Raw genomic sequence first — 54,524 nt, 5'->3', positions numbered from 1 at the left:
ATCGTCCCGATCCCCCTGGCGGATTCGCAGGCGGAGATGGTCGAGGCGCTGGTCCGCCTCGGCGACCGACCGCCGTCGCGCCTGGTGATGGCGCTGTTCGAGACCAGCCGGGCGCCGGCTTAACTCCGCAGGCGCTTGCTCTCGGGGTCGTAGAACGGCTTCAGGCTGCAGCGCACCGGGACGGTTTCGCCGGCGATGTCGATGGCGAAGCGCGCCTGCGCCAGCCAGGCCTCGTCGATCGGGCGGCCGTTCGACTTGACCCAGCCCAACCCGACCAGGCCGCCGACCGCATGGCCATAGGCCACCGAGGTGACCTCGCCGAACGGGGCGCCGTCGGCCAGGATCAGCTCGCCCCCCCAGGCCATCGGCGTCTCCGCCTCCGTCGCCAGGAACGAGACCAGCCGCCGCGACGGCGCCGCCGCCTTGGCCTCGACCAGCGCGGCGCGGCCGATGAAGTCGACGCCCTTGTCGAGCTTGACCGCGAAGCCCATGCCGGCCTGCCAGGGCGTGTCGTCCGGCGTCAGCTCGCGGCCCCAGGCGCGGTAGCCCTTCTCGATGCGCAGGGTGTCGATGGCGTAATAGCCGGCGTCCCTGAGGCCGAGATCGGCCCCGGCCGCGCCCAGCGTGTCGTAGATCGTGGCGGCGAATTCGGTCGGGACGTACAGCTCCCACCCCAGCTCGCCCATATAGCTGCGGCGCGCGGCCAGGACGGTGGCGTGGCCGATGCCGATCTCGCGGATGGCGCCGAACCGGAATGCCGCGGCGTCCAGCGCGGCGCCGCTGACCCGTTGCAGCAGGGTGCGCGACTGCGGGCCCATCACGCCGATCACGGCATGGGCCGAGGTCACGTCGGTCAGCACGGCGCGGGCCGTCTCCGGGATCTGCCGGCGGATCCAATGCGCGTCGCGGGTCGCCTGCGCCGTGCCGGTGACGAGAAGGAAGGTGTCGCGGGCCAGCCGAGCGATGGTCAGGTCGCTCTCGAAGCCGCCGCGCCTGTTCAGCAGCGGGGTGTAGACGGTCTGGCCGACCGGCACGGCGATGTCGTTGGCGCCCAGGCGCTGCAGCACCGCCTCGGCATCCGGCCCCTGCATCAGGAACTTGGCGAAGGACGTCATGTCGAAGACGGCCACGCCCTCGCGCGCCGCCCGCTGCTCCGCCGCGACATCGGCGAACCAGTTCTGGCGGCCGAAGGAATAGTCGATGCGCCGTTCGGTGCCGGGCGAAGCGAAGAAGTTCGGCCGCTCCCAGCCCATCTTCGACCCGAACACCGCGCCCTTGGCGACCAGCCGGTCGTACAGCGGCGACCGCCGGAATGGCCGCGCGGTGTCCAGCTCGCGGTTCGGCCAGGGCATGGCGTAGTGCAGGCCCAGCGTCTCCTTGACCCGGTCCTTCAGCCACTGCGCGTTGTTGTTGAAGCGGGCGAAGCGGCGGATGTCGACCGGCCACAGATCCTGCGACGGCTCGCCGCCGACCATCCATTCGGCCAGGGCCCGGCCGGCGCCGCCGCCCGAGGCGATGCCCATCGAATTGAAGCCGGCGGCGACGAACACGTTGCGCACCTCCGGCGCCTCGCCCAGCAGGAAGTTGTTGTCCGGGGTGAAGCTCTCCGGGCCGTTTAGGAAGGTCTTGATCTCCGCGGTCTCCAGCGCCGGCACCCGCTGCAGTGCGTTGGTCATCAGGATCTCGAACTGGTCCCAGTCATCCGACAGCAGCTGGAACTCGAACTTGTCGGGGATGCCGTCCATGCCCCAGGGTTTGGCGTCGGGCTCGAAGCCGCCCATCACCAGCCCGCCGACCTCTTCCTTGAAGTAGACGTAGCCGTCGGGGTCGCGCATCACCGGCAGGTCGGGGTGCACGCCGTCGATCTTGCCGGTGACGATGTACATGTGTTCGGCCGAATGCAGCGGGATGCTGACGCCGCACATCTCGCCGACCTTGCGCGACCATTGGCCGGCGCAGATCGCGATGCTGCCGCAGACGACGGTGCCCTGGTCGGTCTCGACCGCGGTGACCTCGCCATTCCTGGTGCGGATGCCGGTGACCCGGATCTTCTCGATGATGCGGGCGCCGCCGTCGCGGGCGCCGCGGGCCAGCGCCTGGGTGATGTCGGTCGGGTTGGCCTTGCCGTCGCCCGGCAGCCACACCGCGCCGACCAGGTCGTCGGTGCGCATGATCGGGTACATCTCCCCGGCCTCGCGCGGGGTCAGCACCTCGATCGCCACGCCCTGGGCCCGGGCGGCGGAGGCGGTGCGCTTCAGCTGGGTCATGCGCTCGGCGGTGCGGGCGACGCTGAGCGAGCCGCACTGCTTCCAGCCGGTGGCCAGCCCGGTCTCGGCCTCGAGCGCGGCATAGAGCTCGGTCGAAGTGCGGATCAGCCGGGTCAGGCTCTGGTGCGACCGCAGCTGCCCGACCAGGCCGGCGGCGTGCCAGGTGGTGCCGCAGGACAGCGTGCCCTGCTCCAGCAGCACGACGTCGCGCCAGCCCAGCTTGGTCAGGTGGTAGGCGACGGAGCAGCCGACGATGCCCCCGCCGATGATGACGGCACGGGCGTGGGTGGGGAGATCATGCGCCATGAGGCACCTTCCGCTGCGAGGGGCGGCGTCAGGATAAGGCGCGTCGGTCAGAAATCAACAGGAAATGCAACAAAATGCAACATCAATGCGATGCGATGATCAGCTCCAGCCCCTTCCGCTCCAAGGCCTCAGCCGTTGGGGCGGGAGGGCGCGCGTCGACGATCAGGCCGGTGGCGGCCTCGAACCGCGGGATGCGCAGCGGGGTCAGGCGGCCGAACTTGCCGTGGTCGAGCACGAAATAGGCGCGGCCAGCGGCGGCGGCCATCCGGCTGCGCTGCTCCGCCCCGGCGCGGGTGTAGTCGGTGACCTCGCCATCGGCCGACAGGCCGCCGCCACCGAGGAAGGCGATGTCGATGCGGAAGCGGGCCATCGCCTCCAGCGCATCGATCCCGCTGGTGGCCTCCTCACGCGGGTCGATCTCCCCGCCCAGCAGATGCACCCGCATCCCCGGGATGTGGCACAGCAGCTGGGCGATGGTGAGGCCGACGGTGCAGATCGTCAGATTCCGGCGCTCGCCCAGCGCCCGGGCCACGGCCAGGGTGGTGGTGCCGGAATCGAGGAAGACCACCATGCCGTCCTCGACCAGGGCTGCCGCGGTCCGGCCGATCGCCGCCTTGCCCTCGGCATTCTCCGTGCTGCGCTGGGCCAGTGCCGGCTCTTGGCCCTCGCGGCGGGTGGCGCCGCCATGGACGAGATCGAGGCGGCCGCCATCGGCCAGCTGCTTCATGTCGCGCCGGATGGTCTCGCGGGAGACGTCGAAGAATTCCGCCAGCGCGCTGATCGACACCGAGCCATCGGCGGCGAGCCGCCGGAGGATCTCGTCGTGCCGGCGCGGCGCGAGCGCCCGGCTGGAGGGGGGGAGGGGGCTGGACATCAATGGAGTGTGAGGGGTGTCCGGGAATGTTGCAATATGTGGCGATCGTCCCGCGATCGCCTACTCCGCGACAGCTCGGACCAGCGCCGCGGCCTTGAGCCGAAAGCTGCGGACCGCGGCCAGCCTGCGGGCAGGCCCGGCGCCGTCGGTCACGCCGAGGGCCCGCAGCGCGCTGCGGTTCTCGCGCAGGCAGACCAGCCCTTCCGCCGCCTTGCGCTTCCAGAATTGCGGCGTGGTCGGGCCGGCCAGCAATTCGAACCCGCCGCGTAGCCCGCCATGCACCCGAGGACGGTTGGCCGAGATGATCTGCAGCAGGCGCTGGCTCGGCGACATGACCCCTCCCCGGAAGCGGGCATCCCGGCGAGCCGCCGAAGCGCTTCCCGGAAGCCAGATCGCAGACACAAGGGAGAATCCCCGTTTTGTGTATCTAAAACAACCCCAAAATGGGAAATATGAACAAACACTGAAAAGTAGAGAGGGTCGGCTGAACGGCGTCGGGCGTCGCGAAGTCGATCGGCGCGGGGACGTTGAACGACGGATTGCTCAAAAAGGCGTCGCAGCGGGCCGGCCGCTAGTCGCGCTTGACCCATTTCACCGGGACCACCCACTCGACCACGACATCCTCCATCGGCGCCGCGTTGTAGCTGTCGAGGGTGAAGTAGCCGGGGCTGGAGCCGCGGCGCAGCACCTTCACGAAGGTGCGGCCGTCGGCCAGGCGGACCACCACCTCGCGCCCGATCAGGCTGGTGGGGTCGGCTGAGGCGTCGGCGCGGCGGTAGTAGATGGTCTCGCGCTCGAGATAGCGCGGGAACATCGAATCGCCGGCGACGATCACCGCCACGGTGGTCTCGTCGGCGCCGGGCGGGGCGTCGACCTCGTCGATCTGCTCCGACGACGCGTCGCCATCGAACAGATGCACCTCGGCGCCGGCGCCGACCTTGCCGACCAGCGGCACGGTGCCGGCCACGCCCATCACCTCGAGCTCGCCCGCGCCGAAGGCCTCGGCTGCCTGCCGGATATAGTCCGCGGTCAGCCGGCGTTCGCCACGCTCGAGCTTGATGAACTGGCTGCGCGAGATGGCCATGGCCTCCGCCGCCTGTTCGTGCGTCCAGGCCCTGGCCAGGCGCAGTCGTTTCAATCCGTTCCCCATTTTGGGGACTATCAGGCATTTTGAGATAAATGTCATTCCCCAAAATGGGAAATATCGGCTTGTCGATATTTCCCAATATGTGTAACATCTCGATCTGGATATGGCCGATCGCCGATGTCCCGCCACCAAACCCGGAGGCCGACCATGGATTCTCGGCTGCTCGACGCCCTGGCCGTCGCCGCGCTGCTCGGCCTGACCGTGGCCCTGGTGCTGCTCAGTGGGGCGGCCGGTTAGCCCCACCCGCGCTTCCTCGTCCCGATCCGTTGCGGCCCGGCAGACCGCCCTTGCAGGAGTTCCGTCCGATGAATTTCGCATCCGTCCTGTCCAGCCGCGCCGCCGGCCCCATCCTCGGCCTCGCCCTGCTCGCCGTCCCGGCGGCCGCGCAGGCCCCGCAGCAGAGCCCCTGCGCACCCTATGAGATCATCGCCGCCTCGCTGAACGAGCGCTACCACGAGGCCCCGGTGGCCCGGATGCTGGCCGACCAGGGCTTCGTCATTGAGGTCCTGGCCTCGGCCGACGGCGCCACCTTCACCGTGCTCGGCGTCCAGCCCAACGGCACCGCCTGCTTGTTGGCGACCGGATCGGGCTTCGCCTTCGTCAACGCCGCCGCCACGCCGGCGCCGGGGACCGGGGCATGAGCGGCCGTGCCGGCAGGCCGCCGGTCCTGAGCGACCGGAGCCAGGCGCTGTTCGCCCTCGTGGCCGCGGCGGCGGCGGCCGGCACGGTCACGCCCTCGTGCGCCGAGCTGACCCGGGCGCTGCGGGCTGGCGGGCACCGCATCGGCAACAATCCCGGCCTGATCAGCTATGAGTTGCGGCGGCTGCAGACCGCCGGGCGGATCGCCGTGATCGGCGCGCAGCGCCACCGTGTCCTGGAGGTCGTCGCCACCGGCCAGCGCACGGGGCGGCGGCCGATCCGGCCGAGTCCGGATCGCCTCCTGGCCCTGGGGCAGGCGATGGAGCGGCGGCGGGCCGGGCAGGAGGGTTGGCCCCGACCGACCCCGGAGAGCGCGGCCAGCTACGACGCCGCGGTCGCCCGCCGCGACTTCGCCCGGCACGAGCTGCGCGAACCATCAGGGCCGGCCACCCGGATCGGCGCGCCCTATGTCCGGCGCTCGCTGACCGGCTGCGCCGCCCAAATGATGACGACCTGAACCGGCCGCGGAGGGGTGATGGCGAAGGACAGAACCAGACAGAAGCCCTCGGCCGCGGTGATGCGCGAGACGCCGGAGCGGGCCCGGCACGCCGCCGGCATCGTCGATCGGCCGATCAGCACGGCGCTGGGGGCCCCGGTCGGCCGTCTCGTGCAGGCGCCCATAGACCGGCTGATCGCCCGTGGCTCGATCAGCCGGCGTATGCACTCTGCCGGCCAGACGCTGCGCGGCCAGTTCGAGATCGGCGTGCTGGGGGCGCAGAACCGCGACGGCGAGCTGCCGCCGGGCATTCGCGGCACGGCGATGACGCGGACGCCGGGGGAGGTCCAGCTCGACACCCTGGCGGCCTACAGGACGGCGCTGCGTTGCCTCGGGGCGCATGTCGGGGCGGTGGTGGTCGCGGTCTGCTGCTACGAGTACGACGTGTCGGTGGTGGCGGAGCAGCAGGGCCGCAACCGCGACAAGGTGATGGGCGTGCTGGAGGACGGGCTGAAGACCCTGGCCGACCACTACCGCCTGACCGGGACCGATGAGCCGGCCCGGGCCGGTTTCTGATTTTTTAAGATGTTCGCTTTTTGTTCTTGACCGAAGCCGCGTCGCGTGGCATGGTTATGTCACAGTCCGACAGATGCGCCCGCCCGGCTCGCCGCGGCGGGCGCTTCCGCATCATCGACGAGCTGGCGCCTGTACAGCTGCCGCACCGACCAGCGGACCGGCGAGATCCTGCCGCTGCTGCGGGACGCGAGAACCATGTGATCAACGCCCTGCGCTGCGCCGTCGAAGGCCAGCGCCGGGGCATCTACGACACCTCGCCGAGCTGGGTCTGATCGCAGTCTCGGCGTGACCTCTCCGCTCGCGGGAGAGGCAACGCGACCATCGGGCCGGATGGGCCCGGGATTTCGGAGGCCCGCCTTGTTGCTGGACACGCTGACCAACGTCGTCGCCGGGCTGTTCTCGGCCAAGGACAAGCTCGCCCATGATCGGTTCGGGCTCTTTTCCCAGGATCGCGGGCAACTCGATGCCGCCTATCGCGGCGACTGGATCGCCCGCAAGGTGATCGACGTGCCGCCCTTCGACATGACCCGGGAATGGCGCCGCTGGCACGCCGCCCCGCCGCAGATCGCGGCGATCGAGGCGGAGGAGGCGCGGCTCGGCCTGCAGGCCAAGGTCGCCCGCGCGCTGCGGCTGGCGCGGCTGTACGGCGGCGCCGCGCTGGTGCTGGGCGCGGGCGATGCCGACCCGTCGCAGCCGCTGCCGCCGATCGGCCTCGGGGCCCTGCGCTACCTGCATGTGATGCATCGTTGGGAGATTTCGCCCGGCGAGATCGAACGCGACGTGCTGTCGCCGCTGTTCGGCGAGCCCGCCTGGTACCAGGTGGCGTCGGCTGGTCAGAGTGGGGGCGGCCAAAGCGGGGCTGGTCAGAGGAGGGCGGGTCAAAGCGTGCGGCTGCATCCCAGCCGGGTGATCCGCCTGCTGGGTGCCGAACTGCCGGACTGGGCGGCGCAAGGCGCCGACGGCTGGGGCGACAGCGTGCTGCAGGCGGTGATGGACGCCATCCGTCAGGCCGGCCTCGCCACCCAGGGCGTGGCGGCGCTGATCCATGAGGCCAAGCTCGACGTCATCCGCATTCCCAGCCTGGCGCAGAGCCTGTCGAGCCAGGACTACGCCGCCAAGCTGGTGGACCGCTTCACCCTGGCGAACACCATGAAGGGGCTGGTCAACGCCCTGGTGATCGACAAGGAGGAGGAGTGGGACCGCAAACAGCTGAGCTTCGCCCAGCTGCCCGAGATCATGCAGCAATATCTGCAGGTCGCCGCCGGCGCCGCCGACATCCCGGCCACCCGCCTGCTGGGCCAGGCCCCGGCCGGGCTGAACGCCACCGGCGAGGGCGACATCCGCAACTACTACGACCGCATCGCGGCCGAGCAGCGGGTGGTGCTGGGCCCGGCCCTGCGCCGGCTGGACGAGGCGCTGATCCTCAGTGCGCTCGGCGAGCGGCCGGCGGAGATCCATTTCGACTGGGCGCCGCTGTGGCAGCTGGGCGCGGTCGAGCGTGCGGCCGTGGCCAAGACCAAGGCCGAGACCACCGCCGTCTATGCCTCGGCCGGGCTGATCCCGCCCGAGGTGCTGGGCCGGGCGGTGCGCAACCAGGTGGTCGAGGACGGTCTCTACCCCGGTATCGAGGCCGCCTATGCCGAGTTCGACGCCCAGTCGGTGGAGGAGGCGGAGATGGAGGTCAGGGCGTCGACGACCTGATCTGACCGGTGTTTTCGACGGTCCATCTTGCCCTTTTCCGTCATTGCCGGGCTTGACCCGGCAATCCAGGGGCAGCCGGCGCCGTCCTCCATAGTCCCTGGACCACCGGGTCAAGCCCGGTGATGACAACTGAAGAGGCTGGGGTCGCCGTTCGATCCCACGACCTGCCATCACGGGAGATCCCATGCTCATCACCGACGACGTGACGCTGGTCGGCGACAGCCGGACCACGGCCGACGGCTATCTGGTCGCCGCCGCCCGCATCGCCCGCACCGGCGTCCAGACCTACAGCGGCGCCGAGATGGGGCGGCCGGACCTCGCCGCCGTTCGCGTCTGGCGGCCCGAGGACGAGGTCTTCGCGGCCGACGCCATGGCCTCGATGGCGCATCGGCCGGTCACTCTCGACCATCCGGCCGAGGCGGTCACCGCCGCCAACTGGAAGACGCATGGCGTCGGCCAGGTCGGCGGCGAGGTGGCGCGCGACGGCGACTACATCCGCGTGCCGCTGATCCTGATGGACCGGGCGGCGATCGACGCCGTCACCGCCGGCCGGCGGCAGCTCAGCGTCGGCTATTCCGCCGAGATCGACTGGACCGCCGGCACCACCGCGGGCGGCCAGGCCTATGACGCCGTGCAGCGCCGCATCCGCGCCAACCACCTGGCCGTGGTCGACGCCGCTCGCGCCGGCCCCGCCTGCCGCATCGGCGACGCCTGGACCGGCGGGGCGGCCCCGCCGGCGGCGCCGACGGTGGCCACCCTCCAGGCCGACATCGCGGCGCTGCACCAGGCGGCCGAGGCGAAGGACGGCGAGATCGCCGCCCTGGCCGCCCGGCTGCGCGACGCCGAGCTGACCCCGGCCCGGCTGGATGCCGCCGCGGCCGCCCGCGCCGCGCTGGTGGCCGATGCCCGCCGGATCGCCGGCGACCGGCTGGCAATCGAAGGGCGAAGCGGGGCGGAGATCCGCCGCGCCGCCGTCGCCGCCCGCATCGGCGAGGCCGCGGCGCAGGAGATGACCGACGCGGCGATCGAAGGCGCCTTCCGGGTGCTGGTCCCCGCGACAACGCCCGATCCGCGGCACCCCGATCCGCTGCGTCAAGTCCTGGCCGACCGGCCACTGCCGGGCGACCGCAGGGCCGAGGCGCTGCGCCGGCGCGACGGCCGGCTGGCCCAGGCCTGGAAGCCCCGCAACCCGGCCGATCCGGCCCCCTGAGTTCCGATGCGGCCCGATCCGCCGCCCAGCTTCAGCAGTCAGCTTCAGCAAAAGGAGAGACGGACATGGCCGTCGCGCAGAGCAGCTACAGCGAAACCCTCCGGCCCGGCGTCGCCGGGCTGGTCGCCAACATGACCAACGCCGATGGCGACACCCGCATCGTCGAGACCGCCGGCGGCATTCCGTTCGGCGTCGCCGTCGGCCAGGGCGCCGCCGCAAGGGGCGCGGTGCTGGGCGCCGCCGCGGCCGCCGGCTTCGTCGGCATCTCGATCCGCGACGTCACCCTCGATTCCAGCCCGGCCGACCGCTACCTGCTGAACGACAGCATCGCGGTGCTGACCGAAGGCGACATCTGGGTCGTGGTCGGCGGCGCCGTCGCGGCCGGCCAGGACGTCACCTTCGCCGCTGCGACCGGCGTGCTGTCCAGCGTCGCCGCCGATGGCGCCAATTTCGCCGTCGCCGGGGCCCGCTGGATGACCGCTGCCGGCGCCGGCGGCCTTGCCGTGCTGCGGCTCGGCGGCGCCCTGCCGGCCGCGTGACCCCCTCCCGCACCATCCGATCGCCCAGCCCCTCAAGGAGCGACCCCCTCATGTTCGCATTCGATGCTCAGCAGGCGCTGGGCTTCCTCGTCGCCCAGACCAGCCAGATCGAGGCCCAGGCCTACGAGATCCAGTACCCCGACATTCAGTATCCCAGCCTGGTGCCGGTCGACACCTCGGCCAACCCCTGGGCCAAGAGCGTCACCTTCTTCTCCACCGACAAGCTGGGCCAGGCGGCGTGGCACAACGCCCTGGCCAAGGACGTCCCGTTGGCGGATGTCGAGCGCAACCGCAGCGAACAGCCGGTGGAGCTGGCGGCCATCGGCTATCGCTACACGACCGAGGAACTGGGCCAGGCGATGATGATCCCCGGCCTGAACTTGTCGGCCGACCGTGCCGCCGCCGCGGTGCGCGCCTATGAGGAGTTCATGGACGGCGTGGCGCTGCGCGGCGTGCCGCCCAGCGGCGTGTCCAAGGGCTGGACCGGGCTGATCAACGACGCCAACGTCTTCGCCGGCAACGTCGCCAATGACGGCGCCGGGGCCTCGACCCTGTGGTCGGCCAAGACCCCGGACCAGATCCTGCGCGACATCAACGGGCTGCTGGGCGGAGTCTACACCGGGTCGCTGACCGTCGAGATGGCCGACACCCTGCTGCTGCCGGTGACGCAGTTCGACTACATCGCCACCACGGCGCGCACCGCCACCAGCGACGTCACCATCCTCGAGCATCTGCGCCGCAACAACACCTACACCGCCATCACCGGCGCACCGCTGACCATCCGCGCGGTGCGCGGGCTGGAAACCGCCGGCGCCGGGTCCAGCGCCCGCATGGTGGGCTATCGCCGCGACCCTCAGGTGGTGAAGCTGCACCTGCCGATGCCGCACCGCTTCCAGGCGCCGTGGCAGTCCGGCGCGCTGGCGTTCGACGTGCCCGGCATCTTCCGCACCGGCGGCGTCGAGATCCGGCGGCCGAAGGCGTTCCGCTACGGCGACGGCATCTGATCCGCCCGCTCGATGATGCGCCCGGGGCGGCCGTCTGGCGGCGGTTTCTGCGCTTCCGGTGCTCACGGACGACCATGTCCGCTGCGCGCCGGTTCTCGAAACCACCGCCACCCGACTCGCCCCAAATGCATCCTCGAACAGGCTTTGCTTCTCTCTCGTCGGAGGACGCGCGTCATGCGCATCGCCAACATCTCGCCGGGGCCGCGCTTCCTCTACGCCCAGGGGCAGGCAAGGCTGATCGAGCCCGGCGCCGTCGCCGATCTCGACCTGACCGAGGCCGAGATCGCCAATGCCAGGCAGCAGGTCGAGGCCGGGCTGCTGGCCTGGGCCGACCGGCCGCGCAATCCCGATGCCCCGACCGTGGTTCACAAGCGCTTCGGCCAGTATCACATCGTCGGTGTTGACGGCGAGGTGCTGCAGGCCGGCCCCTTCTCCAAAGTCGAGGCCGAGGCCGAGCTGGCCCGGATGCTCGGGCGGGGGGCCTGACCATGGCGGCTCCGACCCCCGCCGAGCTCAAGGTCCGCTTTCCGGACTTCGCCGCCGTCGCCGATGCCGTGGTCCAGGCGGCGCTGGACGAGGCCGCCCTGCAGGTCGACGGCAGCTGGGCCGGCGAGGCGGACATCCGCCTCGGCCGGCTGCTGCTGGCGGCGCACATCCTGACGCTGGACGGCCAGGGCAGCGGCGCCGAGGCCGCGGCGGTGGCAGGCGGCGGGTTCCGGCGGATGAAATCGGGCCAGCTGGAACTCGAACGCCGCGACGACGCCGGAACCGAGCCGGGCACACTCGACTCGACCGGCTATGGCCGCCGCTTCCTCGAGCTGATGCAGCGCAACGTTCCGGCCGTGTCGGTGGTGTGATGGGCCTGCTCAACGGAACGCTCCGGGCGGTGTTCGGCACCGCCTTCACGCCGCTGCTGCCTGACGGCACGCTGCATGTCGCGGCAAAGGATGTCGACGGACAGGTGATCCTGCCGCCGGTGTTCACGGATGTCCCGGTCAAGGGCCATCGCGATAACGTCACCGACCGGCAGCGCGCCGATTGGGGCATCCCGGACCGGGCGGCGCGGCTGATCGTGCTGCAGGCCGGGGTGGCTGCGGCGCCGACCCCGGATGACGAGATCACCCTGGCCGGCGGCCGCTGGCGGATCGGCGCCGTCGAGCGCGATCCGGCGGGGGCTGCCTGGGTCCTGACCGGGATGCCGGCCTGATGGCCCACGTCACCGGCGCGGACCGGCATATCCGACGCCTGAAGCGGATCGGCCAGACCGTTCGCACCCGGGTCGGCCAAGCCTTGGTACCGGCCGCGGAACTGGTCGCGGCCGAAGCGGTGACCAGCATCACCATCGACGCGGTGCGGGGACCGGGCCATGTGCCGTCGCAGCCGGGCGAGCCGCCGAACGCCGACACCGGCCGGCTCGAACACAGCATCGCCGTGGAACGGCGGGGCGAGCTCGCGGTCGATGTGGTGGCGGCCGCGCCCTATGCCGCGGATCTCGAATTCGGCACCTCGCGCGTGGCGGCGCGGCCCTATCTGCGGCCCGCCACCGCGAAGAAGCGGATGGAGGTGGTCGAGCGGATCGTCCAGGCCGCCCGCCGCGGTGTGGAGGATGCGTGAAGTCCCGGTCCTCGCGGCCCCCCGAACAGGAGACCGAACCGTGCCCTGGATCTGCTTCACTGCCGATTTCGATTTCCGGCCGTCGCGCCGTCTCGCCCTGGCTTACCGGGCGGGAACGACGCTGCTGGTCCCGACCGCCACGGCCGATGCCGCGGAAGCCGCCGGTGCCGGCCGGCGCATCCCCAAGCCGAAGGACGACCCGCATGAGCGGCCGTGACCTCTCCGGCCCGCTGCGCCGCGCCGTGGTCGCCGCGCTGCAGGCCGATTCCGGCGTGGCGGCGCTGGTCGGGACCCGCGTCTACGACTACGTCTCGGCCGCTCCGGCCTATCCCTTCCTGCGCTGCACCACCACGATCGCATCCCCATGGGAGGCGACGGGTGGGGTGCAGGGCAGCCTGGTCCAGCTGCAGGTCGACGCCTTCGTCAAGGGCCATGGCCGCGGATCGGTCGAACCCTTGACCGCAGCCGTGGTCGCGGCGCTGGACGAGGCCGATCTCGCCATCGCCGGCGGCACCGTCCTGTCGCTGCAATGGCGGCAGACCCTCACGCTCGACGACCCGGCGGAGCAGGGCGTCACTCACGGCGTCGTCGAGTTCGAGAGCATCGCGGCGCAGTAGCGTCCCCACTCATGCCTGCTGGCATGCCCGGCCCCGCCTTTGTGCGGGGTCTTTTCGTTCGAGGAGATCCCGATGGCCCAGGCCAAGACCTTCAAGTTCAGCGATGTGATGATCCTGCTCGGTAGCGGGGCGACCCCGACCGAGGTCTTCGCCGCGCCCTGCGGCCTGACCGAGCTGGGCATGACCATTGCCACCGACACCAACGAGACCGTGATCCCGGATTGCGACAATCCGGATGACCCGGCCTGGAAGATCACCGACATCACCGCCCTGCAGATGACCTTGAGCGGCCAGGGCGTGCTCGACCGCACCGCCCGCAAGACCTGGGAGGAGTGGGCGTTCTCCGGCGCCGAGAAGAACGTTCGCTGGATGTACGACGTCACCGCGGCGGATTTCGGCGGCTACTACCAGGCGCCCGGCATCCTGACGAGTTACCAGGTCACCGCCCAGCGTGGCCAGCGGGCGACGGTGCAGATCGCCATCACCCTGAACGGCAAGCCGGCCTGGACGGCGGCGACCTGATGGCGGGCCAGCCGAACGTCGCCGCCGAAATCGAGCTGAGATGGGGCGACGGCACCCATCTCTTCGCCCTCAAGCTCAAGCAGATCGAAGAGCTGCAGCGCCTGTGCGGCGTCGGGCTGGGCGAGATCGCGCAGCGGCTGTTGATCCAGCGCCGCTGGTACGCCGGCGACATCGTCGAGACCCTCCGGCTCGGCCTGATCGGTGGTGGCCTGCCCGCGGTGCGGGCGCGGGAGCTGATCGAGACCTATGTCGACGGCCATCCGCTGGCCGATCCACGCGATCCGGCGAACCATCTGGCGACGGCGCAGGCCGTCATCTCGGCCGCCTATTTCGGCGTCGCCGAAGCGTCGGAGGAGCCGGAGGGAAAAGCCGAAGCCGCGGCGGGCGAAGGGACGGATGGATCGACGTCGCGGCCTTCACCGGGCAGGCCCTCGCGGTCGGGCTCTCGCCGCTCGAAGTCCGCCGCATGAGCCTGGCCGAATTCCTGCTCGCCGGTCGGGAATACGCCAGGATCATGGATCCCGGCGGCGCTCCGACCACTGCGGCACCATCCGATGACGCCTTCGACGAAATGCTGGCCCGGGCACGGGAGACGGGCTTCCTGGCGGGATGACGGACGCCGGACGGTCGCTGCGAGCCCGGCCGGCTCGGTCAATGGCAGAGATCGTTGAACAAGGCGAGGCCGTCGTAGAGGACCTTCATCGTGGCATCGAAATCCTTCAGCAGGAGGTTGCTGGAGGTGCTCACCCGGTTGGCCACGTCTCTCATCGCCACGAGGTCGGCCGGGTCGATGCTCGGGTATTTGAGCTTCAGGAGTGCGATCGTGGCTTCAAGCCTCACCGGTTGGGTCATGATCGCTCCAGACTGGTCCGCGGCCGTCCGCTGACTGTTTTCCAAGGTCTTGAGCAGCGTCCTGAGCGTGTCGCATTGCTGTGGCGTGGCGGCGATGGCGGGGGCCGCAAACGCGACTGCAGCCGACAAAGTGGCCACCCGCAGGACAGTGCAGGCGCCGCGATATCTCAGAAAGTTGAGCATATAATATTCCATCCCCCATAAATGGAAATTCCAGTTTCCCGTGAATCTGTTCCCGTGTCGAGCCCGCTTCTCGCCGAGGTGCCGCAATGTCCCAAATCGCCGATCAGATCGTGGTCGAGATCGTCGCGATCTCCGCACAGCACGACCGTACGATGAACCAGGTCGCCGACAGCACCGATCGCAACATGGCGAAGGTCGAGGCCGCTGCGGAGAAGGCCGGTGCCACGGTCGAGAAGGTGGCCGGGACCGTAGCCTCTCGGCTTCCGGACCTGATTAGGAATCTGGGCGACGGGCAGAACGCGCTCCATCTGTTTCTGCAGGAGGGCGCCGTGCTGGCTCCCGCCTTCGGGCCTTGGGGGGTCGTAATCGGGGCCGCCAGTGCCACCCTGGATGCGCTCATCGCGTCCCTTGGCGGCTACGCCGAGGAGATGGATGCGGCAGAAGCCGCCGCGACGGCTTTCTCGGCAGCGATGGATGCCCTGAAAGGCGCATTGTCGACGACGGATGAGGAGGTCCTCAAGTCCAGGAATGAGCTCTCGTTGTTGCAGCAGGGCTATGGAGCGCTGGCTGGGCTATCGCTTTCCAATGCGATCGAGACGAACAACAAGGCCATCGCAAAAAGCTTCGCTGAGATCAAGGAGAATGGTCGGCTAGAGGAGCTTCTTCAGGCCATCGACAACACGACGGCCGCGCTTCGACAGTCCGGTGAGGCGGCGCCGGCAGCTTTTGCCCCGTTCAGGCAAGCCCTGACTGACCTCCTCGACGCGTCCGAGCCAACGCTCACTCAGCTCAACCAGTTTGTCATTGCCGCCGACAACTTCAAAGCCGCATACGAACCGGCGGCGGGTGTTGTTGACGACATCAAGGCAGCAGTGGTCGTGCTTCTACCGGAACTCGCGAAGCAGGCGCTGACGCAACAGACGCTCGACACCTATAACAAGGCCTTCACGTCATCGGCCGGCCAGGCGGCGGAGGCGACCAAGATCCTAGGCCAGGGGTTCATCAACGCGGTCATCCCGGCACTGGAATTCGGCCGGACGATCCAGGGACTGACCGGCCAGCTCGCCGCGCTGTCGAACGCCAAGCCGACGTTCGGCCTGGGCAGTTCCGGGGCACTCAGTTTCGGCGGCAAGGGCACCCCGACGCTGATTCCGAATGCGTTCCCGAGCGTTGACCTGGCCGAACTTGAAGGCCCAAACCCAATCTATGACCTCAACAACCTGGGGACGAAGAAAAGCAGCGGCGCCGGGGCTGCGGCCAAGCAGGGCGAAGCGATCGACAAATCGAACCTGAAGATCCAGCAGCAGATCGACCTCAACACCCGGCTGATCGCTGTCTACACGCAGGGCGACGCGGCCCGCGAACGCGCCAGGGCGCAGTACGACGCCGAGAGCGAGGCCCTGGCGCGCGGCCTCAAGTACGGCACGGATCGGTACAACCTGTTCGTCAAGCAGCGCACCGCCAATGCCGAATGGCTCCGGCTCTCGAACCTCACGCTCGCCGACTTTGCCAAGGGCGAAGCGCTGACCAAGGCCTCGATGAATGCCCTGGAGGCCTACAATGTCTCGCTGAATGATCTCAACCGGCTGCATGACGAGGGCGCTATTAACGCCGAGACCTACAGCCGGCAGCTCTTCAAACTAAAATCCGAGTACGGCGGATATGCAGAAGGCCTTCAGGCTGTCGCCCAGGCCATCCAGGGCGGCATTCAGGGTGCCACCAGCTTCTCGGATGCCCTGATCAAAATTGGGATCGCCTTAGGGCAATTGATCGTCCAGGCGGCGGCGCTCGGTGGCGATGGCGGCGGCCCGCTTGGGAAGTTGTTCGATGCCATCTTCGGAACGTTCGGCGGTCTCCTTGGCAGTATCGGCGGAGGTTCCACGCCAGCACCCGGGATCGGTGCCCTCGGCACCGGCGGGTCGATGGCGGCCGCTTATCCCAGCAAACGTGCCGCTGGCGGCCAGGCGCTGCCCGGCCAGATCTATCAAGTAGGCGAGACCGGCCGGGAATGGTTCGCCCCGTCCGTCCCCGGCCAAGTGATCCCGAACAGCGCGATCAAGAACGCGGCCGGCGGCGGTGGCGGCTCCGGCCAGCCAATCACCTTCAACATCTCCATGGCCGGCGCCAACGGCGACCGCGCCATTGCCGAGATCGCCTCTGCCGCCGTGAAGAAGGGCCTGCAGAGCGTGCCGGAAATCAATCGCCAGCACGCCATCCGCTTCGCCTGAAGCTTCCCAAACCAGGAGATCATCATGCCGCTCAGCGCCAGCGCCAGCGTCTGCGTTGCCGTGTCCGCCCGCCTGCCCAGGCAAACCCGGCACGAGCTCGACACGGCCGCCGACGTCCTCGACTTCGCCGCCGGCGTGGGGTCGGTCATCGAGATCCTGGGCTGACGTCGTGATCATCTACGACTGGCCCAGCATCCTCGTCGCCAATGCCGAGACGTTCCGGATCGACGCCAGGACGCGCTCCGGCGGCGAGACGATCCAGGGGCGCGAGCAGGCGGTCTCGTCCGGCTTGGGCCGATGGATCGCGCGCCTGACCGTGCCGCTGCACACCCCGGCGAAGATCCGGGCGGCGCGGGCGCTCCTGGCGAAGCTCGACGGCCGGGCCAACGCCGTGCGGGTCGGGCCCTGTGACTGCCGGAACGGGAACCAGATCATCCCGCTGATTGGCGGCATTCCGTATAGCGACAAGACCTCCCACACCGACGGCTCCCGCTTCCAGCAGGGCGGAACGCCGCCGGTGGTCGCAGCGGATGCGGCGGCAGGCGCCTACCAGGTCCAGGTCGACGTCGGCGCCACGATGGTCCCGGTGCTGGACGGGACCTTCGTCGGCCTGGGCGGCTATCTCTACGTCATCACCGGGGCCACGCCGCTGCCGGGCGAGGAGGCGCTGCTCGACATCCGACCGCGGCTGCGCACGCCGCTGGACGCGGATGATCCGGTCGAGTGGTGCCATGCCCGGCTGCCCATGCGGCTCATGACGGACGACAGCGGCGCATTCGAACTGCAACTGGCCCGCACCGGCAACGCGACATTCGATCTGGTCGAGGTCTTCTGATGCCCCTGTTTCCAGACTCCTCCGAGGCCCAGGCCAAGGGCCAGCATGTCGTCTGCGCCTTCTTCGTGCTGTTCGCCTTCAAGAGCCAGCCCATCCGGGTGTGGGAGGGGGATGGCGAGATCGTGCGCGGCGGCCAGACCTGGCAGGGGATCGGCCACCGCCAGGACGGCCAGGGCAACCCGCTGCAGTCGATCGATGGTCTGGAGCAGGCGATCAACGGCACCGCGCCGCAGCTCAGCCTCACGCTTTCCGGCGTCGATGCCCGTGTCGTCGCGGCGGCGAAGAAGGATGCGGCCGCGGACGAGATCGAAGGCCAGCCGATCACCATCTGGCTCGGCTTCTACGATGCCACTATGCCGGGCCTGGTCGAGCTCGACGGGCTGATCCCGATCGGCACCTGGATCATGCAGAAGCCCAGCTTCACCGCGACCGGACCGATCCAGCGCACGATCGCGTTGCCGGCCGAGACCCTGTTCGCCCAGCGTAGCCGGGCGCCGTTCGGGTTGCTGACCGATCGCGACCAGCAGCGCCGCTTTCCCGGCGACAAGGCGCTGGAGTTCGTCCCGAAGATGGTGGACCGGACGGTGACATGGCCTCGCTTCTGACCGACCTCGCCGCCCACATCCGGCATGGCGACGCGACGCCGTTCGAGCTCGGCGTGATGGACTGCTCGCTTTGGGCGGCCGATTGGGTGCGCATCTGCACCGGCCGGGACCTCGCCGCCGGCTGGCGCGGACAGTACAGCACCCGGCGCGAGTATATGCGCCTGCTGCTGTGCGACGGCGGGCTTGTCCGTGTCACCGCCCGGGCAATGCAGGCGATCGGGGCGACTCTGGTCGCGCCGGCCGAGGCGCAGCCCGGCGACATCGGCATCGTGATGACCACCGACGGCCCGGCGCTCGCTGTCCGCGGGCCGAGGGACTGGCTCGCCAAGATCGGCGACAAGCTCGCCGTATGCCCCGCCTGCTCATTCGCCTGGAGGATCTGACCGCATGGCCAAGGCCCTCCCCATCGTGCTCGGCCTGGCGGCGATCGTCGCCACCGGCGGGGCCGCCATCCCGGCCATTGCCGGCATCGCCGGAACCATAGCCATTGGCAGCGCCAGCATCAGTGTCCTCGGCGTGATCGGCGTCGGCCTGTCCATTGCCGGCACGCTGGCCGGCACCCTGCTGGCGCCGCAGCCGCCCAAGCCGAAGTTCGAAGACGGCAGCCAGAGCATCAAGCAGGCTGTGCCGGCCCGCACCCGCTGCTATGGCGAATACCGGCTGGCCGGCGCTTTCATCTTCTACAGCGACAACGATGGGGGCGGGCTCGACACGTTGGTCTGCCATGCCGCGCATGAGTGCGAGGCGGTGGTGGAGCACTGGCTGGCGGATGACGTCGTCGAGGTGCGCGAAGACAATGGCGGCGTCACCACCGATCCCTATTCAAAGTTCCGCGCCGGCACCAATAGCTCGGTCTATATCCACACCTATCTCGGGACCCCGGACCAGACGATCACCCTGCCAGCTGCCGCGGCCGAGTGGACGGTGCCGGCTCATCGGGGCCGCGGCCTGTGCTGTACCTATGTCGGGTACAGCGACCTGAAGCCGGAGCAGCAGTCGGAGGTCTTCCCCAGCGGACCGCCCGCCTATCGCGCCACGCTGAAGGGCGCCAAGATCTACGACCCCCGCGAGGAAGGGCCCGATCCCGACGATCAGCATATCGATGATGAAGAGAGCTGGGCTTGGTCCGACAACGCCGCGCTGGTGCTGCTCGACTATCTCACGCGGACCGAGGCCGGCGTGCCGGTCGGGTTCGGCCTGGACATCCACAAGTACATCGACCTCGCCAGCTTCGCCGCGGCGGCCACCGTCTGCGACCAGCTGATCCCGCTGAAGGATCCCTTGAAGCCGGCCGAGAAGCGGTGGCGCAGCTGCGGCGCCTATGACCTGACCGAGGATCGCAAGTCGGTGCTGTCCGACCTGCTCGACGCCTGCGGCGGCCGGCTGACGCAGGGGCCGGACGGCAAGATCGGACTGTCGGTCGGCGCGCCCAACCCGGTCGCCGGGGTGACGGTCAACGATGACCAGATCCTGGAATACGACTTCTCGACTGGGACCGCGGCGATCACGCGCATCAATGAGGTGCGCGCCACCTATGTCTCGAAGGCGCAGAACTGGGCCGAGACCGAAGCCGGGATCCAGATGGACCAGGATTCGATCGACCGCAACGGCACCGAGAGCAGCGGGATCAAGCTGCGCTTCGTGCCGACCGACGGCCAGGCGCAGCGGGTCGCGCGGTACACGCTGAAGCACGGCAACCCGGAATGGGCGGGCAAGGTGCGCGGCACCCTGGCGCTGCTCGACGCCTGGGGCGAACGCTGGATCAGGCTGCAAATCTCCGAGCTCGAGATTGACCAGGTGTTCGAGATCACCGGCATGCGGATCGACCGCACCACCATGACGGTCGAGATGGACGTCACCAGCTATGACGGCTGGTGGGACTGGACCGCGGCGACGGATGAGCAGGACAGCGCACCGGTGCCGGTCGGGCCGCCAGTGACGCCGGCCACCCCGGCGCCGACCGGCGTGACCTCGACGGTGATGCACCGGCAGTACGACGCGCAGACGCTGATCGCCACGGCCGTGATCGCCTGGGCCGCGCCGCCCAGCGCGTCCTTCGTCGCCGAAGGCCGTTGGCGGAAGGCGGGCGGGGCCTGGCAGTCGGCCGGCGTCATCCCCGACACCAACACCTTCGAGACGCCGCCGATCGAGGATGGCCAGAACTATGAGGCCGGGGTCCGCTTCAAGGGGCCGCGCGGGACGTCCTCGAGCTGGACCGCGGCGCCGCCCTTCACCGCGGTGGCGGATCCAGCATCGCCCGGGCTGCCGACCGGATTGACGGCGCAGGCTGCGGTTCCCGGCGTCGCCAATGTCACGGTCACCGCCACCGCGCCCAACTCGCCGCGCCATGCCGCGCTGCGGTTCTTCCGCAGCGGCACCACCAGCTTCGTCGGAGCCACGCAGCTGGGGAGCCCGCTCTATGGCGCCGCCGGCGCGCCACAGACCTATGTCGACACGCCCGGCGTCGGCGACTGGTACTATTTCGCGACGGCGGCCAATTGGTCGGACGTGCAGAGCGCGCCGGCCGGGCCGCAGCTGGCCGAGCTCGCGCCGGCGGCGCCGGCGATCACCAGCCCGTCGGGCCCGCTCACGACCTACGACACCAGGCCGCCTATCTCCGGCACGTCGATGCCCGGCGCGGCGATCAAACTGTTCGCCAATGCGGTGCAGGTCGGCACTGGTACGGCCAACGGCTCCGGCGTCTGGACCGTGACGCCGACCACGCCGCTCGGCCTGGGCATCAACAACGTCACGGCGACGCAGACCGTGGCGGGCAACGAAAGCCTGCCGTCCGGCCTGCGCGCCGTGACGGTCAACGCGATCGACGCCGACGCCTGGGCGTACATCGTCGCGATGACGGTGGCGCCTACCTTCGCCAGGCAGACCCTGATCAACACGCTGTTCCTGGCGCTGAAGACGGCCGGGGTGTGGGCGGTTCTCGATTGCCTGTACCTGCTGGCGGCGCATGACGCCCAGGCGGCGCGGCTGAACGCCAAGGCGCCGGCCAGCTTCGCGCTGGCCGCCACCAGCAGCCCGGTCTTCACGGCCGACCACGGCTACAAGGGAACCGGCGTCGGCTCGACCGCCGGCGGCTACCTGACCAGCACCTTCGTGCCGTCGACCGCCGGCGGCCAGTGGGCGCTCAACAGCGCGCATATGGGCGTGTGGGTGCGAACGGCGGCGACCACGTCGAGTTCGCTACAATCAGCGGAGATCGGCACCGCCGGCGCCTTCATCTACACGAAGGATGCTGTGTCAGGGAACGTCCGCACCGGCTTGAACGACGGCACAGTCAGCACCACCGCGGCTGGCGCGACTGCGGGCCTGGGCCACTTCTGCCTCTCGCGCACGGCCTCGACCGGATACGCCAAGTATCATGATGGCGTCGCGCAGGTCGCGGCCGTCGTCACGTCAACGGCGCTGCCAGCCGCCGCGGTCACCGTCCTGCGCGCCAATTCCGCATCCTACAGCGACGCCGAGGTCTGCGCCGCGCATTGGGGCGCCGGCCTGACCGCGGCCCAGGAACTCGACCTCTACAACGCGATCCACGCCTACTTGCAGGGCGTCGGCGCCGTTCTCTAGGCCCACGGGCCTCAACCGAAAATCCGATGGGGTGAAGTCATGGCCGTGAAGACCAATGACGAGATCTGGGCTGATTTCAATCCGGACGGCTCGGTGCATGAGCCGGCCAAGCAGGACATCCGCAGGAAGCTCAACGCCGTCGAGGCACTGGCGACAGCGGCCGGCGTGGGCGCGGCGCACTATCCGACCAAGGCGGCGATGGACGCCGACCTTTCACAGCCGGATGGCACGATCGGGGTGATCTATTCCGACCCGGTCGACGCCAACAACTATCCGAGCGCATGGTTTTGGAACGATGCCGGCAACGTGTGGGTGCTGGGCGTCGATCGCATCGGCAACATGGAGAACCGGGTTGCGCAGTCGACGGGCGGCGTCGACGGGCTGTACCGCTCGACCGGCACGGCACGGCCCATCGCATGGCTGGATAAGTCCAGCTACGAGGTGATCTACCCGGTGGCGCTGACGCTTCCGGATACGCGGTTCACGGCCACGCCGGACGCGACCGGCCTGACCATCGCCGCGACCGGCTTGATGCCTGGCATTCAGCCGATCGGCATCAAGATCAAGCACAACCTGCTGCCGGGCGATAGCATCACCTTCCGGGCGAAATTCACCGCGGGCACCCTGACCACTGGCTCCGGCTTTTGGATCGGCACCGACCCGGCGACGACCGGCCCGATCTCGAACGATGCCCGCGAGACCGTCTACCGCAACGGCGGGTTACTGTATGCTCTGGCGAACGGCATCAGCGCCGACGGGTCGCGCGAAGCCCTGGCGCCGAATTTCAACAACCTGCCCGGTCCGGCGCTAATCGTCGGGACAGTGGTCGACTACATGGTCGACGTGCTGTCGGACCGGAAGCAGCAGATCCGCATCATCCAGGATGGCCTCCAGATCTCGGTGGACACGGTCGCTGACGTCACGCCTAACGGCTCCATCATCATTGGCGCCAACCTCGCCGCCAACCAGACGGTGTTCATTTCGGAGGTGACCAGGCGACCGACACCCAGCACCGTCCTCTATGTCCATTCCGGCGTCGGCTCCTCCGGGGACGGCACGCGGGGCGCCCCGTTGAAGTCGCTGACCGACATCCCGAAGGCGATGGTCGATCTGGGTTTGGTCGGAAAGCCGATCCGGGTCAAATGCTTGACCGATAACGTCTATCCCTACTTCCAGTTCAAGGAGAGCCTTTCGCCGCGCTGGGACGTCGATGGCCTGCCCGGTGGCAACACGGCCTTCCTTGGCTTCAACTCCGGCGAGGTCCCCGTCTTCACGTTGGTCCCGGGCACCGGGGGATTGGTCTTCACCACGCCGACTATGCTAGGCCCCCAGCTCCGCAGCGCTTCGAACCAGCCCTTCATTCTCAATTTAGCTTGGAACCCGCGGCCTTGGTACACGATGACCAACAAGGCACTGAAGTCCGTCCCCACGGCGAACGGCGGGGTCGACATGGTTGGACGCACGGATGGAGCTTTCGCCAACGTCAGTGGCCAGCTCATCATACGGCTGCCGGATGGCCTGCCCAGCCCGAACCCGAACGACTATCCGCTGCCGATCGATCCGCTCAATCCGACCGGCCCGAAGTACGCCATTCTGGTCTCGCGGGTGACGAATGTCCTGGCAGTCACGGAAGGCAGCCCTGAGGTCAACTTCAACAACATCACCCTGCGCTGGGCATCAGGCGCTCTGTTCGCTGGCGGCGCTGGCTTCGGCAAGTTCACGAATTGCAAGTTCGAGTGGTCCGGATACAACGCCCCGGGCGTCGAGTTGCAGAACGGGCAATATGAATTTGTGGGGTGCGAGTGGAATTTCACCGACGGGGATTGCCTCGGCCGCGCGCCTCGGATCGATATGCCATATCAGATAGGATCGACGATGGTCACTCGGCTGACCGACTGCAAGCTCTCCCGCACCGGCATGCAGGAAGCGCCGCTGGGATCCGGGTTCTTCCTGGGAGGCGATGGCTTTTCGGTGCACCTATTCGACGATGGCACCAAGCGCCGCCATGTCGTCTATATGACCAACGTCCACATCCACGACACCTGGAAGTGCGGCTACGTCGGCAGCGCCGACTATCTGATGGCGTCTGGCCTGCTCATCGAACGCTGCGGTACTGAGCAGTTCTCTCTGTTCGCCGACACCAACCCCTCGGCGGCAGGCCGCACCATGCGCAACATCGTCAACGGCTTCCGGTTCGACCCGCAGGGCGTCGGCCTGACCGGCGTGCGCAGCATTGCCACCGACGGCATGGCGCTGTGCGAAACCGTTCTCGACAACGGATGGATCGGAACGCCGCAGCCGCTGGGCTATGAGATCGAGGTCACCGCCACCGCGCTGGACGGCCAGACCCGCGATCCTTCGAAGAACATCATCCGCTACACCAACGTGACCACGGAGCGCGATGCCGGTTCGGTGGCGAGGAACGGCGACGGCCTAGCGAAGGGCATGCTCACCTTTTCCGGCAACCCGGCGAACGGGGATACATGCACGATCGGCCCGACGGTCTACACCTTCAACACCGTGCTCGGCGGCGCCAATTCAATCAAGATCGGCGGCAGTGCCCTGAAAACTCGCAACAACCTGATCGCCGCCATCATGGCGGACCAGCTGCAGATCGGGGAGAACTACGGCGCCGGCACGGTGGTTCACCCGACCGTTATCGCCCTGGCCGCAGGCAACAACATGCGCCTGTATGCCAAGGCCAGCGGGACCGGCGGCAACGCCATCGTGGCCACCGAGGTCTCGACGGCCCTGTCATTCGGCGCTGGCACCCTGGCGGGCGGGGCTGCGCCACAGGGCACGTTCACTCCGGTGACGGCGCACAAGCTGCTGTGACCGTCGGCTGCTGCCGCGGAGGCGCATTCCGGCGCCCTCGGGGCAGCATCAGCTTGCGGGCGATTCCGAGCAGGGGGCGCTCGATCACGGCATAGGCGACCAGGCTACCGACGACCACGACGGGGAAGACCACGCCGAGGGTGAATGCGGGCCCTGGCGTGAAGCCCAGCTTGGCCCAGATCGTCGTCATCACGCCGATGATGAAGGTGTGGCAGAGGTACATCGTATAGGAGGCATCTCCGATCTGCCGAAGGAACCGGACGATCAAGTTGTTCGGCGTCGGAAGAGAGAGGAATACAAAGACCGAGAGCACGGCCGGGATCCCCCAAAAGAGAAACCGCACCTGCTGCTGGTCATAGCCTGCGGCGAGCGGCGCCAGCGCCCCGGAGCCGAGGCCCCAGACGATGGCGATCAGGGCCACAGCTGCCGCGGCCGCGGCCTGCGGAGTGACCCATCCGCGCCGATAGACGACATGGAGAGCCATGCCGGCGGCGAACTCCAGAATGATGGTGTCGCTCAGGAAGTCGACGATGGCCGCGCCGCTGCCGAAGATGGCGGGCAGGGCGAGGAGGGCGGCGAATATCAGGAGCGTGGCGCCGATGCGGGCCGCGGCGCTAAGGCTGATGAGCGCGGCGAAGACGATGTAGAAAAGCATCTCGTAATGCAGGGTCCAACCCTGGGCCAGAAGCGGCTGGATCTTGCCATCAACCGGATGATGGTAGGGGATGAAGAACAGGGACTTCAGCACCAGTTCCGGTGTGAGGGTGGTCCATCGCAGGATGGACGGGGCGATGATCGCCGCGGCCACCAGCAGCAGCGTGTAGAACCAGTAGATCGGCACCACGCGCGCGATGCGGCTGGCCAGGAATTCGGATCGGCGAGGCTTTTTCTCGGCCACCAACATCATGATGAAGCCGCTGAGAACGAAGAAAATATCGACGCCAGTAGACAGTAATTCCGTCCAACCGAACAAGGGGAAGCCTGCTGAAGGATCGGCTAATGTCGTCGCGGAATAGTTGTTGTGGCCGATCACGATCATCGATGCGGCAAAGCCGCGAAGTATCTGGAGTGAAACGATATTGCCGGATTGCTTTTTCATGTCTATCACGCAACTTAAATGCATTCAGGAGAAGGGCCTAGCCGGGGGCCGCGTATGCAGGCCGCGGCCCGGTAGCAGCGAGAGATCGCCGCGGCCGGCGACGTAACATGACAGATCCAAGCCAGAATGCGGCGAAGGCAGAGGTGTAAAAAATACCGTAAGCGGCGAGGATTCCGTTGATCGCGACGCACATGATGATCTGCATGGTGAAGGCGATGTAGAGCGAGAGTGCGCCGATGTCGCCGCGCAGCACACAGCGCCTCGTCCATGAGATCGCAGCGCCGAGCAAGAATCCGGATATCGGGACGAGCGGCCCAAAGTCTATGTAGAATGGCCCGAACAAAGTCGTATACACCCCGAGCCTCGGGGGCAGATTGAGCACGCTAGGATCGTACGGGACGCCCCATAACGCAGCGCTGGCGCGGCCGAATACATTGAAGGTGTAGGCGCCCCATTGATCCGCGCCGCTGTAGTGCTCAATCTGATAGACGAACTCAGGGACTCCATGCACATAATATTGCGAAAATGTTGTAAAGATGAAGATGGTGTTCCGCCACACCTCTGATGCACTCGCCGTCAGCCGATAATACTCGCTGGTCACGGGCGCGAGCTTGGTGAACGACGAGAGCTTCATGACGCCTTCGGGCTTCAACCCAACCTGGGTCAGGCGCTCCAGGAATATCAGGCCGCCGAGATACACCAGCACTAGGCCCCCGATGACGCAGGTCCAGACGATCAGCTTTGAGGTGCGGGGGAAGATGGTCATCCGGGCGATGAACAGCATGCCGAGGCTCATCATCATCATCGATCGTGACCCGATGATGATGGTCAGGGCCGGCCACAGCAGCGCCAGCCCCAGGCTCTGCCATGCCTTGCCGACCTTGTCCCCGTTGCGCCGTGCCACGGCATAGATGATGTAGGGCGTCAGGCTGAACGGCACCAGCAGGGTCGACGCCATGGACATGGCGCTTGAGCCGGCGCTCTCGATCTTTTCCCGGTTCTCCAGGAAGTCCATGTCGATCTGCAGGCCCCGGAGCAGGATCCAGTCGCCCAGCCGCATCAGGATGCCCAAGGCGCCGAGAATGAACGCGATCCGGTAGAGGCTGCGGAGCATCCGGCGCCGCTCTTCCGGGTCCATGGTGATGGTGGGGACCGAACGGGGCTCGAACAGGGCCAGGCCCGCCAGAAGGGCGGCGAAGCTGATTCCGAGCAGGAGATAGGGATACAGTTGGTCCGACCGGTAGATGCTGATCGGCGCCAGGGCGAGGATGACGGCCCACAGCGCGCCCATCAGCAGGATCGTCCTGATGGGCGTGAAGCTCCGCGGATTGATCAGGCTGAACTGGGCCTGCTGGGAGATATTGGTCATCACGCCATCGCCTTGAAATGCCGGCGGCATCATAGAGCCCGGCGCGGCCGCTGCAACGGTATCGGTCCTACGCGGTTCGCGCGTTCCGGATCGTCATGCCATAGACGGCGCGGCGCGCCGGCACTTCGATCCAGCGATAGGTCAGGGAGGAGACGCCGATCACCACCGCGAGGACGGCCACGAACATGGCCGCCGCCTCGAGGTCGGTCAGCATCCGGCCGTGCATCAGGCGGCTCACCACGAAGCTGGTGACCACACAGATCAGTCGGTGCACCAGGTAGATCGAGTAGGACCATTCGCCCAGCAGCCGCAGCGGGCGGGGGGAGAGGAAGGCCGTATCCTTCCGCCGAACCGCGATGGCGTAGATCAGCAGCGAGAAGGCGACGACGGGATAGGTGTCGTTCAGGCCGAGATGCATCGCCAGGATCGCGGCGGCCAGGATCGCGGCGATGAACAGCTGGGACCCGATCACGGGAATGGCCGGCGTGGCTCGCACGAGATCGGCGCCGGACAAGCGCCCGATGCAGAGGCCGATGGTGAATTCCATCGCGCATCGCAGCAGCGGATAGTTCGAGTTGTTCCAGAGCTGGACGTCCGGGGCGATGAACAGGCACCAGACGCCGATTCCCGCCAGCAGGATGACGGCGGCGGCGGCGGAGAAGGCGCGGCTCTGGCGCAGCACGATGAAGGCCAGCACCGGGAAGAAGATGTTCACGAACCACTCGGCGCTGATCGACCAGGCCGGCGAGTTCCAGCCGAAGCCGTGCGGCACCCAGGCCTGCATCAGGAAGATGGACAGCACGAAGTTCTCCACCGTGTTCGGCGGGGCGAAGGCGGAGCTTCCTGTGCTCAGGTAGATGCGTGACAGCTCGTAGGGCAGGAAGAGCGCGAGCATGAAGAGGTGCAGCGGGAAGAGGCGCCCGATGCGCCGGACCAGGAAGGTCTTCCAGTCCCGCAGGTTGATGCGGGTCGAGAACTCTCCGGCATAGGAGATGAACAGCACGAAGCCGCTGAGAACAAAGAAGAAATCGACGAACAGGTACGATTTGGCGATGAACTGCGTCCCCGTGTTGAAGACCGAGTCCGCCGCGATGAGGGCCTGGTTGTTGAGGTCGAGCCACAGATGCATGGCGGCGACCGACAGCGCCGCTACGCCGCGCAGGGACGTCAGGTCGTCAAATCGGAGTTTCATCGCGCGGAGTCTCAGTTGGAATCGCCAGCCATGTTCTGCGGCAGGACATCTATACCAGGCTCTTTGCGGCCGAAAGTGAGCATTCCTGTGTTGGCGGTGTGGTTGAACAGTTTCGTGCCGAACCGGCCGACGTCGTTCTGCATGAAGATCATCCCGACCCTGGACAGGTCGTACTTGTTCATCTCCATGATCGGTTCGCTGAACGGCCGGCGGCGCGACAGGTTGTAGGCCCAGTGCAGCGGGGGAATGCGGTACCGGGCCCAGTTGAGGCGCCGACGGAGATCCCGGGTGTCGCCGACGGTGAAATGGATGGCGAACGATCCGCCGGGCCGCAGCAGCTTCAGCAGCTTGTCGATGATCTGGTAGCCCTGCTCCGGGCGGATGTGCTGCAGGACGACGAAGGTGTTGACGAAGTCGAAGGTGCCGGCCTCGCCGGACAACTGGTCGAGGGACGTGAGCAGGCGCGGCGCATTGCCCGTCACATTCTGCTTCGCCAAGGCGAGTTGGTCTTGGGAGACGTCGACCCCGACGATGGCGTCGAACCTGTCGGCGAGTTGGAGCAGAAGGCGGCCCGCGCCACAGCCGAAATCCAGCGCCTTGGTCCGGCCTTCCGGCAGGGCGTCGTATCGCTTCAACTGGTCGAACACCAAGTCCATGTGGACCTTGCCGGTCTCGAAGAAGCGTTCGCGCCAGCGCGTTTCGAACTCCTTCGTCTCGATCCCGACGATTCCGAAATAGGGGTTCTGCGCGCCCCACTTCTGCCATTGGCGATCAGTCGACGAGACCATAGAGCCCCTCCCTGAAACGTCCTTGAATATGGTCGGGATGGTCCGGGGATACGCCGAACGAGTCAAGCCTGCCGCCTCTGGCGGGCTTTTTCATGCCTGACGGCCGCGCAGGAGCCGTCAACAAGGAGAATTCTATGGCCGACCCCGTCGCGCCCGATCCCGGGCCCCTTGCGCTGCTCGCTCCCCTGATTGGCCCGGTGCTATCCGCCGGCATCGGCGTCTTCATGCGGCATGCCCATGACGCCGTTACCGGCAAGCCGTTCTCGCTCCGGCGCTTGGTCTTCGAAATTCCCAGCATGCTTGGATTCGGCGTCATGGGCGGTGCCGTTGGATCCTATCTCGGTGCGCCGGAGATCGTGCAGTGGGGGGTTGCGACGCTGCTTGGTTCTCTCGGAACTCAGGGCGTGGATGCGGTGATTGCTCGCTATCTCCGTGGCAAGACGGGTGGCGGATGAGGTCTGCCGCAACAGCCGTCCCCGGCCGATCGGGGACAATTTCGATCAAATCGCCCCGCCACGTGCGGGGCTTTCGGTTTCAGGAGGGGCGCATGCAGGCAAAGACGCGCGGTGAGCGGAACAACAATCCGGGCAACATCGAACGCATCGCCGCCAACAAATGGCAGGGCAGGCTATCGGATGCCGAGTACCGGACGACCCGCGAGTCCCGAGACAATGCCGGCCGGTTTGAGGTGTTCTCAGCTGTCGAATGGGGCATCCGCGCGCTGGCCGCGTTGCTGATCGCCTATCAGGACCGGCACGGGCTGCGCACCATTCGCGGCCTGATGGGCCGCTGGGCGCCAGGCCAGGAGAACGATACCTCCGCTTATGTCGACCATGTCGCCCGGCTCACAGGTTTCGGGGCCGACACGCTGCTCGACCTGCATTCGTATGAGCACCTCGCGCCATTGGTGCGAGCTGTCATCACCCATGAGAACGGCCGCAACGGCTATGCCAACGCGACGATCGATGAGGGGTTGTTCCGCGCCGGGGTAAAGCCGCCGGGGAAGGCCGTGGTCAATCACATCGCGGACCGGGCCAAGACGACGGTGACGGTGGCGGCCGGCGGCACGGCGGTGATTAGCGCTGCGGTGACCGCGTTGCAGCAGATCGCACCGGCGGTGCCGATCCTGCACGATCTGGCCGGCCTGCCGGTGATCGCGCTCGCTGCCGTTGGCGTCATTGCTGCCGCCGGACTCCTGATTTGGTTGGCGACCCGGCGGCGATGATGATCGGTCTTATCGCCGGACTGCTCGGCTCGACCATCGGCCGCTGGCTGGCGGTCGGCACGCTGGCCGCCGCCATCCTCACCCTCGTCGTCTGGCGCGTCTTCTCGGCGGGCAAAGCCAGCGTCGCGGCGCTGCAGACCCAGGAGACCCTGACCCATGTGCTCGATGTCGTCCGCCGCGACCAGGCTCTGCGTTCTCTGTCTCCTGGCGCTCGTCGCCGCTGGCTGCGCGAATACGCCGAGCGCCGGGGCGACTGACAGCGTCTGCTTGGTGATGGCAGAGCCGCCGATCACCGAAGCCTGGGTCGACGGTGCCGACCAGGCCTGGATCGATTGGCTGGCGCCGATCGTCGATTACGGGCGGCGACGCTGCGGCTGGCGGTGAGGGGAGGGGGTGGCAGTGGCCCCGCAAAAAAGGGGTGGAGGCCTGCAGGCCTCCACCCCTCTTGTCACGATCAGGTACTTGCTCAGAACCGACCGGCGCGGAAATCCTCGATCGCCTCGACGATCTGCGCCTCGGTGTTCATGACGAAGGGCCCGTATTTCGCCACCGGCTCACGCAGCGGCTTGCCGGCAACGATCAGGAACCGGGCCGGGCCGGCCTTGGCCGCCGCCCGCACACCGTCGCCGGCCCCCAGCACGCCCAGCGTGCCGCGCTCCAACATCTCGCCGCCGATCTCCGCCGCGCCCTGATAGGCATAGGCGAAGCCGGCATGGCCTTCGGGCAGTGGCACATCGATCGCGGCCCCGGCCTCCAGATGCACATCGAGATAGATGGGCTCGGTGGTGCCGCCCTCGACCGCGCCGTCGGTACCGTTGAAGCGGCCAGCGATGACGCGGACGGTCGCGCCGGGACCTGCGGCGACCTCGGGGACCGCGTCGGCCGGGATGTCCTGGTAGCGCGGCGCCGTCATCTTCTCGCCCGCAGGCAGGTTGACCCAGAGCTGGAAGCCCCACATCAGGCCGTTCTCCTGCTCCGGCATCTCGGAATGGACAATCCCGCTGCCGGCCGTCATCCACTGCACGCTGCCGGGGCCGAGCAGGCCGACATTGCCTTTGTTGTCGCCATGGCGCATCCGGCCAGCCAGCATGTAGGTCACGGTCTCGAAGCCGCGATGCGGGTGGTCCGGGAAGCCGGCCAGGTAATCGGCGGTATCGTCGGACCGGAATTCGTCCAGCATCAGGAAGGGGTCGAGATCCGGCAGGCCGGGTTGGCCGATCACGCGGGTCAGCTTGACCCCGGCGCCCTCGCTGGTCGCGCGGCCCCGCAGGGTGCGGGCCAGGCTGCGTGGCCTGGCCAGGTGGCCGGTCGTCGTGGTGGTGGTTGCCATCATCATCTCCGTTCGCGGGCACCGGTCGGGCCGGTGCGGTTTCGCTCTGCCCCCAAGATCGGGATTGCCGGGCATGACGGGAATGCTGCTTTCCTCGAAACCGCCGTTCGATATGATCGAACGATGAGATATCGGCTCGACGACATCGCCACCTTCCTGCAGGTGGTCGACAGTGGCAGCATCAGCGCCGCGGCCCGGCGGCTCAACCTGTCGAAATCGGTGGTCAGCAAGCGCATCACCGATCTCGAGGCCGGGCTAGGCGGGGGCCTGCTGCAGCGGTCCACCCGCCGGGTGCTGCCGACCGAGCGCGGCCTGGTCTTCTATGAGCGCGGGCGCAGCATCTTGCGCCAGCTCGACGAGGCGGCGGCGGAGGTGGCGGAGAACGACGGCGACCTGCGCGGAGCCCTGCGCGTGGCCGCGCCGATGAGCTTCGGCACGCTCTATCTCGGTCCGGTGCTGTTCGACTTCGCCGGCCGGCATCCGCGGCTGGCGCTGGCGCTCGACCTCGACGACCGCATGGTCGACCTTGTGGGGGAGGGGTACGACGTCGCCATCCGCATCACCCGGCCGCGCGATTCGGCGCTGATCGCCCGCCGGCTGGCCGCCAGCCGCCGCATCGTCTGTGCCAGCCCCAGTTATGCCGCCACAGTCGGGCTGCCGCGCAGCCTGACGGAACTGCCGCAGCATGAGGCGATCGGCTATGCCGGGGCGCCATCGGCTTGGCTGTGGCAGTTCGCGCCCTTCGCTGCGGGCGGGCCGCCGCGCACCGTGGCGATGCGCAGCCGGGTCACCGTCAACAACGGCGAGGCCGCCCGCGACGCCGCCATCGCCGGGCTGGGCCTGGCCGTGCTGCCGACCTTCATTGTCGCCGACGCGCTGCGCGACGGCCGGCTGATCCCGGTGCCGTTGGACGCCGAGCCGGTGGCCGATGTGATCCACGCCCTGTATCCCCAGACCCGGCATCTGTCGCGCCGGGTGCGGGCGCTGGTCGATCATCTGGCCGCGGGCTGCACCGACCCGGCGCCATGGGAGCGGGACCTGTCGTTCGCTCCGGTCGAACGCGGCGTTTCCTGACCGACGGCTTCCGCGGCCGGCCCGGAAGGCCGATCTCTGCGTCACCACAGCACGACGGGAGACGGACATGATCACGCTCCACGACCGCATGGCCCGGGGCCGCACCGAGACCGGCCTGATCGAGGGTCGCCATACCTTCTCCTTCGGCCGGTTCCGGGATCCGGAGCGCATGGGGTTCCGCTCGCTGCGGGTCCTGAACGAGGACCGGGTCGTCCCCGGCGCCGGCTTCCCCGCGCATCCCCATGCCGAGATGGAGATCCTGACCTATGTGCTGGGCGGCGCGGTCGCCCATCGCGACAGCCTCGGCAACCAGGCGGTGATCCGGACTGGCGACCTGCAGCGCATGACCGCCGGCACCGGCATCGCCCACAGCGAAATGAACCCCTCCGACACCGACACGCTGCATCTGCTGCAGATCTGGATCCATCCGGACCGGTCCGGCCTGGCACCGGGCTATGAGCAGATCAGGGTGCCGGAGGCTGGAGGCAGTCTGCACCTGGTTGCCGGTCCCGACGGATCGGAGGGGGCCGTGACCATCCACCAGGACGTCCGGCTCTATATCGCCCGGCTGGCCGCCGGCGAAACGGTCGAACATGCGATCGGCCTGGGCCGGGGGGCCTTCGTGCAACTGACGCGCGGCATGGTCACGCTCGACGGCCATGAAATGCGGGCCGGCGATGGCGCCGCTATCGAGGATGAGGCCAGCCTGCGGGTCACCGCCGAGACCGAGGCCGAGATTCTGCTGTTCGATTTCGCCTGAAGTGGTCAAGAAGGGGGCGGCGACGTCGCCGCCTCCCGAAGCCGTGTCGTTGAGACGCAATTGCGGCTACAACCATCGCGGCATCCTACCGTCCGGGTCGGCCGCGGACCGAACCAGCCCCATCGAACGGCCAGTCCCGGCGCTCCTCCACCTTCCCAACCGGATCATGCGCATCGCCCTGCTTCTCGCCCTTATCGTTGCCTTCCTGGCCGGGATCGGCGTCTGGAGCTTCCACATCACCGCCGGTTTGGCCGGGGCCGATGGCGGCGCGGCGATCTGGGTGGCCGGCGGCGCCGGGGTGGCCGCGGTGCTGCTGATCGGCGGCTTCGTGCTGCTGATCCTGCGCACCCGCCCGCGGGATCACGATCGGAACTGACCTGCCCGAGCGGCGGGCTTGCTTCGGCGTCGGGGCTGTGGCCGGATGCCTGCTTTCGGGAGCGCAGCAGACCGGGCATGGCCGACGATCCGATGACTGAGCCACCCCAGCGGGTGGGGTTTCTGCTGGTCCCGAACTTCTCAATGATGGCGCTGTCGGCGGTGCTCGAGCCGTTCCGCGCCGCCAATTGGGTGGCGCGCCGGACACTGTACGAATGGCGCCTTCTGTCGGTCGACGGCGCCCCGGTCACCGCCAGCAACGATGCCGTCCTGGTGACCCAGGGGGCGATTGGGCCGGAGGATTCCTTCACCATGGTGGTGGTCGTCGCCGGCCTCGACCCGCAGGATGGGCGCGACGAACGCATCCTGGCCTGGCTGCGGCGCATGGCCCGGCGCGGGTCGCGCCTCGGCGCCGTCTCGACCGGCACCTATCACCTGGCCTGGGCCGGGCTGTTGGACGGCTATCGCTGCACCATCCATTGGGAAAACCTCAGCGCCTTCACCGAGACCTTTCCACGGCTCGACGTCACCGGGCGGCTGTTCGAGATCGATCGTGACCGTTTCACCTCGGCCGGCGGCACGGCGTCGCTCGACATGACGCATTACCTGATCGGCCAGGCCCACGGCATCGACTTGGCCAACCAGGTCGCCGAACAGTTCCTGCACGCCCGGCCGCGCCAGGGCCATGCGCCGCAGCGGATGGAACTGCGCGAACGGCTCGGCGTCAGCCATCCGAAGCTGCTGGCCGCGATCGCCGAGATCGAGGCCAACCTGGCCGAGCCGCTGCCGCGTGCTACGCTGGCCCGAGCCGCCGGGCTGTCGACCCGGCAGCTCGAACGCCTGTTCCGGATCTATCTCAACTGCACCCCGTCCCAGTACTATCTCGAGGCGCGGCTGAAGCACGCCCAGATCCTGCTGGCGCAGACCTCGATGCCGGTGCTGGAGGTGGCGGTGGCCTGCGGTTTCGCCTCCGCCTCGCATTTCGCCAAATGCTATCGCTCGCTGTTCAGCCACTCGCCGCGGGCGGAGCGGGCACCGCGCCCAGCCGGGCCGATGCAGGTGATGGGCCAGCGCAGGGCGTGGTGAGGCCAAAGGTCAGTGTAACAGCGGCGTGACCTTGGCCTTCAGAAGGCGCACCAGCTCCGGGTCCATCACCTCGAACCGGTCGGGAATGTCGAGGCAAATCACGCGGGCATGCTTCAGCGAGCCGCGGAAACGGCCGGCGATCTTCGCCCGCTGCGATTTTTCCATGACGAAGATCAGATCCGCCCATTCGACCAGCTCGGCCGTCAGCGGCTCCTCGGCGTCGGGGTTCAGCCCGGCCGAGGCCGTCTCGACTCCGGGATGGCCGGCGAAGATCGCTTCCGCAGTCGGGCTGCGTTGGAGATTGCGGCCGCAGACGAACAGGACGTGCTTCAACGGGCCGTCATGTCCGCCGCAGGATTTCGGCCAGGCCGGTCGGCAGGGTGCCGCTCAGCAGCATCACCTGCAGCCGTAGCAGCGCGCCGACGGTCAGGGAGTCGGTGATCCGGCCGTCGGCGACCATGGCAAAGGCCTCGGCCAGCGGCACCGTGCGCACCGCCAGATCCTCGGTCTCCTCCGGCGCCGCCTCGCCCTTGGTCAGGCCATAGGCGACGAACAGATGGGCGATCTCGGTCGAGACGCTGTTCGACAGATGCATCGTCAACAGCGGGTGCCAATGGGCCGCCTCCAATCCAGTCTCCTCACGCAGTTCGCGCTCGGCCGACAGCATGGGGGCGACATCGGGGTCACCGCCACCCTCCGGGATCTCCCAACTGTACAGCCCGGGGGCGTAGCGGTACTGGCCGACCAGGGTAACGCGGCCGCGATCATCGATCGGCACCACCCCGACCGCCAGATTCTTGTAGGTGATCACGCCATAGATCCCCGGCGTCCCGGCCGGGGTCAGCACGTCGTGTTCGTCCACCTTGATCCAGGGATTCTCGTAGACCGGCTTGACCTTCAGCGTGGTCCAGCGGTTCAAACCGCCGTCACCACTGGCCCCGTCACCATTCGCCACGAACATCCTCCACCAGCCGCTCCAGGCGGTTGAGGTCGGCGACGTGCAGATGGTCGGCGGCGCGGACGACGAGGCGGGCGCGGGCCAGGTCGCTCAGCACCCGGGCCACGGTCTCGCGCGTGGTGCTGACGCGGCTGGCGATGTCGGAATGCACCGGGATCGGCCGGATAACGGCAGTGCCGTCCGGCTGCCCTCCAAGGATGGCCAGGCGCAGGATCTCGGCATGCACCCGGTTGTTGGCGCCCAGTGTGCTCAGCTCCATGATCCGCTCATTGGCGCGGCGCAGCACGCCGACCAGATGCACCATGGTGGCCAGTGCCAGGGCTGGGTTCTCGGTCACGACGGCGCGGAAGGCGGCGGTCGGCAGCACGGCGACGGTCGCGTCGGTCAGCGCCATGACATTGGCGGAGCGGGGCGCCCGGTCCAGCCCGGACAGCTCGCCGAACATCGAACCGGCTTCCAGATCGTCGAAGGTGATCTCTCGGCCCGAGGCGGAATAGATCACCACCCGCACCCGGCCCTCGACGAGGAAGTAGACATGGTCGGGATCATCGTTGCGATCGATGATCTGCTCCTGCGCCTCGAAGCGCTGCCAGCGGCATTGCTTCAGGATCTCGGCGCGGATGGCGGGGGGAACGACCGACAGAAGGTCGATCCCGTCGAGGGAGCGGGCGTCGTTGGCGGTCACGGTCCGTCTCGTTCTTTGAGGCGCGCCAGGATAGGGCCGCCGGAGCGGTCCCGCCAGAGCCGATCTGCGCACCCATGACCGGGGGCGGCCACCGTGTTTCCTTGCTTCAGCCCCGGCCGGCCAATGCCTGCTGCTCGACGCCGATGCGATGGCGCAGCAGGAGCGCGTTGGCGATCGAGAAGACAAGCGCAATCCACCAGGCACCGAAAGCCAGGGGCAGCACCGCGATCTCGGCCGTGACGATCAAGTAGTTAGGGTGGCGGACCCAGCGATAGGGGCCGCGGCGCACCAAGGGCGCGCCGGGCAGGCTGAGGATCCGGGTCGTCCAATAGGGTCCCAGCGTCGCCACCACCCAGATCCGGCCCGCCTGCAGCAGCACGAACAGCGCCAGCAGCGGCCAGGAAGGAGCGCGGTCGGCCGGCACCAGCAGGAATATCGCCAGCAGCCAGCCGCCATGCAGCAGGATGAACAGCGGATAGTGGCTGGCCCCGCTTTCGACCGCGCCCCGGTCGCGCAACCGGGATTCGTTGCGGCGGGCATAGACCAACTCTCCCAGGCGCTGCGCCGCCACCAGCAACGCCACGACCTGCACCCAACCCAGCATCATCCGCAGTCCAGCACGGCAAAGCCGGCGCAGAAACCGGGGCCCAACGCGCTCAGCAGCCAGCGCCCGGCCATCTGTCGGCGCTTCTCCGCCAACACGAACATCACCGTCACCGCCGACATGTTGCCGTACTGGCGCAGCACCGCCCGTTCCGCACCCATCGCCGCATCGGTCAGCTCGAAGGCATCGCGCAGTGCCTCGACCACCTTGGTGCCGCCGGGATGGAAGACGAAGCCGTCGATGTCGCGGAGCGTCAGGTCGTGCCGTGCGAGGAAACTCTCGGCTGCCGGCCGCAGGTCGTTGCGCACCAGGGTCGGGATGTCGCGTGAGAAGATCACGCCCAACCCGTCCGCCTCGACTGACCAGCCCATCACATCGAGCGTTCCGGGCCAGCGATGCTCGCCCGTCGGCCCCAGCGCCGGCGCGCCGTCATCGGGACGGATAAGCGCCGCTGCCGCGCCGTCGCCGAACAGGGCGGTGGCCACGACGTTGCTCTTGGTCAGGTCGCCGCGCCGGAAGGTCGGGCCGCACAGCTCGACCACCAGCAGCAGCACGGTGCCGCCCAGGGCGCGCGACAGCGCCGCGGCGCGGGCCAGGCCCAGCACGCCGCCGGCACAGCCCAGGCCGAAGATCGGCAGCCGCACCATGTCGGGGCGGAAGGGCATGCGTTCCATCAGCCGGGCATCAAGGCTCGGCGTCGCGATGCCGGTCGAGCAGATGGTGACGATGGCGTCGACCTCGCCGATACCGCATCCGGCGTCGTCCAGGCAGCGCCGCGCCGCGGTCTCGAGCAGGTCGAGCGCCGCGTCCATGAACACGGCATTGCGGTCGTGCCAGTCATGCGGCGCGAAGTACCAGTCCAGCGGGACGGCGGATCGTCGGGTGTCGATGCCGGCGGATTCGTAGACCGTCGCCATGCGGTCGAACAACGCCGGCCGCGCTGCGAAGACGCGACGGGCACCCTCCCGGGCTTCCGCCTGGGTGATTACGTGTTCGGGGACGGCTGTCGCCAACCCCGCGAGCCTTGGCATCCTGGTCCTTCCGCGGGATCCGGTGCCCGCTCAATCTGGCCCCAGACAATGGGGATCCGGACGCTGTTCGGAAAGGGTTGGCCGGAAGTTTCGCGACCAGACCTGTCAGGATGTCGCGGGGTCGGCGCTTCGGCGGGACCGCAAAGCCGTGGCGGCGATCAGGGCAGCGGCGAGGCACGCGGCGGCTGCCCCCAACGCCACGGGCCGGAAGCCGGTACCGGCATAGCCGATCCCTGCCAGCCCGGTGCCGACCAGGACGCCGAGATAGGTGACGGCGCTGTTCAGGCCCAGCACGGCGCCTCGTGCGTCCGGCTTCGCCTGCGACAACTGCAGCACCAGGATGTTCAGGCCGAAATGGTTGGCGAAGCCCCATAGCCCGGTCAGCGCGGCAATGGCGGTGAAGCTATGCGCCGCTGGCAGCATCAGTGAGTAGATCGCGGCCACGGCCACGAGGATGGCGGGGAAGAGCCGGCGCGGCCCCAGCCGGTCGACCAGCCCGTCGCCGAAGCTGGCGGCGCCGAAGCCGAGCCCATAGGTCAGCACGATCAGTCCGGCCTGCCCGGCGGAGAGGCCGAGCTGGCTGCGCACATGGTCGCCGATGAAAGCGTACACGCCGTAGAATGAGGCCATGAAGCCAAGGCAGATCAGCAGCAGCGCCGGCACGCCGGAATAGGTGAGGGGGGCGACCAGCGCCGCCGGTCCCTGCCGCGCCGCCGCTGCCCGACCGCTGCGCGCCGGCAGCCGGGCGATGCCGGGCAGGGCGAGGGCGGCGAGCCCGGCCAGCAGCAGGAACACGGCGCGCCAGCCCAGCGTCTCGGCGATGAAGGCGGCCGCAGGCACCCCCGCCACCATCGAGACCGACCAGCCGGTCAGCACCCGGCCGAGCACGCGCGACTCCCGGCCCGGCGGCGCGATGGTGGTGGCCAAGGTGTAGATCGATGGCAGGATCACCCCGGCCCCCAGCCCGGCCAGCGCCTGGGCCGCTGTCAGCATCAGCCAGTGGTTGGCGAGGGCCGACAGCAGGGTCGCCGCGATCAGCCCGGCCATGCCTGCGAACAAGGCCCGTCGCGGCCCGATCCGGTCGATCTGCGGTGCCAGCAGGAAAGCCGAGAGGGCCGTGGCCCCGCCATAGGCTGCGATGGCGCGGGACACCGCCACCGGCGTTGTTGCCATCGCCGTCGCCACATCGCCCAGGATTGGACTCAGCACCAGCGAGTTCGACCCGACCACGGCAATGCCCGCCGTTAGGATCGCGGTCTGCAGCGAGATGGCGCTTCCATATTGATGATGTTCAGGCATATGGCCATAATCACCGAACCACGTTCAGTCAGGAAGCGTGATTCAAATGGTCATCGAAAAAACGAAGGCGGTTCGGCGCCGGCCGGCCGAGGCTGCCGCCGTCGACGCCGTCGACCGAAAATTATTAGGGCTGATCGCCGTCGACGCGGCCTTGAGCTATGCCGAACTCGGCCGTGCCCTGAATCTGTCGCCGCCGGCGGTGCATGAGCGGGTGAAACGGCTGAAGCGCGACGGGGTGATCAAGGCGACCGTGGCGGCGCTGGATGGGCCCAAGCTGGGCAAGCCGCTGCTGGCCTTCATCCATGTCGACACCATCGGCTGGGGCAAGAGCCAGGAGATGCTCGACCTCGCCGCGCTGCCGGATGTCGAGGAGATCCATTCGGTCACCGGCGACACCTGCATGCTGCTGAAGGTGCGGATGCGGGACACCCAGGCGCTGGAGGATCTGCTGCGGATGATCTACGAAATCCCGGGCGTCAAGGGCACCCGCAGCTATATCGCCCTCAGTTCCTATCTCGAACGCGGGCCGCAACCGGCGGCCTGACGACGGTCAGGGCAGGTCGAACAGCAGGATCTCGCTGTCTGCAGCGCGCCCGGTGATCGTCACCGCAGCCTCGTCCTCGACCGCGGCGCCGTCGCCCGCATCGAGGCGCCGGCCATTCAGTTCGACCGCTCCGCGCACCACCTGCAGCCATGCCTTGCGGCCCGGTTGCAGCGCGTGGCCGACCTCGTCTCCCGCAGCCAGGATCGAGGCATACAGCGCCACATCCTGGTGGATCGTCACCGCCCCGTCGCCGCCCGACCGGGCACCGATCAGGCGCAGGCGGCCCTGCTTCTCCTCACGCGCCACGGTGACCTGCTCGTAGCCCGGCGCCAGGCCGGCCTGCTCGGGCAGGATCCAGATCTGCAGGAAATGCACCGGGTCGCGGTCGGAATGGTTGAACTCGCTGTGTCGGATGCCGCTGCCGGCCGACATCCGCTGCACGTCGCCCGGGCGGATCACCGATCCGGTGCCGATGCTGTCCTTGTGCTCCAGCGCGCCATCGAGGACGTAGGACAGGATCTCCATGTCGCGATGGCCGTGGGTGTCGAAGCCGGCACCGCCGCGGACACGGTCTTCGTTGATCACCCGCAGCGGCCCCAGGCCCATCTGCTCCGGATCGTGGTACTGGCCGAAGGAGAAGCTGTGCCGGCTGTCGAGCCAGCCGAAATCGGCGGTGCCGCGTTCCGCGGCCGGGCGGATGGTGATCATGCGAACCTCCTTGGCGTCATGGTCGTCGTGATGGCCTCCATGTCGGGTGCCGGGCGGCGCAGACAATCATACCGTCGGGAACAAGATTGTCGCCGAAACAGCGACGATGCCGGTCGTGTCAGACCCACGGCAATCTGCCCAGGCGCGCTCGCCTCACAGATCCTTCGTCATGAACACCCGGCTCGTACCGGGCGGGTCACAGGCGATCTCGCCAAAGCGCCGCCATCCGTGGCGCTCGTAGAAGCCGGGAGCCTGGAAGCTGATCGTGAACAGCATGGCCACCCGGCAGCCGCGCCGCCGGCCCTCATCCTCGAACATCTGCAGAATCTCGCTCCCGAGCCCGGAGCCGCGCAGCGATGTCGGCAGATGGAAGAGTTCGAGGAACAGCATGCCCAGGGAGGTGCGGCCGGTGGCGCCGCCCAATACCTCACCGGTCTCGGGATCCTGGACAGTGATCGCGAGCGGCCGCCGGTCGCTGTAGCCGGTGACCTCGTCATTGTAGCTGTTCAGCCCATCGTTGAGGAGCTGTTGCATCGCTGGGTCTACGACATCGGTCAATAGGAGCAGCGGTCTCGGCATGGCGGCCTTCCGGTGTGAGCTTGGGTCTAAGCGGCGATTGTCAGCCATGGCCAGCGGGCTTGGTAGTCTTCCGCCTTGCGGCGAAAAAGATCGGGCCGCGGGTTCATGGGGTTGATCCTCAGAAGGCCATCCCACAAGTCCTCCAACCCGTTCGGGGCATACAGATCGCCCGAGGCGGCATCGATGCCGACGCAGGTGCAGGCGACGAGATAGCGGTCGATGCCGTCCTTCGAACGGTGCAGGCGCGGATAAGCGCCGCCGAACCGCTGCGGGTACCAGAGATGAACCCGGGCTTGGTTCCTGATCTCGACCGATACGTCGAGATCGTCGAACACAGAAGCGGCCCGCTGGATCACGGCATCCTCGGCCTCCCACGACAGGTCGCAATCGTCGAAATAGAAGACGTCGTAATCTTTGATGGCCGAGGGTGCCGGGCGCCCCGAGCGCCGGTTCCAGATCGTCTGGAACAGGCAGCCGGCCGTCAGGAAGCAGTCCGCCAAGCCGAGCCGGGGCAGCCGCTCTAGGATCGCGGCGTTCATCGGATTCGCCATCGCCCAGTCGACGAAGGTCGTGGCAGACATCGGCATCGTCCCGGCTCACTCCGACTCGTGGCAGGCAGGATGGCAGTCTATCGGGGGGAGGCATTTCGGAAAGGTGGAATGGACAGGTCGTCGCAGGCGGCGGTTTCGTCGACTGTCGCAGGCCCCGAGTTGTGGTGCCCTCTGGAGGTGGGCAAAGTCGCGTCGCGCGATCGGATGCAGAAGCGCCGCCAGGATGGGATCGTGGTGGCTCCGCAGAATTTTCCTCGGCCCGTGTCGGTTCGCTGATCACCCGGTCGTCCTTGGGGCAGAGACATCCAAACACGGAGACCACCGATGACCGCCAATGCCGCCCCGACCTCGGATCGCGAACTGATCCTGACCCGCCTGATCGACGCGCCGCGCGAGACCCTGTATCGCGCCTGGACCGAGCCCGAGCTGATGAAGCAGTGGTTCGCGCCGCTGCCTTGGACCACCCCGGTGATCGAGACTGACGTCCGGCCGGGCGGCTCCAGCCTGATCGTGATGCGCGGCCCCGACGGCACCGAGTTCCCGAACCCGGGCGTGTATCTCGAGGTCGTCAAGAACGAACGCCTGGTCTTCACCGACGCCTACACCAAGGCCTGGGAGCCGTCGGAGAAGCCGTTCTTTACCGGCATCATCACCTTCGAGGACGAGGGCGGGAAGACCCGCTACACCGCTCGCGCGCTGCACTGGACCGTGGCCGACCGCGAGGCCCATGAGAAGATGGGTTTCCACGAAGGCTGGGGCCAGTGCGCCGACCAGCTGGCGGCCCTTGTCGCGAAGCTCTGACACCGGACGGGCCGCGGTCGCGGGACGGATTTCCATCCTGCGCACCGTGGCTGCCGCGTGCCGGCGGTGGCGCCTTCCGCGCGGTCTATCCGCTGTCCGCAGCCTAGCCACGCGCCCGGTCCTGAAGCACTGGCGGACGATTGCAGAAGTAGCCGAGTTCCCCGCAAAACGAAATCGTGGTGTAGCCCAGATCCGGAAAACTGAGCCTCGTGAAGATGGATGCGGCCAAGGTCGCACCCCTCGGATGACAAAGTTTCCGGAGGACAAGAAAATGGACCACCACGCAGAGCGGTCGCTTTACTGTATCGAAAGCAGATTGGACTTCCCAGTTCAGGAAAGACCGGCCTTCCGCCGTCTCCGGGGCGCATTCGTCGCCTTGTATCGGGCCGCCGCCGACCGCAGCCGTCGCGCCCGTGAGCGGAAGCACCTGATGACCGATCACCAGCTGCGGGACATCGGCTTCCGCCGCATCGGCACCGGCCGGGTCATGCACCTCGTGCCGATCGACGAGACCGCCGCTTCACTGCGGCGCTGACCATGACCTCGCCTGTCGGCAGGCCGATGGCGGGGAGGTCAGCCGGCGTCGGGCTGGCGGCGATAGTGATAGCGGGACAGTTCGGTGCCGAAGCCGAGCGATCGATAGAGGGCACGGGCGGCGCTGTTGTCGGCCACGACCTGCAGGCAGCAGCCCTGGATGCCCCGGGACTTCGCCCAGCCCATCAGGCCGCTCACGGTCCGGGCCGCGTGGCCACGCTGGCGGTGGTCCGGATGGGTGCCCACGGATTCCACCACCAGCAGTTGATCGTGGATGACGCCATAGGCGATCGCCACCAGCGCCCCGTCGACGCGGCGGGCGGCAAAGGCCTTGGGCAGCACGATGCTGCCGACCATCTGGCGATAGGGGCTTCCGGCCGCATCGGCTGACTCGGTCGGATTCATCGCGGTGCGCGCCGCCAGCCACGCCTCGCTCGGAGTTTCCGACAGCTCGACCGTCCCGTCAGGCTCGGTCCGGTGATCGGCGAGATCGGCGAAGATCGTGCAGGTCTCGCCCTCGGCGGCATAGCCCTGGCGCTCCAGCGGCCCATCCATCTCGGCGACGATGGAGGGCACCCGGAACAGGGCCGACTGGCCGAGCGAGCGGTAGATGCCTTCCGCCGCCGCCACGATGCGCGACGGATCGCGCGGCCCCGACCGCAGCGGGTTGACCGAGTTGGTCCGGCGCGTCTGGCCGCCGGATGCCCGCAGCAGCCAGCCTTCCAGCAGGACCTGACGCGGCGACGGCCACGCGTTCTGGCAGGCTTCCTCCGCCGTCCAGGCGAGATCGTCGGTGGTCATCGGCGCCTCTACAGAATGCCGGACCTGGCGAAGTTCCGGCCGCAATCCTTCTATCCATGAATCATCCGGCGAGGCCAGCCCCTGGCAGGGGCTGGCCCGCTGGTTTCAATGGCGCGGCAGCAGCTTCTGCACCTCGTCCGACGCGTCGGCCAGGGCCTCCTGCGGCGTCGCGCTCTGCTCCACCACCCGCGACAGGTTGTCGACGATGGTCTGGGTTACCTTCACGCCGTTGCTGCCGGGGAAGGCGTACCAGGGCCGCATCTCGGTCATCTGCTCCAGCCCGGCCTTGAACAGCGGGTTCTTGGCGTAGAAGTCGCCGAGATACTCCGGCGACTTCGCCGCCAGCTCGTTGTTCGGGACATAGCCGGTGCCCGGCACCACCACCGAGGCGCCATAGGGCCCGGCGGCGAATTTGATGAAGTCCCAGGCCACCTGCTGCTTGGCCGGGTCGCGGGTCAGCATGACGGCGGCGTTGCCGCCGGTCGGCAGCTGGCCCTTGGCCGGGTCCAGCATCGGGATCGGCGCGGTGCGCATCTCGAACTTGTCGCCGACATTCTTGATGGTGTTGCGCAGGGCGCCGGTGGTCTGGAACTCGATGCCGACCTTGCCGGCGACGAAGGCCTGCTCGCCGGCCGATTTGGTGAAGACCGGCATGCCGCCCTCTTTCACCATGCGCTGGACCAGGGTGAAGGCGGCCAGGCCTTCCGGCCCGTCGAAGGCGACCTTCTTCTCATCGGCCGACAGCATGTCGCCGCCGGCACCGAACAGCAGGGCGCTGAACATCCAGTCGTCGCCCTGCCAGCGGAAATCGATGCCATCGACGCCGTTGCCCAGCGCCTTGATCTTGGCGCCCAGCGCCAGCACCTCGTCCCAGGTCTTGGGCGGGACGTCGGGGTTGCCGCCGGCCTGCCGCACCAGGTCGGCGTTGAGATACATGATCGGGTTCGAGGTGGCGAAAGCCAGCCCGGCCTGCTGGCCGCCGAACTGGGCTAGGCCCAGGATGTGGTCGCTGAAGCCCTGTTCGGCCATGTGGCCGTCCTTGTCGACGAAGGGCTTGAGGTCGACCGAGATGCCGCGTTCCGCCACCACCCGCAGCCGGTTCAGGCCGATGAAGGTGATGTCGGGCATCTCGTCGGTGCCGGCCTGGCGCAGGATCTGCTGCAGCCCGTCCTCATAGGTCGGCGACGGGCTGGCGAACACGATCTTCACGTCCGGATGCCCGGCCATGTACTTCTGCGAGATCGTGTCCATCACGTCCTTGAAGAAGCCCGGCATCGGGTAATGGACGATCAGGGTGGTGTCGGCCTGCGCAGTGCCCATCAGGGCACCCGCCAGCGCCACGCCCGCCAGCATGGTTCGGAACAGTTTCACGATATCCCCTCTCCTGGAGTGTCGACCGGCGCTCAGCCCTTCAGGCCGGTCAAGGTGATGCCTTCGATGAAGCGGCGCTGGGCGGCCAGGAAGGCCACGACCAGCGGCAGGGTGACGATCACCGTCGCGGCCATCAGCGCGCCGTAGTCGTCGCCGGCCTCGGCCGCGCGGAAGAACAAAAGGCCCAGCGGCGGCGTCGCCATCCTGGTGTCGCTGACCACGATCAGCGGCCAGAACAGGTCGTTCCAATGCGCGACGACCGAGAAGATCGCGAAGGCGGTGATCGCCGGCCAGGCGTTCGGCACGATGACGCGGCGGACGATCCCCAGCTCGGTCATCCCGTCCAGCCGCGCCGCGGCGATCAGGTCGTCCGGCATGGCCCGGAAGAACTGCAGGAACAGGAAGATGCCGAACACCGAGATGGCGAAAGGCGACACCAGCGCGACATAGGAGTTCAGCGTGCCGGTGGCCGACAGCGCGACATAGATCGGCAGGGCGATGGCGTGGATCGGCACCAGCAGGCCCAGCATGATCATCGTCACCATCGCCTGGGCGCCGCGGAAACGCAGCTTGGCCATGGCGTAGGCGCAGGGGATCGCAGTCACCAGCTGCAGCACCAGGATCAGGCCGCAGACGATCACGCCGTTCAGCAGGATCCGGCCCATCGGCACCCGGGTCAGCGCCTTGGCGAAATTCTCGACCAGGGCCCAGCGATGCGGCAACAGCGACAGGGAGGACGAGAAGATCTCGTCCTGCGGCTTCAGCGCGACCGCCAGCATCCACAGATAGGGCGCGATGAAGACGAAGGCGCCGAGCGACAGCAGGGCGAAGCGTGCGACCCGTCCGGCCGTCCAGGGTTGTGCGTTCATGTGTAGTGCACCCGGCGGTCGAGTACCCGGTACTGCACCAGCATCAGCACCACCAGCACGGCCAGGAACACCACCGTCATCGCCGAGGCGTAGCCGACGCGGAGATAGACGAAGCCCTCCTGGTAGATGGTCCACAGCAGGACCTCGGACGCCTTGTTCGGCCCGCCCTGGGTCAGGGTGCCGACGGTCTCGAACACCTTCACCGCGTTGACCACGCTGATGGTGATGACGAACAGCGTGGTCGGCCCCAGCATCGGCCAGGTCACCAGCCGGAACCGCTCCCAGGCGCTGGCCGCGCCGTCGATCTCGGCGGCGGCATACAGCTCGCGCGGGATCGCTGTCAGCCCGGCCAGGAACAGCACCATGTTGAAGCCGACCGACTGCCACACCCCGATCAAGGCGAGGCTGAGCAGAACCGTGCCGCTGCCGCCCAGCCAGTTCGGCCCGGGCAGGCCGACCAGCCGCAGCATCTCGTTCACCGGGCCGATGCTGGGGTGCAGCAGGTACTGCCAGACCGTGGCCATGGCGACCAGCAGCGAGGCGACAGGCAGGAAGTAGACGGTGCGGAAGAAGGCGCGGCCGCGCGTCTCGGCCTGGATCAGCAGCGCCACGCCCAGGCCCAGTAGCACCGAGGCCGGGGTGACGATGGCGGTGTAGACCGCGGTGTTCTTCAGCGAGATCAGGAAGGTGCGGTCGCCCAGCAGCTCGGCGTAGTTGTCGAGGCCGATGAAGCGGATGCCGTCATAGCCCAGCTCGTAATCGGTCAGGCTGAAGCCCAGCACGGCCAGGGTCGGGGCCAGGATCAGCACGGCCAGCAGCAGCACCGCCGGGGCGGACAGGCGCCAGGCAGCCAAGGTCTCCGCCCGCGCCGCGGAGCGGGCGACCTTCGAGGCGATGCCGCCATCGACAGCGACGCTAGCCATGGGCGGCGATCCGCAGCGGCGCGACCGAGACCGGCAGGCGCCCGCCCTCCGGCCCGAAGACCAGGATGTCGGCGGCGTCGACCGCCAGGGTCACCGCCGCGCCGGGGGCCAGCTCGGCCGCCAGCGCCGGCACGGTCTTGGCGACCAGGCCGGTGCCGTCGGCCAGGGCCAGGAAGGCCAGCAGCTCGGATCCCAGGAACTCCAGCCGCCGCACGGTCGCGGCCAGGCCGGGCTGGCCCGGCATCAGGAAGCGCAACGCTTCGGGCCGCACGCCCAGCGTCACCGCCGTGCCCGGCGCGGCCTCGATGCCGTCGGCCAGCACCCGGCCGCCGATGCGGGCGGCGCGCGTATCGTCCAGCACCGCGTGCAGCAGGTTGATGCGCGGGCTGCCGATGAACTGGGCGACCTCGACATGGGCCGGATCGGTGTAGACCCGCGCCGGGCTGTCCAGCTGCAGCAGGCGGCCGCCCATCATCACCGCCACCCGGTCGGCCATGCTCAGCGCCTCCGACTGGTCATGGGTGACGTAGAGGGTGGTGACGCCGGCGCGGCGGTGCAGCTCGACGATCTCGCCGCGGGTGTGGACCCGCAGATTGGCGTCGAGATTGGACAGCGGCTCGTCCATCAGGAAGGCGGCGGGCTGGCGCACCAGGGCGCGGGCCAGGGCGACGCGCTGGCGCTGCCCGCCCGACATCTGGCCGGGCTTGCGATCCAGCAGATGGTCGATCTTCAGGCTGGCTGCCGTCTCGCGCGCCCGGGCCTGGATCTCGGCCCGCAGCGCCCGCTGGCCCGGCATCAGGCCACCGATCCAGGGCAGCCGCTGGGCGGTGGACAGGCGCCGCATCGCCAGCGGCACGGCGATGTTCTGCCCGGCGGTCAGGTGCGGATACAGGGCATAGGACTGGAAGACCATGGCGATGTCGCGCGCCGCCGGCGGCAGCGCGGTGATGTCGCGCTCGCCCAACTGCACCGACCCCTCGTCGGCATGCTCCAGCCCCGCCGCGATGCGCAGCAGGGTGGTCTTGCCGCAGCCGGACGGGCCGACCAGGGCGATGAACTCGCCTGGCGCCGCCTCGACGGTCACGTCCTGCAGGATGCGGTTGCTGCCGAAAGCCTTGCTGATGCGCCGCAGCGCCAGGCCGGTCACGAAGCCGCCTCGACCTGGATGTGGCGCGGATAGACCTCGTGGATGACGTCGTCGATCACGAAGGGATGCAGTGCCGGCAGGGCGACGATCTCGCTCTCCACCGTCTCGTCCAGGGTGTGGATCACGGCGCCCAGGATCCGGTCGCCCGGCATGTCGCGCTCCATCGGCCCGACGGTGAAGCCGGAGGAGGGCCCCCAGACATAGCGCGTGCCGGCATGGCTGCCGGTCCAGGCGCGGTGCAGATGGCCGCTGGCGACCAGGGCCACGCCGTGCCGCTCGAACAGATCCAGCAGGCGGCGGCGCGGCGTGGGGCGGATGCTCCAGTATCCGGTATCGCCTTCGTCCGGCCGGTCGACGAAGATCGGCTTGTGCAGGAAGACCGCGACGCCACGCCCTTCCGCCCCGTCCAGCGCGTCCTCGAACCAGGCGAACTGGGCGGCCTCGTCGTCGGATCCCATGCCGATGACCTGGCTGTTCAGGCCGATCAGGCGCCAGCCCGGCTGATCGTGGACCCAGCGGTCGGGGCCGATTATGCGGCGCCAGCGGTCCAGCCGCTCGGCATCGACCGGCTGGCGCGTGCCGGGCAGGTCGCCGACATCGTGGTTGCCGGGAACGGTCAGCACCGGGCAGGGCAGGGTGCGCAGCAGCCCGGCGCACTGCACCAGGTCGGCCTCGACATCGGCCCCGTCGACGCTGAGATCACCGGTGTGGACTACCAGATCCGCCCGGACGCTGTGCAGCCAATCCGCCAGCGGCGCCCAGTTCGGCAGGAAGTGCTGCTTGCCGGGGCTGAGATGGGTATCGGTGATCTGGACGATCCGCACGCTTCCGCTCCTTGTGCTGTCGATCGCCCCGGGCGCCATGGCGGATCGCCCGCGCATCGGGAAGCCCGAGGAGCGGCGGCAATCGGAGGTCTCGAAAATGGGCGAGGGGGCTTACCGCGGCCGGTGTCCGGTTCCGCCGTCCCCTCACGGCGCGCGGATGATAGGGTCCGGAGATGACGGATCTGTTGCGCCGCGATGAAGAATCGATGTCGCGGGCGGGTGTCGACGATGCGCGCCGCCAGCGGGCATCATGCCAAGCGGACGACTCGACGAAGGCGGGCGGATGACCTTCCAACCAGGCGCGACGGATTGCCGGCAGGCGGCATGGCGGTGACCCAGGCGGCGCCCGGCCGCTCGCCCCTGCTGGCCGCGCTGGTGCAGTGGAACCGCGCCACCATTCCCTGGCCGGTGGCCTTGCGCAACGCTTTGGCCGTGGCGTTGCCGGTCGTGCTCGGCGTGCTGCTCGGCCAGACCGATGTCGGCCTCGCCGTCGCCGGCGGCGCGCTCAACGTCGTCAGCTCGGATGCGCCGGGGCCGCATGCACTGCGCCTCAGGCGCATGCTGCTGATCTCGCTGGGCGCCGGCCTGGCGGCGCTGACCGGCTTCTCGCTCGGCACCCATTGGCTGATGCTGCTGCCGGTGCTCGCGATCTGGGCCTTCGTCCTCGCCCTGCTGGTGGCGCTGGGGCCGGTGGCGACCCAGGGCGGCACCGCCGTCTTGATCGTGCTGGTGGTGACCAGCGGCACCGCCGGCCATGGCTTCGACCCTTGGGCTGCCTCCGGCCTGTTCCTCGCCGGCGGCCTGCTGGCGACCCTGTTCTCCGTCGCGGGTTGGCCGCTCAGGATCTACCAGCCGGAGCGGGACGCGCTGTCCGCCATGTACCGCATGCTGTCGGAGATCGCGCGGGCGATGCCGGAGGACACGGTGTTCATGCCCCTGGCCGATTCCGTGGCCGACGCCCAGCAGCTGCTGGGGCGCAGCAACGCCGCCCGCATCCGCGGGGTCGAGGCGTTCCGCGTGCTGCTCGGCCTGGCCGAGCGCATCCGGCTCGAGCTCCTGGCCCTGTCCGACCTGCGCGGGCAGATCGACGACCCGGCGCTGCCGGCGCTGATGCGCCAGGCGGCGGTGGTGCTGCGCGGCCTCGCCATGGCGCTGCGCCAGGGCCGGCCGATGGCCGAGGGCGAGGCGGTGCTGAAGGGCTTCGAAACCGCGCTGGCCGCGCTGCGCACCGCTCGCCACGCCACCCAGGATCCGGCGTTGCGCCGCCGGCTGCATCTGGCCGAGGCCCGGGCGATCGGACTGGCCGGCACCCTGCGCGCCGCGATCCGCAACACGGCGGAGGCCGGCAGCCGCGGCGACCGGCGGGCGACCGAGCGGGATGCCAGGCAGCCGGCGGCGATGCGCCCCGGCGCGCCGCTGGCCATCCTGCGTGCCAACCTGTCGCTGTCCTCGGTCGCCTTCCGTCACGCTCTGCGCTGCATGGTCTGCGTCGTGGCGGCGGAAGCGCTGGGCCGGGCCATCGGCCTGCCGCAGTACTACTGGATCGCCATGACCGTGGTGATCGTGCTGAAGCCGGATTTCGGCGGCACGGTCAGCTTCGGCCTGCTGCGGATGTTCGGCACCCTGGCCGGGCTGCTGCTGGCCACCGGCCTGGCCCATCTGGTGTTCGCGCACCCGCTGGCCCAGGCGCTGCTGGTCGGGCCGCTGTACTTCGCCTTCCGCTATCTCGTGCCGGTGCATTACGGCCTGGCGGTGTCGCTGCTGACCGCCGTCGTGGTGCTGCTGCTCGGCCTCGCCGGGCTGCCGGCGGGCGTGTCGGTGCTGGACCGTGGCGTGGCCACTGTGCTGGGCAGCCTGCTCGGCCTCGCCGCATACCTGCTATGGCCGACCTGGGAGCGGCGGCGCGAGCGGCCGGTGATCGCCGCGATGATCGACGCCTATGCCGCCTATCTGACGGCGCTGCTGGCGGGCGACGCCCGGGCGCAGGCCGATGCCCGCGACGCCGCCCGCGGCGCCCGGGTCAATGCCCAGGCCACGGTCGATCGGCTGCGGGTGGAGCCGGCCGATCCCGGCCAGCCGGCACGGGCCGAGGCGATCTTCGCCAACGCCAACCGCATCCTGCGCGCCGGCATGGCGCTGGAAAGCGCGCTGCACGACCATGGCGCGGCGGCGCTGGCGAAGCATGCCGCGATCGAACCGTTCGGCCGCGCCATCGCGGCGGCGCTGGCCGAGTTGGCCGCGGCCTTGCGCGAGCAGCGGCCGGCGGCGATCCCGTTCGACCTGCCGGCCCGGCACCGGGCGCTGGCCGACCTGCTCGACCCCGCGGCCCTGCCGGAGACCGACCAGCCGGTGATCCTGGCGCTGCTGGAGGCGACCGACCGGATGGTGGATGCGACCGAGGCGCTGGCCGGGGTGATCGGTCGGGTTCCGCCGGAGGCGGAGGAGGCGCGGGAGGCGGGACAGGGCGCCTGATCTCGGCGACACTCGCGGGCCGGGACTCACCGGTCGAACGAGGGGGGAATGCCATGCCGATCAAGGGAAGCTGTCACTGCCGAGCGACGCAGTTCGAGCTGCCGGAGGCACCGACCGGCCTGACCCGCTGCACCTGCAGCTTCTGCGCCAAGCGCGGGCCGCTATGGGCCTATTATCCGGCCGGGGCGTTCAAGCTGCTGACCGCTCGCGACCGGGTGTCGACCTATCAATGGAACAGCTACACGGTGCAGCATCACCACTGCGCCATCTGCGGCTGCGGCACCTACACCGAGACGCCGGAATGGGTCGACGGCAAGCCGGATTTCAGCAAGCTCAAGATCGGCGTCAATGCCCGGCTGCTGGATGATTTCGACATCGATGCGCTGCCGGTCCAGGTGATCGACGGCAAGAACCTCTGGTAGGGCGGTTGACCTAGAGCCGGATGATTTCGGGTCAGGTCACGCTAGGAAGGCTGCACTTGGCGTTGCCTCTCCCGCTTGCGGGACCTTTTCAGAAATCCCTAACACCGTCATTGCGAGCGCAGCGAAGCAATCCATCGGGCCGTTCGTGCGGGCTATGGATTGCTTCGTCGGCTTCGCCTCCTCGCAATGACGACGAGGGGTAGGCTTTTGAAAAGGTCTCGCTTGCGGGAGAGGCCGGAGACGCGACGCGGCTCCGGGTGAGGGCTCTTTGTCGAGGCCGGGACCAGCCCTCACCCGGCCTCGCTGCGCGAGCCCGACCTCTCCCGCCAGGCGTGAGAGGTGACGCAGAAGACGCTTGGCATCCTGTCGTTCTTCGGCCGAGTGGGCTGCCGGCATCCTTGCGCATCACGCAAGGATGCCGTGCGCGGCGCAGTGGTTCCGCGGCCCGCGCGGCCGGTCTACTGAATCCTGACAGGCCGAGCAGGGGGAGAGGACCATGGTCCTTGGCGCAGGGAAGGTTCGACAGTCGCCTCGCCCGGATCCCCGTCATGCGTAGGTTCGACATCTGGATCCTGGCTGTCGCCTGCGGGGTCGTGGTCGCCAACAACTACTACAACCAGCCGCTGCTGGTGGATTTCGCCGAGACCTTCCAGGTCACGCAGCGCGAGGCCGGCAACGCTTCGATCGTGACCCAGGCGGGCTATGCGATCGGCATGCTGCTGTTCGTGCCGCTCGGCGACATGATCGATCGGCGCCTGCTGATCGGCGCTCTGCTGCTGGCCTCGGCCGGCGCGCTGGCCGCCACCGCCCTGGCGCCGAGCCTGCCCTGGCTGATCGTCGCCTGCTTCGCCGTCGGCTTCACCAGCGTGGTGCCGCAGGTGACCGTCCCCTTCGCCGCGCATCTGGCGCCGCCGCAGGAGCGCGGGCGTGCCGTCGGCACCGTCCTGGGCGCGCTGCTGTGCGGCATCCTGCTCTCGCGCACCGTCGCCGGCTTCGTCGGCGCCGAATGGGGCTGGCGCGCCATGTACTGGATCGCCGCCGGCGTGATGATCGTGCTGCTGCTGGTGCTGTCCGTCCTGCTGCCGAAGGACCGGCCGTCCTTCGAGGGACGCTACGGGGCGCTGATGGCGTCGCTCGGGCGGCTGGTGCGGGAACAGCCGGTGCTGCGGCAGACGTCCTCGATCGGCGCGCTGCAGTTCGGCGCGTTCAGCGCCTGCTGGACCACCCTGGCCTTCCATCTCGATGCCATGCCGGCGCGTTACGGCAGCGACGTGGCCGGCCTATTCGGCGTGATCGGGGTGGTCGCGATGCTGATCACGCCGCAGGTTGGGCGGCTGGCCGACCGGGGCAGCCCGCATCTGACCGTGCTGCTCAGCAGCATCGCCGTGCTGGTCACGTTCCTGCTGCTGGCGGTCGTCGGCGGCTCGCTCTGGGGGATGATCGCCGGCTTCGTGCTGCTCGATGTCGCTGTGCAGTCGGGCCATGTCTCGAACATGACCCGCAATGTCGGCCTGAAGGCGGATGCCATGAGCCGGCTGAACACCGTCTATATGGTGTCCCGCTTCATCGGCGGTGCCGTCGGATCCGCCATGGGCAACCTGGCCTGGAGCCTGTGGCACTGGCCCGGCGTCTGCGCTGTCGGGCTGCTGCTGTCCGCCCTGGCCATTGCGGTGCAGCTCCGCCCGCGTGCTCCTTCGGCAAAGCCGTTGATGCCGTGACGCCACGCGGCGGCCCCGTCCGTCAGCGGCGGGCCGGCCCCTTGCCTTCCAGCAGCTTGATCAGGCGCCGGTGCTTGCGGGCGCGGGCGATGTCGAGTGGGGTGCCGCCGAAATCATTCCGGCGGTCGGGATCGCCGCCGCGCTCGCGCAGCAGCGCCGCCGCTTCCACCTGGCCCTGCATCACCGCCTCGTGCAGCGGGGTGTTGCCGGCTTCCCCTGACGCATTCACATCGGCGCCGCCATCCAGCAGCGCCGTGATCTCGTCGATCCGGCCGCGGATGGCGGCGACATGGATCGGGGCATCCCCGAAGAGGCCGACCTGGTTCACACCGGCGAGGTCCATCCCGCTGAAATCGGGCAGGTCCTCGTCCTTATAGCGTTTCAGCACATCGTCTGCGTTCATCGCACCATTCTCACGGGATCCGGCGGGCCGGGCAAGTCAGGCCGCCTCGCGCTGCGCCGCCGCGGCCTCGACCACGGCCGCGATCGCATCGAGCATCGCGGTGTCGTCGCCGGCCATGGCCTCCATCGACGCCATGCGGGCGATCACGGTGCCGGCCACCTTCTCCTCCACCGTGCCTTCGGCATAGGTGTAGTAGATCACCGCGCGCTCGCCGTCACGGTGGCAGCGCCCCTCGATCTGCTGCAGCTGGATCGCGCTGTGGCGCATGTCGTGCACCACCAGCGACCGGTCGCGGTCACCGCCCGGCATCTCGCCGCGATGCAGCGAGATCGACTCCGTCACCGTGAACA

General features: G+C 68.6%; 63 protein-coding genes (2 of these 63 cut by a window edge). 36 read left to right on the top strand and 27 right to left on the bottom strand.

The window, feature by feature from the left end; all coding sequences use genetic code 11:
• Positions 1-123 carry the 3' portion of a LysR substrate-binding domain-containing protein gene (locus E9232_RS12580; RefSeq protein WP_309794414.1) on the top strand. The gene continues 741 nt to the left of window position 1, outside the view, so the window shows 123 of its 864 coding nt (coding positions 742-864); its start codon lies off the left edge, out of view; its stop codon occupies positions 121-123.
• On the opposite strand, the gene E9232_RS12575 is transcribed toward E9232_RS12580, so the two are convergent.
• The 4 genes from E9232_RS12575 to E9232_RS12560 all read right to left on the bottom strand — a co-directional run bounded on the left by E9232_RS12575 (position 120) and on the right by E9232_RS12560 (position 4,585).
• Complete coding sequence (locus E9232_RS12575; RefSeq protein ID WP_309794412.1) at positions 120-2,573, bottom strand: GcvT family protein; 2,454 nt, start codon at positions 2,571-2,573, stop codon at positions 120-122. The genes E9232_RS12580 and E9232_RS12575 overlap by 4 nt on opposite strands.
• An 82-nt stretch (positions 2,574-2,655) precedes the next feature.
• Positions 2,656-3,447, bottom strand: a complete 792-nt coding sequence (locus tag E9232_RS12570) for a DeoR/GlpR family DNA-binding transcription regulator (protein ID WP_309794410.1) — start codon at positions 3,445-3,447, stop codon at positions 2,656-2,658.
• A 60-nt stretch (positions 3,448-3,507) separates the two neighbouring features.
• Positions 3,508-3,780, bottom strand: coding sequence for a hypothetical protein (locus E9232_RS12565; RefSeq protein WP_309794409.1), 273 nt, complete (start codon positions 3,778-3,780; stop codon positions 3,508-3,510).
• Positions 3,781-4,018: 238 nt separating this feature from the next.
• A complete protein-coding gene (locus E9232_RS12560; RefSeq protein WP_309794407.1) occupies positions 4,019-4,585 on the bottom strand; it encodes a LexA family transcriptional regulator in 567 nt (188 codons plus the stop codon).
• Positions 4,586-4,899: 314 nt separating this feature from the next.
• On the opposite strand from E9232_RS12560, the gene E9232_RS12555 reads away from it, so the two are divergent.
• From E9232_RS12555 to E9232_RS12480, 16 genes are all read left to right on the top strand, one after another.
• Positions 4,900-5,235: a hypothetical protein gene (locus E9232_RS12555; protein ID WP_309794405.1), complete on the top strand. Its 336-nt coding sequence runs from the start codon at positions 4,900-4,902 to the stop codon at positions 5,233-5,235.
• Positions 5,232-5,750 carry a hypothetical protein gene (locus tag E9232_RS12550; protein WP_309794404.1) on the top strand — a complete coding sequence of 173 codons (519 nt, stop codon included), beginning with the start codon at positions 5,232-5,234 and terminating at the stop codon, positions 5,748-5,750. Before E9232_RS12555 ends, E9232_RS12550 begins: the two co-directional genes overlap by 4 nt.
• 18 nt (positions 5,751-5,768) lie before the next feature.
• Entirely contained in the window at positions 5,769-6,305 is a 537-nt protein-coding gene (locus E9232_RS12545) for a DUF6456 domain-containing protein (RefSeq protein ID WP_309794402.1), read from the top strand.
• A 357-nt stretch (positions 6,306-6,662) separates the two neighbouring features.
• On the top strand, positions 6,663-8,006 hold the full coding sequence (locus E9232_RS12540) for a DUF1073 domain-containing protein (RefSeq protein WP_309794401.1): 1,344 nt from the start codon (positions 6,663-6,665) through the stop codon (positions 8,004-8,006).
• 184 nt (positions 8,007-8,190) lie between these two features.
• On the top strand, positions 8,191-9,216 hold the full coding sequence (locus E9232_RS12535) for a DUF2213 domain-containing protein (protein ID WP_309794399.1): 1,026 nt from the start codon (positions 8,191-8,193) through the stop codon (positions 9,214-9,216).
• Between the two features lie 65 nt (positions 9,217-9,281).
• Complete coding sequence (locus tag E9232_RS12530) at positions 9,282-9,755, top strand: structural cement protein Gp24 (protein ID WP_309794397.1); 474 nt, start codon at positions 9,282-9,284, stop codon at positions 9,753-9,755.
• A 50-nt stretch (positions 9,756-9,805) separates the two neighbouring features.
• Positions 9,806-10,759 (top strand): DUF2184 domain-containing protein, encoded by a 954-nt coding sequence (locus tag E9232_RS12525; RefSeq protein ID WP_309794396.1) that lies wholly within the window; start codon positions 9,806-9,808, stop codon positions 10,757-10,759.
• Positions 10,760-10,933: 174 nt separating this feature from the next.
• A complete protein-coding gene (locus tag E9232_RS12520; protein ID WP_309794395.1) occupies positions 10,934-11,245 on the top strand; it encodes a hypothetical protein in 312 nt (103 codons plus the stop codon).
• Positions 11,246-11,247: 2 nt separating this feature from the next.
• Positions 11,248-11,616: a DUF4054 domain-containing protein gene (locus E9232_RS12515; RefSeq protein ID WP_309794394.1), complete on the top strand. Its 369-nt coding sequence runs from the start codon at positions 11,248-11,250 to the stop codon at positions 11,614-11,616.
• Complete coding sequence (locus E9232_RS12510; RefSeq protein WP_309794393.1) at positions 11,616-11,966, top strand: hypothetical protein; 351 nt, start codon at positions 11,616-11,618, stop codon at positions 11,964-11,966. The genes E9232_RS12515 and E9232_RS12510 overlap by 1 nt, the downstream gene beginning before the upstream one ends.
• On the top strand, positions 11,966-12,373 hold the full coding sequence (locus E9232_RS12505) for an HK97-gp10 family putative phage morphogenesis protein (protein ID WP_309794392.1): 408 nt from the start codon (positions 11,966-11,968) through the stop codon (positions 12,371-12,373). The genes E9232_RS12510 and E9232_RS12505 overlap by 1 nt, the downstream gene beginning before the upstream one ends.
• 40 nt (positions 12,374-12,413) lie before the next feature.
• A complete protein-coding gene (locus E9232_RS12500) occupies positions 12,414-12,590 on the top strand; it encodes a hypothetical protein (RefSeq protein ID WP_309794391.1) in 177 nt (58 codons plus the stop codon).
• Entirely contained in the window at positions 12,577-12,990 is a 414-nt protein-coding gene (locus tag E9232_RS12495; protein WP_309794390.1) for a DUF3168 domain-containing protein, read from the top strand. The genes E9232_RS12500 and E9232_RS12495 overlap by 14 nt, the downstream gene beginning before the upstream one ends.
• Positions 12,991-13,062: 72 nt before the next feature.
• A complete protein-coding gene (locus E9232_RS12490; protein ID WP_309794389.1) occupies positions 13,063-13,512 on the top strand; it encodes a phage tail tube protein in 450 nt (149 codons plus the stop codon).
• Complete coding sequence (locus E9232_RS12485) at positions 13,512-13,982, top strand: gene transfer agent family protein (RefSeq protein WP_309794388.1); 471 nt, start codon at positions 13,512-13,514, stop codon at positions 13,980-13,982. Before E9232_RS12490 ends, E9232_RS12485 begins: the two co-directional genes overlap by 1 nt.
• Positions 13,979-14,125, top strand: a complete 147-nt coding sequence (locus E9232_RS12480; RefSeq protein WP_309794387.1) for a hypothetical protein — start codon at positions 13,979-13,981, stop codon at positions 14,123-14,125. The genes E9232_RS12485 and E9232_RS12480 overlap by 4 nt, the downstream gene beginning before the upstream one ends.
• 38 nt (positions 14,126-14,163) lie before the next feature.
• Here E9232_RS12480 and E9232_RS12475 read toward each other — a convergent pair whose 3' ends face one another.
• Positions 14,164-14,547 carry a hypothetical protein gene (locus E9232_RS12475; RefSeq protein ID WP_309794386.1) on the bottom strand — a complete coding sequence of 128 codons (384 nt, stop codon included), beginning with the start codon at positions 14,545-14,547 and terminating at the stop codon, positions 14,164-14,166.
• Positions 14,548-14,633: 86 nt separating this feature from the next.
• On the opposite strand from E9232_RS12475, the gene E9232_RS12470 reads away from it, so the two are divergent.
• From E9232_RS12470 to E9232_RS12440, 7 genes are read left to right on the top strand one after another with little or no spacing between them, the layout of a single operon-like run.
• On the top strand, positions 14,634-16,775 hold the full coding sequence (locus E9232_RS12470; protein WP_309794385.1) for a hypothetical protein: 2,142 nt from the start codon (positions 14,634-14,636) through the stop codon (positions 16,773-16,775).
• A 24-nt stretch (positions 16,776-16,799) separates the two neighbouring features.
• Positions 16,800-16,940: a hypothetical protein gene (locus tag E9232_RS12465; protein WP_309794384.1), complete on the top strand. Its 141-nt coding sequence runs from the start codon at positions 16,800-16,802 to the stop codon at positions 16,938-16,940.
• A 4-nt stretch (positions 16,941-16,944) separates the two neighbouring features.
• A complete protein-coding gene (locus E9232_RS12460) occupies positions 16,945-17,610 on the top strand; it encodes a hypothetical protein (protein ID WP_309794383.1) in 666 nt (221 codons plus the stop codon).
• Positions 17,610-18,215 (top strand): hypothetical protein, encoded by a 606-nt coding sequence (locus E9232_RS12455; RefSeq protein ID WP_309794382.1) that lies wholly within the window; start codon positions 17,610-17,612, stop codon positions 18,213-18,215. The genes E9232_RS12460 and E9232_RS12455 overlap by 1 nt, the downstream gene beginning before the upstream one ends.
• The gene (locus E9232_RS12450) at positions 18,200-18,598 is read left to right on the top strand and encodes a DUF6950 family protein (RefSeq protein WP_309794381.1); all 399 of its coding nucleotides are present in this window, start codon (positions 18,200-18,202) and stop codon (positions 18,596-18,598) included. The genes E9232_RS12455 and E9232_RS12450 overlap by 16 nt, the downstream gene beginning before the upstream one ends.
• A gap of 4 nt (positions 18,599-18,602) precedes the next feature.
• Positions 18,603-21,797 carry a phage tail protein gene (locus E9232_RS12445; protein ID WP_309794380.1) on the top strand — a complete coding sequence of 1,065 codons (3,195 nt, stop codon included), beginning with the start codon at positions 18,603-18,605 and terminating at the stop codon, positions 21,795-21,797.
• Between the two features lie 39 nt (positions 21,798-21,836).
• Positions 21,837-24,632: a hypothetical protein gene (locus E9232_RS12440; RefSeq protein WP_309794379.1), complete on the top strand. Its 2,796-nt coding sequence runs from the start codon at positions 21,837-21,839 to the stop codon at positions 24,630-24,632.
• Here the strand turns inward: E9232_RS12440 and E9232_RS12435 are convergent.
• From E9232_RS12435 to E9232_RS12420, 4 genes are all read right to left on the bottom strand, one after another.
• Positions 24,601-25,731 (bottom strand): acyltransferase family protein, encoded by a 1,131-nt coding sequence (locus E9232_RS12435; protein ID WP_309794378.1) that lies wholly within the window; start codon positions 25,729-25,731, stop codon positions 24,601-24,603. The genes E9232_RS12440 and E9232_RS12435 overlap by 32 nt on opposite strands.
• Before the next feature lie 37 nt (positions 25,732-25,768).
• The gene (locus tag E9232_RS12430; RefSeq protein WP_309794377.1) at positions 25,769-27,100 is read right to left on the bottom strand and encodes a hypothetical protein; all 1,332 of its coding nucleotides are present in this window, start codon (positions 27,098-27,100) and stop codon (positions 25,769-25,771) included.
• A 67-nt stretch (positions 27,101-27,167) separates the two neighbouring features.
• Positions 27,168-28,292 carry an acyltransferase family protein gene (locus E9232_RS12425; protein WP_309794376.1) on the bottom strand — a complete coding sequence of 375 codons (1,125 nt, stop codon included), beginning with the start codon at positions 28,290-28,292 and terminating at the stop codon, positions 27,168-27,170.
• Between the two features lie 11 nt (positions 28,293-28,303).
• Complete coding sequence (locus tag E9232_RS12420; RefSeq protein WP_309794374.1) at positions 28,304-29,080, bottom strand: class I SAM-dependent methyltransferase; 777 nt, start codon at positions 29,078-29,080, stop codon at positions 28,304-28,306.
• A 134-nt stretch (positions 29,081-29,214) separates the two neighbouring features.
• Between E9232_RS12420 and E9232_RS12415 the strand changes: the two genes are divergently transcribed.
• From E9232_RS12415 to E9232_RS12405, 3 genes are all read left to right on the top strand, one after another.
• The gene (locus E9232_RS12415; protein WP_309794373.1) at positions 29,215-29,535 is read left to right on the top strand and encodes a hypothetical protein; all 321 of its coding nucleotides are present in this window, start codon (positions 29,215-29,217) and stop codon (positions 29,533-29,535) included.
• Positions 29,536-29,627: 92 nt separating this feature from the next.
• Positions 29,628-30,305 carry a structural protein gene (locus tag E9232_RS12410; RefSeq protein WP_309794371.1) on the top strand — a complete coding sequence of 226 codons (678 nt, stop codon included), beginning with the start codon at positions 29,628-29,630 and terminating at the stop codon, positions 30,303-30,305.
• A complete protein-coding gene (locus E9232_RS12405; RefSeq protein ID WP_309794369.1) occupies positions 30,302-30,562 on the top strand; it encodes a hypothetical protein in 261 nt (86 codons plus the stop codon). The genes E9232_RS12410 and E9232_RS12405 overlap by 4 nt, the downstream gene beginning before the upstream one ends.
• 209 nt (positions 30,563-30,771) lie before the next feature.
• Here E9232_RS12405 and E9232_RS12400 read toward each other — a convergent pair whose 3' ends face one another.
• Entirely contained in the window at positions 30,772-31,635 is an 864-nt protein-coding gene (locus E9232_RS12400; protein WP_309794368.1) for a pirin family protein, read from the bottom strand.
• A 123-nt stretch (positions 31,636-31,758) separates the two neighbouring features.
• On the opposite strand from E9232_RS12400, the gene E9232_RS12395 reads away from it, so the two are divergent.
• The 4 genes from E9232_RS12395 (at position 31,759) to E9232_RS12380 (ending at position 34,930) form a co-directional block, all read left to right on the top strand.
• Positions 31,759-32,709, top strand: a complete 951-nt coding sequence (locus E9232_RS12395) for a LysR family transcriptional regulator (protein ID WP_309794366.1) — start codon at positions 31,759-31,761, stop codon at positions 32,707-32,709.
• Between the two features lie 67 nt (positions 32,710-32,776).
• The gene (locus E9232_RS12390; RefSeq protein WP_309794365.1) at positions 32,777-33,469 is read left to right on the top strand and encodes a pirin family protein; all 693 of its coding nucleotides are present in this window, start codon (positions 32,777-32,779) and stop codon (positions 33,467-33,469) included.
• Between the two features lie 166 nt (positions 33,470-33,635).
• Complete coding sequence (locus E9232_RS12385; RefSeq protein ID WP_309794363.1) at positions 33,636-33,845, top strand: hypothetical protein; 210 nt, start codon at positions 33,636-33,638, stop codon at positions 33,843-33,845.
• A gap of 92 nt (positions 33,846-33,937) precedes the next feature.
• On the top strand, positions 33,938-34,930 hold the full coding sequence (locus E9232_RS12380; protein WP_309794362.1) for a GlxA family transcriptional regulator: 993 nt from the start codon (positions 33,938-33,940) through the stop codon (positions 34,928-34,930).
• A 9-nt stretch (positions 34,931-34,939) separates the two neighbouring features.
• Here the strand turns inward: E9232_RS12380 and E9232_RS12375 are convergent, their stop codons facing one another.
• The 6 genes from E9232_RS12375 to E9232_RS12350 form a co-directional block, all read right to left on the bottom strand.
• Positions 34,940-35,263 carry a low molecular weight protein tyrosine phosphatase family protein gene (locus E9232_RS12375; protein ID WP_309794361.1) on the bottom strand — a complete coding sequence of 108 codons (324 nt, stop codon included), beginning with the start codon at positions 35,261-35,263 and terminating at the stop codon, positions 34,940-34,942.
• Positions 35,264-35,270: 7 nt separating this feature from the next.
• The gene (locus tag E9232_RS12370; RefSeq protein ID WP_309794359.1) at positions 35,271-35,885 is read right to left on the bottom strand and encodes an NUDIX domain-containing protein; all 615 of its coding nucleotides are present in this window, start codon (positions 35,883-35,885) and stop codon (positions 35,271-35,273) included.
• Complete coding sequence (locus tag E9232_RS12365) at positions 35,872-36,573, bottom strand: Crp/Fnr family transcriptional regulator (RefSeq protein ID WP_309794358.1); 702 nt, start codon at positions 36,571-36,573, stop codon at positions 35,872-35,874. Before E9232_RS12365 ends, E9232_RS12370 begins: the two co-directional genes overlap by 14 nt.
• Positions 36,574-36,679: 106 nt before the next feature.
• Positions 36,680-37,180: an isoprenylcysteine carboxyl methyltransferase family protein gene (locus tag E9232_RS12360; protein ID WP_309794356.1), complete on the bottom strand. Its 501-nt coding sequence runs from the start codon at positions 37,178-37,180 to the stop codon at positions 36,680-36,682.
• Positions 37,177-38,190, bottom strand: coding sequence for a type III polyketide synthase (locus tag E9232_RS12355; RefSeq protein ID WP_309794355.1), 1,014 nt, complete (start codon positions 38,188-38,190; stop codon positions 37,177-37,179). Before E9232_RS12355 ends, E9232_RS12360 begins: the two co-directional genes overlap by 4 nt.
• Before the next feature lie 123 nt (positions 38,191-38,313).
• Positions 38,314-39,507 carry an MFS transporter gene (locus tag E9232_RS12350; RefSeq protein ID WP_309794354.1) on the bottom strand — a complete coding sequence of 398 codons (1,194 nt, stop codon included), beginning with the start codon at positions 39,505-39,507 and terminating at the stop codon, positions 38,314-38,316.
• Positions 39,508-39,553: 46 nt separating this feature from the next.
• Here E9232_RS12350 and E9232_RS12345 point away from each other — a divergent pair, with 46 nt between their 5' ends.
• On the top strand, positions 39,554-40,051 hold the full coding sequence (locus tag E9232_RS12345) for an Lrp/AsnC family transcriptional regulator (RefSeq protein ID WP_309794353.1): 498 nt from the start codon (positions 39,554-39,556) through the stop codon (positions 40,049-40,051).
• 6 nt (positions 40,052-40,057) lie between these two features.
• Here the strand turns inward: E9232_RS12345 and E9232_RS12340 are convergent, their stop codons facing one another.
• The 3 genes from E9232_RS12340 to E9232_RS12330 all read right to left on the bottom strand — a co-directional run bounded on the left by E9232_RS12340 (position 40,058) and on the right by E9232_RS12330 (position 41,919).
• Entirely contained in the window at positions 40,058-40,759 is a 702-nt protein-coding gene (locus tag E9232_RS12340; RefSeq protein ID WP_309794351.1) for a pirin family protein, read from the bottom strand.
• A gap of 153 nt (positions 40,760-40,912) precedes the next feature.
• Entirely contained in the window at positions 40,913-41,293 is a 381-nt protein-coding gene (locus E9232_RS12335; protein ID WP_309794350.1) for a GNAT family N-acetyltransferase, read from the bottom strand.
• Between the two features lie 71 nt (positions 41,294-41,364).
• The gene (locus E9232_RS12330; RefSeq protein ID WP_309794349.1) at positions 41,365-41,919 is read right to left on the bottom strand and encodes a nucleotidyltransferase family protein; all 555 of its coding nucleotides are present in this window, start codon (positions 41,917-41,919) and stop codon (positions 41,365-41,367) included.
• 294 nt (positions 41,920-42,213) lie between these two features.
• On the opposite strand from E9232_RS12330, the gene E9232_RS12325 reads away from it, so the two are divergent.
• Entirely contained in the window at positions 42,214-42,690 is a 477-nt protein-coding gene (locus tag E9232_RS12325) for an SRPBCC family protein (RefSeq protein ID WP_309794348.1), read from the top strand.
• Positions 42,691-43,263: 573 nt separating this feature from the next.
• Here E9232_RS12325 and E9232_RS12320 read toward each other — a convergent pair.
• From E9232_RS12320 to E9232_RS12295, 6 genes are all read right to left on the bottom strand, one after another.
• Complete coding sequence (locus E9232_RS12320; protein ID WP_309794347.1) at positions 43,264-44,025, bottom strand: GNAT family N-acetyltransferase; 762 nt, start codon at positions 44,023-44,025, stop codon at positions 43,264-43,266.
• A gap of 105 nt (positions 44,026-44,130) precedes the next feature.
• Entirely contained in the window at positions 44,131-45,396 is a 1,266-nt protein-coding gene (locus tag E9232_RS12315; protein WP_309794346.1) for an ABC transporter substrate-binding protein, read from the bottom strand.
• A 32-nt stretch (positions 45,397-45,428) separates the two neighbouring features.
• The gene (locus tag E9232_RS12310; RefSeq protein WP_309794344.1) at positions 45,429-46,265 is read right to left on the bottom strand and encodes a carbohydrate ABC transporter permease; all 837 of its coding nucleotides are present in this window, start codon (positions 46,263-46,265) and stop codon (positions 45,429-45,431) included.
• Positions 46,262-47,188: a carbohydrate ABC transporter permease gene (locus E9232_RS12305; RefSeq protein ID WP_309794343.1), complete on the bottom strand. Its 927-nt coding sequence runs from the start codon at positions 47,186-47,188 to the stop codon at positions 46,262-46,264. The genes E9232_RS12310 and E9232_RS12305 overlap by 4 nt, the downstream gene beginning before the upstream one ends.
• Entirely contained in the window at positions 47,181-48,335 is a 1,155-nt protein-coding gene (locus E9232_RS12300) for an ABC transporter ATP-binding protein (protein WP_309794342.1), read from the bottom strand. Before E9232_RS12300 ends, E9232_RS12305 begins: the two co-directional genes overlap by 8 nt.
• On the bottom strand, positions 48,332-49,159 hold the full coding sequence (locus E9232_RS12295; protein WP_309794340.1) for a metallophosphoesterase family protein: 828 nt from the start codon (positions 49,157-49,159) through the stop codon (positions 48,332-48,334). Before E9232_RS12295 ends, E9232_RS12300 begins: the two co-directional genes overlap by 4 nt.
• Positions 49,160-49,483: 324 nt before the next feature.
• Here E9232_RS12295 and E9232_RS12290 point away from each other — a divergent pair, with 324 nt between their 5' ends.
• The 3 genes from E9232_RS12290 (at position 49,484) to E9232_RS12280 (ending at position 53,771) form a co-directional block, all read left to right on the top strand.
• Complete coding sequence (locus E9232_RS12290) at positions 49,484-51,631, top strand: FUSC family protein (RefSeq protein WP_309794339.1); 2,148 nt, start codon at positions 49,484-49,486, stop codon at positions 51,629-51,631.
• A 53-nt stretch (positions 51,632-51,684) separates the two neighbouring features.
• On the top strand, positions 51,685-52,053 hold the full coding sequence (locus E9232_RS12285) for a GFA family protein (protein WP_309794338.1): 369 nt from the start codon (positions 51,685-51,687) through the stop codon (positions 52,051-52,053).
• A 548-nt stretch (positions 52,054-52,601) separates the two neighbouring features.
• Positions 52,602-53,771 carry an MFS transporter gene (locus E9232_RS12280; protein WP_309794337.1) on the top strand — a complete coding sequence of 390 codons (1,170 nt, stop codon included), beginning with the start codon at positions 52,602-52,604 and terminating at the stop codon, positions 53,769-53,771.
• A 22-nt stretch (positions 53,772-53,793) separates the two neighbouring features.
• Here the strand turns inward: E9232_RS12280 and E9232_RS12275 are convergent, their stop codons facing one another.
• Entirely contained in the window at positions 53,794-54,174 is a 381-nt protein-coding gene (locus E9232_RS12275) for an ankyrin repeat domain-containing protein (protein ID WP_309794336.1), read from the bottom strand.
• A gap of 36 nt (positions 54,175-54,210) precedes the next feature.
• On the bottom strand, positions 54,211-54,524 hold the final stretch of the coding sequence (locus E9232_RS12270; RefSeq protein ID WP_309794334.1) for a DEAD/DEAH box helicase family protein. Its footprint extends 1,132 nt past the window's final position; the window shows 314 of its 1,446 coding nt (coding positions 1,133-1,446); the start codon falls outside the window, past its right edge; the stop codon is at positions 54,211-54,213.

It is taken from the genome of Inquilinus ginsengisoli (assembly GCF_031453975.1).
Lineage (GTDB): Bacteria > Pseudomonadota > Alphaproteobacteria > DSM-16000 > Inquilinaceae > Inquilinus > Inquilinus ginsengisoli_A.
The sequence above is the reverse complement of the archived record's forward strand: the minus strand, read 5'-3'. Positions and strand labels throughout refer to the sequence as shown.

Bases quoted from the DNA above. Each gene is read 5' to 3' on its own strand.
- E9232_RS12575 (WP_309794412.1), bottom strand. From the start codon at position 2,573: ATGGCGCATGATCTCCCCACCCACGCCCGTGCCGTCATCATCGGCGGG.
- E9232_RS12570 (WP_309794410.1), bottom strand. From the start codon at position 3,447: ATGTCCAGCCCCCTCCCCCCCTCCAGCCGGGCGCTCGCGCCGCGCCGG.
- E9232_RS12565 (WP_309794409.1), bottom strand. From the start codon at position 3,780: ATGTCGCCGAGCCAGCGCCTGCTGCAGATCATCTCGGCCAACCGTCCT.
- E9232_RS12555 (WP_309794405.1), top strand. From the start codon at position 4,900: ATGAATTTCGCATCCGTCCTGTCCAGCCGCGCCGCCGGCCCCATCCTC.
- E9232_RS12550 (WP_309794404.1), top strand. From the start codon at position 5,232: ATGAGCGGCCGTGCCGGCAGGCCGCCGGTCCTGAGCGACCGGAGCCAG.
- E9232_RS12545 (WP_309794402.1), top strand. From the start codon at position 5,769: ATGGCGAAGGACAGAACCAGACAGAAGCCCTCGGCCGCGGTGATGCGC.
- E9232_RS12535 (WP_309794399.1), top strand. From the start codon at position 8,191: ATGCTCATCACCGACGACGTGACGCTGGTCGGCGACAGCCGGACCACG.
- E9232_RS12530 (WP_309794397.1), top strand. From the start codon at position 9,282: ATGGCCGTCGCGCAGAGCAGCTACAGCGAAACCCTCCGGCCCGGCGTC.
- E9232_RS12525 (WP_309794396.1), top strand. From the start codon at position 9,806: ATGTTCGCATTCGATGCTCAGCAGGCGCTGGGCTTCCTCGTCGCCCAG.
- E9232_RS12520 (WP_309794395.1), top strand. From the start codon at position 10,934: ATGCGCATCGCCAACATCTCGCCGGGGCCGCGCTTCCTCTACGCCCAG.
- E9232_RS12515 (WP_309794394.1), top strand. From the start codon at position 11,248: ATGGCGGCTCCGACCCCCGCCGAGCTCAAGGTCCGCTTTCCGGACTTC.
- E9232_RS12510 (WP_309794393.1), top strand. From the start codon at position 11,616: ATGGGCCTGCTCAACGGAACGCTCCGGGCGGTGTTCGGCACCGCCTTC.
- E9232_RS12505 (WP_309794392.1), top strand. From the start codon at position 11,966: ATGGCCCACGTCACCGGCGCGGACCGGCATATCCGACGCCTGAAGCGG.
- E9232_RS12495 (WP_309794390.1), top strand. From the start codon at position 12,577: ATGAGCGGCCGTGACCTCTCCGGCCCGCTGCGCCGCGCCGTGGTCGCC.
- E9232_RS12490 (WP_309794389.1), top strand. From the start codon at position 13,063: ATGGCCCAGGCCAAGACCTTCAAGTTCAGCGATGTGATGATCCTGCTC.
- E9232_RS12485 (WP_309794388.1), top strand. From the start codon at position 13,512: ATGGCGGGCCAGCCGAACGTCGCCGCCGAAATCGAGCTGAGATGGGGC.
- E9232_RS12480 (WP_309794387.1), top strand. From the start codon at position 13,979: ATGAGCCTGGCCGAATTCCTGCTCGCCGGTCGGGAATACGCCAGGATC.
- E9232_RS12475 (WP_309794386.1), bottom strand. From the start codon at position 14,547: ATGCTCAACTTTCTGAGATATCGCGGCGCCTGCACTGTCCTGCGGGTG.
- E9232_RS12470 (WP_309794385.1), top strand. From the start codon at position 14,634: ATGTCCCAAATCGCCGATCAGATCGTGGTCGAGATCGTCGCGATCTCC.
- E9232_RS12465 (WP_309794384.1), top strand. From the start codon at position 16,800: ATGCCGCTCAGCGCCAGCGCCAGCGTCTGCGTTGCCGTGTCCGCCCGC.
- E9232_RS12455 (WP_309794382.1), top strand. From the start codon at position 17,610: ATGCCCCTGTTTCCAGACTCCTCCGAGGCCCAGGCCAAGGGCCAGCAT.
- E9232_RS12450 (WP_309794381.1), top strand. From the start codon at position 18,200: ATGGCCTCGCTTCTGACCGACCTCGCCGCCCACATCCGGCATGGCGAC.
- E9232_RS12445 (WP_309794380.1), top strand. From the start codon at position 18,603: ATGGCCAAGGCCCTCCCCATCGTGCTCGGCCTGGCGGCGATCGTCGCC.
- E9232_RS12440 (WP_309794379.1), top strand. From the start codon at position 21,837: ATGGCCGTGAAGACCAATGACGAGATCTGGGCTGATTTCAATCCGGAC.
- E9232_RS12435 (WP_309794378.1), bottom strand. From the start codon at position 25,731: ATGAAAAAGCAATCCGGCAATATCGTTTCACTCCAGATACTTCGCGGC.
- E9232_RS12430 (WP_309794377.1), bottom strand. From the start codon at position 27,100: ATGACCAATATCTCCCAGCAGGCCCAGTTCAGCCTGATCAATCCGCGG.
- E9232_RS12425 (WP_309794376.1), bottom strand. From the start codon at position 28,292: ATGAAACTCCGATTTGACGACCTGACGTCCCTGCGCGGCGTAGCGGCG.
- E9232_RS12420 (WP_309794374.1), bottom strand. From the start codon at position 29,080: ATGGTCTCGTCGACTGATCGCCAATGGCAGAAGTGGGGCGCGCAGAAC.
- E9232_RS12415 (WP_309794373.1), top strand. From the start codon at position 29,215: ATGGCCGACCCCGTCGCGCCCGATCCCGGGCCCCTTGCGCTGCTCGCT.
- E9232_RS12410 (WP_309794371.1), top strand. From the start codon at position 29,628: ATGCAGGCAAAGACGCGCGGTGAGCGGAACAACAATCCGGGCAACATC.
- E9232_RS12405 (WP_309794369.1), top strand. From the start codon at position 30,302: ATGATGATCGGTCTTATCGCCGGACTGCTCGGCTCGACCATCGGCCGC.
- E9232_RS12400 (WP_309794368.1), bottom strand. From the start codon at position 31,635: ATGGCAACCACCACCACGACGACCGGCCACCTGGCCAGGCCACGCAGC.
- E9232_RS12395 (WP_309794366.1), top strand. From the start codon at position 31,759: ATGAGATATCGGCTCGACGACATCGCCACCTTCCTGCAGGTGGTCGAC.
- E9232_RS12390 (WP_309794365.1), top strand. From the start codon at position 32,777: ATGATCACGCTCCACGACCGCATGGCCCGGGGCCGCACCGAGACCGGC.
- E9232_RS12385 (WP_309794363.1), top strand. From the start codon at position 33,636: ATGCGCATCGCCCTGCTTCTCGCCCTTATCGTTGCCTTCCTGGCCGGG.
- E9232_RS12380 (WP_309794362.1), top strand. From the start codon at position 33,938: ATGACTGAGCCACCCCAGCGGGTGGGGTTTCTGCTGGTCCCGAACTTC.
- E9232_RS12360 (WP_309794356.1), bottom strand. From the start codon at position 37,180: ATGATGCTGGGTTGGGTGCAGGTCGTGGCGTTGCTGGTGGCGGCGCAG.
- E9232_RS12350 (WP_309794354.1), bottom strand. From the start codon at position 39,507: ATGCCTGAACATCATCAATATGGAAGCGCCATCTCGCTGCAGACCGCG.
- E9232_RS12345 (WP_309794353.1), top strand. From the start codon at position 39,554: ATGGTCATCGAAAAAACGAAGGCGGTTCGGCGCCGGCCGGCCGAGGCT.
- E9232_RS12340 (WP_309794351.1), bottom strand. From the start codon at position 40,759: ATGATCACCATCCGCCCGGCCGCGGAACGCGGCACCGCCGATTTCGGC.
- E9232_RS12335 (WP_309794350.1), bottom strand. From the start codon at position 41,293: ATGCAACAGCTCCTCAACGATGGGCTGAACAGCTACAATGACGAGGTC.
- E9232_RS12330 (WP_309794349.1), bottom strand. From the start codon at position 41,919: ATGTCTGCCACGACCTTCGTCGACTGGGCGATGGCGAATCCGATGAAC.
- E9232_RS12325 (WP_309794348.1), top strand. From the start codon at position 42,214: ATGACCGCCAATGCCGCCCCGACCTCGGATCGCGAACTGATCCTGACC.
- E9232_RS12320 (WP_309794347.1), bottom strand. From the start codon at position 44,025: ATGACCACCGACGATCTCGCCTGGACGGCGGAGGAAGCCTGCCAGAAC.
- E9232_RS12310 (WP_309794344.1), bottom strand. From the start codon at position 46,265: ATGAACGCACAACCCTGGACGGCCGGACGGGTCGCACGCTTCGCCCTG.
- E9232_RS12305 (WP_309794343.1), bottom strand. From the start codon at position 47,188: ATGGCTAGCGTCGCTGTCGATGGCGGCATCGCCTCGAAGGTCGCCCGC.
- E9232_RS12290 (WP_309794339.1), top strand. From the start codon at position 49,484: ATGGCGGTGACCCAGGCGGCGCCCGGCCGCTCGCCCCTGCTGGCCGCG.
- E9232_RS12285 (WP_309794338.1), top strand. From the start codon at position 51,685: ATGCCGATCAAGGGAAGCTGTCACTGCCGAGCGACGCAGTTCGAGCTG.
- E9232_RS12280 (WP_309794337.1), top strand. From the start codon at position 52,602: ATGCGTAGGTTCGACATCTGGATCCTGGCTGTCGCCTGCGGGGTCGTG.
- E9232_RS12275 (WP_309794336.1), bottom strand. From the start codon at position 54,174: ATGAACGCAGACGATGTGCTGAAACGCTATAAGGACGAGGACCTGCCC.